General features: G+C 48.1%; 45 protein-coding genes (2 of these 45 running past the window's edge). 32 read left to right on the top strand and 13 right to left on the bottom strand.

Annotation, left to right across the window (positions count from 1 at the left end; translation table 11 throughout):
- From gldG to NG653_RS00680, 4 genes are all read left to right on the top strand, one after another.
- Positions 1–1334: the 3' portion of a gliding motility-associated ABC transporter substrate-binding protein GldG gene (gene gldG, locus NG653_RS00695; RefSeq protein ID WP_252739731.1), read on the top strand. 337 nt of this gene lie to the left of the window's left edge; only the last 1334 of its 1671 coding nucleotides appear in the window; its start codon lies off the left edge, out of view; its stop codon occupies positions 1332–1334.
- A 110-nt stretch (positions 1335–1444) separates the two neighbouring features.
- Positions 1445–2563, top strand: a complete 1119-nt coding sequence (dnaN, locus tag NG653_RS00690) for a DNA polymerase III subunit beta (protein ID WP_252739730.1) — start codon at positions 1445–1447, stop codon at positions 2561–2563.
- Between the two features lie 185 nt (positions 2564–2748).
- Positions 2749–3900 (top strand): hypothetical protein, encoded by a 1152-nt coding sequence (locus tag NG653_RS00685; protein ID WP_252739729.1) that lies wholly within the window; start codon positions 2749–2751, stop codon positions 3898–3900.
- Between the two features lie 98 nt (positions 3901–3998).
- Positions 3999–4880: a GNAT family N-acetyltransferase gene (locus tag NG653_RS00680; protein WP_252739728.1), complete on the top strand. Its 882-nt coding sequence runs from the start codon at positions 3999–4001 to the stop codon at positions 4878–4880.
- Between the two features lie 52 nt (positions 4881–4932).
- Here NG653_RS00680 and NG653_RS00675 read toward each other — a convergent pair whose 3' ends face one another.
- Positions 4933–5295, bottom strand: a complete 363-nt coding sequence (locus NG653_RS00675; protein WP_252739727.1) for a DUF4870 domain-containing protein — start codon at positions 5293–5295, stop codon at positions 4933–4935.
- Between the two features lie 132 nt (positions 5296–5427).
- On the opposite strand from NG653_RS00675, the gene mnmE reads away from it, so the two are divergent.
- On the top strand, positions 5428–6825 hold the full coding sequence (gene mnmE, locus NG653_RS00670) for a tRNA uridine-5-carboxymethylaminomethyl(34) synthesis GTPase MnmE (RefSeq protein ID WP_252739726.1): 1398 nt from the start codon (positions 5428–5430) through the stop codon (positions 6823–6825).
- Between the two features lie 31 nt (positions 6826–6856).
- Here mnmE and NG653_RS00665 read toward each other — a convergent pair whose 3' ends face one another.
- A complete protein-coding gene (locus NG653_RS00665) occupies positions 6857–7615 on the bottom strand; it encodes a succinate dehydrogenase/fumarate reductase iron-sulfur subunit (RefSeq protein ID WP_252739725.1) in 759 nt (252 codons plus the stop codon).
- Positions 7616–7657: 42 nt separating this feature from the next.
- Positions 7658–9568 (bottom strand): fumarate reductase/succinate dehydrogenase flavoprotein subunit, encoded by a 1911-nt coding sequence (locus NG653_RS00660; protein WP_252739724.1) that lies wholly within the window; start codon positions 9566–9568, stop codon positions 7658–7660.
- Positions 9569–9927: 359 nt separating this feature from the next.
- Here NG653_RS00660 and NG653_RS14840 point away from each other — a divergent pair, with 359 nt between their 5' ends.
- From NG653_RS14840 to NG653_RS00640, 3 genes are all read left to right on the top strand, one after another.
- Positions 9928–10527 carry a DUF8692 domain-containing protein gene (locus tag NG653_RS14840; RefSeq protein ID WP_502206177.1) on the top strand — a complete coding sequence of 200 codons (600 nt, stop codon included), beginning with the start codon at positions 9928–9930 and terminating at the stop codon, positions 10525–10527.
- Positions 10528–10673: 146 nt separating this feature from the next.
- Positions 10674–13409: a pyruvate, phosphate dikinase gene (ppdK, locus tag NG653_RS00645; RefSeq protein ID WP_252739721.1), complete on the top strand. Its 2736-nt coding sequence runs from the start codon at positions 10674–10676 to the stop codon at positions 13407–13409.
- A 138-nt stretch (positions 13410–13547) separates the two neighbouring features.
- Positions 13548–14288 carry a tyrosine-protein phosphatase gene (locus NG653_RS00640; RefSeq protein ID WP_252739720.1) on the top strand — a complete coding sequence of 247 codons (741 nt, stop codon included), beginning with the start codon at positions 13548–13550 and terminating at the stop codon, positions 14286–14288.
- Positions 14289–14411: 123 nt separating this feature from the next.
- Here NG653_RS00640 and NG653_RS00635 read toward each other — a convergent pair whose 3' ends face one another.
- Genes NG653_RS00635 through NG653_RS00620 form a run of 4 tightly spaced genes read right to left on the bottom strand, consistent with a single transcriptional unit; the run spans position 14412 to position 20666 of the window.
- Positions 14412–16778, bottom strand: a complete 2367-nt coding sequence (locus tag NG653_RS00635) for a GumC family protein (protein WP_252739719.1) — start codon at positions 16776–16778, stop codon at positions 14412–14414.
- Between the two features lie 37 nt (positions 16779–16815).
- Positions 16816–17583: a polysaccharide biosynthesis/export family protein gene (locus tag NG653_RS00630; protein WP_252739718.1), complete on the bottom strand. Its 768-nt coding sequence runs from the start codon at positions 17581–17583 to the stop codon at positions 16816–16818.
- Positions 17584–17622: 39 nt separating this feature from the next.
- On the bottom strand, positions 17623–19581 hold the full coding sequence (locus NG653_RS00625; RefSeq protein ID WP_252739717.1) for a polysaccharide biosynthesis protein: 1959 nt from the start codon (positions 19579–19581) through the stop codon (positions 17623–17625).
- On the bottom strand, positions 19578–20666 hold the full coding sequence (locus NG653_RS00620; RefSeq protein WP_252740138.1) for a DegT/DnrJ/EryC1/StrS family aminotransferase: 1089 nt from the start codon (positions 20664–20666) through the stop codon (positions 19578–19580). Before NG653_RS00620 ends, NG653_RS00625 begins: the two co-directional genes overlap by 4 nt.
- A gap of 490 nt (positions 20667–21156) precedes the next feature.
- Here NG653_RS00620 and NG653_RS00615 point away from each other — a divergent pair, with 490 nt between their 5' ends.
- The 6 genes from NG653_RS00615 to NG653_RS00590 all read left to right on the top strand — a co-directional run bounded on the left by NG653_RS00615 (position 21157) and on the right by NG653_RS00590 (position 28325).
- Positions 21157–21639, top strand: a complete 483-nt coding sequence (locus NG653_RS00615) for a hypothetical protein (protein ID WP_252739716.1) — start codon at positions 21157–21159, stop codon at positions 21637–21639.
- A 163-nt stretch (positions 21640–21802) separates the two neighbouring features.
- A complete protein-coding gene (locus NG653_RS00610; RefSeq protein ID WP_252739715.1) occupies positions 21803–22828 on the top strand; it encodes an NAD-dependent epimerase in 1026 nt (341 codons plus the stop codon).
- Positions 22829–23011: 183 nt separating this feature from the next.
- Positions 23012–24010 (top strand): SDR family oxidoreductase, encoded by a 999-nt coding sequence (locus tag NG653_RS00605; protein ID WP_252739714.1) that lies wholly within the window; start codon positions 23012–23014, stop codon positions 24008–24010.
- Positions 24011–24022: 12 nt separating this feature from the next.
- A complete protein-coding gene (locus NG653_RS00600; RefSeq protein ID WP_252739713.1) occupies positions 24023–25375 on the top strand; it encodes a UDP-glucose dehydrogenase family protein in 1353 nt (450 codons plus the stop codon).
- Between the two features lie 33 nt (positions 25376–25408).
- On the top strand, positions 25409–26689 hold the full coding sequence (locus NG653_RS00595; RefSeq protein ID WP_252739712.1) for a nucleotide sugar dehydrogenase: 1281 nt from the start codon (positions 25409–25411) through the stop codon (positions 26687–26689).
- A gap of 334 nt (positions 26690–27023) precedes the next feature.
- On the top strand, positions 27024–28325 hold the full coding sequence (locus NG653_RS00590; protein WP_252739711.1) for a hypothetical protein: 1302 nt from the start codon (positions 27024–27026) through the stop codon (positions 28323–28325).
- A 332-nt stretch (positions 28326–28657) separates the two neighbouring features.
- Here the strand turns inward: NG653_RS00590 and NG653_RS00585 are convergent, their stop codons facing one another.
- Complete coding sequence (locus NG653_RS00585) at positions 28658–31525, bottom strand: thrombospondin type 3 repeat-containing protein (RefSeq protein ID WP_252739710.1); 2868 nt, start codon at positions 31523–31525, stop codon at positions 28658–28660.
- Positions 31526–32123: 598 nt separating this feature from the next.
- Between NG653_RS00585 and NG653_RS00580 the strand changes: the two genes are divergently transcribed.
- On the top strand, positions 32124–33590 hold the full coding sequence (locus NG653_RS00580) for a lipopolysaccharide biosynthesis protein (protein WP_252739709.1): 1467 nt from the start codon (positions 32124–32126) through the stop codon (positions 33588–33590).
- Positions 33591–33632: 42 nt separating this feature from the next.
- Here NG653_RS00580 and NG653_RS00575 read toward each other — a convergent pair whose 3' ends face one another.
- Genes NG653_RS00575 through NG653_RS00565 form a run of 3 tightly spaced genes read right to left on the bottom strand, consistent with a single transcriptional unit; the run spans position 33633 to position 36956 of the window.
- The gene (locus NG653_RS00575; protein ID WP_252739708.1) at positions 33633–34751 is read right to left on the bottom strand and encodes a glycosyltransferase family 4 protein; all 1119 of its coding nucleotides are present in this window, start codon (positions 34749–34751) and stop codon (positions 33633–33635) included.
- A complete protein-coding gene (locus NG653_RS00570) occupies positions 34748–35941 on the bottom strand; it encodes an O-antigen ligase family protein (protein WP_252739707.1) in 1194 nt (397 codons plus the stop codon). The genes NG653_RS00575 and NG653_RS00570 overlap by 4 nt, the downstream gene beginning before the upstream one ends.
- 4 nt (positions 35942–35945) lie before the next feature.
- The gene (locus NG653_RS00565; RefSeq protein WP_252739706.1) at positions 35946–36956 is read right to left on the bottom strand and encodes an ATP-grasp domain-containing protein; all 1011 of its coding nucleotides are present in this window, start codon (positions 36954–36956) and stop codon (positions 35946–35948) included.
- Positions 36957–37230: 274 nt separating this feature from the next.
- On the opposite strand from NG653_RS00565, the gene NG653_RS00560 reads away from it, so the two are divergent.
- The 17 genes from NG653_RS00560 (at position 37231) to NG653_RS00480 (ending at position 55030) form a co-directional block, all read left to right on the top strand.
- Entirely contained in the window at positions 37231–38355 is a 1125-nt protein-coding gene (locus NG653_RS00560) for a glycosyltransferase family 4 protein (protein WP_370281061.1), read from the top strand.
- 4 nt (positions 38356–38359) lie between these two features.
- On the top strand, positions 38360–39568 hold the full coding sequence (locus tag NG653_RS00555; protein ID WP_252739704.1) for a glycosyltransferase family 4 protein: 1209 nt from the start codon (positions 38360–38362) through the stop codon (positions 39566–39568).
- A gap of 202 nt (positions 39569–39770) precedes the next feature.
- On the top strand, positions 39771–40379 hold the full coding sequence (locus tag NG653_RS00550; protein ID WP_252739703.1) for a sugar transferase: 609 nt from the start codon (positions 39771–39773) through the stop codon (positions 40377–40379).
- A gap of 9 nt (positions 40380–40388) precedes the next feature.
- Positions 40389–41429: a peptidoglycan bridge formation glycyltransferase FemA/FemB family protein gene (locus NG653_RS00545; RefSeq protein WP_252739702.1), complete on the top strand. Its 1041-nt coding sequence runs from the start codon at positions 40389–40391 to the stop codon at positions 41427–41429.
- 6 nt (positions 41430–41435) lie between these two features.
- Positions 41436–42695, top strand: coding sequence for a GNAT family N-acetyltransferase (locus tag NG653_RS00540; RefSeq protein WP_252739701.1), 1260 nt, complete (start codon positions 41436–41438; stop codon positions 42693–42695).
- 171 nt (positions 42696–42866) lie between these two features.
- Positions 42867–43889, top strand: coding sequence for a GNAT family N-acetyltransferase (locus NG653_RS00535; RefSeq protein ID WP_252739700.1), 1023 nt, complete (start codon positions 42867–42869; stop codon positions 43887–43889).
- Between the two features lie 298 nt (positions 43890–44187).
- Entirely contained in the window at positions 44188–44787 is a 600-nt protein-coding gene (locus NG653_RS00530) for an acyltransferase (protein ID WP_252739699.1), read from the top strand.
- A 286-nt stretch (positions 44788–45073) separates the two neighbouring features.
- Positions 45074–45322, top strand: a complete 249-nt coding sequence (locus NG653_RS00525; RefSeq protein WP_252739698.1) for an acyl carrier protein — start codon at positions 45074–45076, stop codon at positions 45320–45322.
- A gap of 22 nt (positions 45323–45344) precedes the next feature.
- Entirely contained in the window at positions 45345–47336 is a 1992-nt protein-coding gene (gene asnB / locus NG653_RS00520; protein WP_252739697.1) for an asparagine synthase (glutamine-hydrolyzing), read from the top strand.
- Between the two features lie 12 nt (positions 47337–47348).
- On the top strand, positions 47349–48329 hold the full coding sequence (gene nadE / locus NG653_RS00515; protein ID WP_252739696.1) for an NAD(+) synthase: 981 nt from the start codon (positions 47349–47351) through the stop codon (positions 48327–48329).
- A 9-nt stretch (positions 48330–48338) separates the two neighbouring features.
- Entirely contained in the window at positions 48339–49802 is a 1464-nt protein-coding gene (locus NG653_RS00510) for a class I adenylate-forming enzyme family protein (RefSeq protein WP_252739695.1), read from the top strand.
- 154 nt (positions 49803–49956) lie between these two features.
- Positions 49957–51477: an amino acid adenylation domain-containing protein gene (locus tag NG653_RS00505; protein WP_252739694.1), complete on the top strand. Its 1521-nt coding sequence runs from the start codon at positions 49957–49959 to the stop codon at positions 51475–51477.
- A 61-nt stretch (positions 51478–51538) separates the two neighbouring features.
- Positions 51539–51772, top strand: a complete 234-nt coding sequence (locus tag NG653_RS00500; protein WP_252739693.1) for a phosphopantetheine-binding protein — start codon at positions 51539–51541, stop codon at positions 51770–51772.
- A gap of 110 nt (positions 51773–51882) precedes the next feature.
- Entirely contained in the window at positions 51883–52836 is a 954-nt protein-coding gene (locus NG653_RS00495; RefSeq protein WP_252739692.1) for a 3-oxoacyl-ACP synthase III family protein, read from the top strand.
- A 3-nt stretch (positions 52837–52839) separates the two neighbouring features.
- Positions 52840–53061, top strand: a complete 222-nt coding sequence (locus NG653_RS00490; RefSeq protein WP_252739691.1) for an acyl carrier protein — start codon at positions 52840–52842, stop codon at positions 53059–53061.
- Between the two features lie 150 nt (positions 53062–53211).
- Positions 53212–53868, top strand: coding sequence for an acetyltransferase (locus tag NG653_RS00485; protein WP_252739690.1), 657 nt, complete (start codon positions 53212–53214; stop codon positions 53866–53868).
- 157 nt (positions 53869–54025) lie between these two features.
- Entirely contained in the window at positions 54026–55030 is a 1005-nt protein-coding gene (locus tag NG653_RS00480) for a GNAT family N-acetyltransferase (protein ID WP_252739689.1), read from the top strand.
- Positions 55031–55127: 97 nt separating this feature from the next.
- On the opposite strand, the gene NG653_RS00475 is transcribed toward NG653_RS00480, so the two are convergent.
- Positions 55128–56306 (bottom strand): OmpA family protein, encoded by a 1179-nt coding sequence (locus tag NG653_RS00475; protein WP_252739688.1) that lies wholly within the window; start codon positions 56304–56306, stop codon positions 55128–55130.
- A gap of 237 nt (positions 56307–56543) precedes the next feature.
- A protein-coding gene (gene bshA / locus NG653_RS00470; protein WP_252739687.1) for an N-acetyl-alpha-D-glucosaminyl L-malate synthase BshA crosses the window boundary here: on the bottom strand, positions 56544–57671 show its 3' portion. The gene runs 18 nt beyond the window's last position; 1128 of the gene's 1146 nt are visible here — the last part of the coding sequence; its start codon lies off the right edge, out of view; its stop codon occupies positions 56544–56546.

Genomic DNA, 57671 nt, shown 5'->3' with positions numbered 1-57671 from the left:
AATCAGGCGGGTTGCGCCCGGCCAGCGTTACCGTCGAGGAAAACAACAGGGTTTCCCAGGAAGTCGTGTTCCCCTGGGCCCTGGTAACGTTCGGGGACAAAACGGAAAAGGTCGCCCTGCTGAAAAACCAACTCGGGGCCTCCACCGAAGAGCGCGTAAATGCCTCCATTCAAAACCTGGAATACGCCTTTGCCGATGCCTTTACAAAACTCGGGTTAAGCGAAAAGAAAACCATTGCAGTACTTAAGGGTAACGGGCAACTGGCAGACATTTACCTGGCTGATTACCTCACCGCCCTGAAAGGCTATTACAACCTCGCCCCCTTCACCCTCGATTCGGTGGACACGGCCCCTGAAAAGACGGTAGAGACCCTCAAGCGGTTTGATGCGGTCCTGATGGCCAAACCCACGGAAGCCTTTACGGAGGCAGAAAAATATGTCCTGGACCAGTATATGGTTTCCGGTGGGAAATCGCTGTGGTTGCTCGACGGGGTAGCCATGGAACTCGACAGCCTGCTGAACCGCGACGGGGAGGCAGTCGCCCTGCCCAGGGACCTCGGCCTTGGCGATTTGCTTTTTCGCTATGGGATCAGGCTAAACCCGAACCTGGTGAACGACCTTTACGCCACCCAAATCGTGCTTGCTGCAGGGGAAGGGAACAACGCCCAGTACGACCCGGTGCCATGGGTTTACCACCCCATGGTGTTTTCCCGGGAAGACCACCCGATAAACACCAATACCGAGGCTTTGCGGATGCAATTTGCCAGCAGCATCGACACCCTCCCAAACCCGTACAGGAAGACGGTGCTTTACGCATCCTCCCCCCTTTCCCGTGTGGAGGGGACCCCCAAGATTATCGGGTTGGATGCGATCAGCAGGGAACCGGACCGCAGCACCTACACCCCTGGGAATTACCCCCTGGCCGTGCTGGTGGAGGGGCGCTTTACCTCGGCCTATAAGAACCGGGTCAGGCCGCTGGAATTGCCCGGTTTTGTGGAAGAGGGCCCTGAAAACCGCATGATCGTGATCGGCGACGGCGACCTTGTCGCCAACCAGCTCCGCAATGGCCGGCCCCTGGAACTGGGGTACGACAAATGGACCAATAATTTTTACGGCAACAGGGAATTCCTGGTGAATGCCATGAACTACCTCCTGGAAGATACCGGACTTATAAACATCCGAAACAAAAAAGTGTCTATCCCCCTGTTGGACCCGGAAAAAATCGCAGCCGGAAAAACCCGGTGGCAGCTTCTGAACATCGGTATTCCCGTGGGGCTCATCCTTTTACTGGGGGTGGTTTTCAATGGGCTGAGGCGCCGCCGGTACGGGAAGTAATGTTAATAAGTTTGTTTTCCATCCACCGCCATTTGGGATATATTTGTCTGGCGTGCCCCAAGCCAATGGGGCTTGCGGTTATTGATCACCAGACGAAAGTTTAAGAGCCTATGAAATTCATCGTATCCAGCACCTATCTCCTCAAGCAATTGCAAGTCCTTGGAGGGGTGATCAGCAGCAGCAACACCCTGCCCATCCTGGATAATTTCCTGTTTGACCTCGACCAGGGGAAACTCACCGTGTCTGCCTCCGACCTGGAGACCACCATGAGTTCCGTCCTGGAGGTGGATTCCAAAGACCACGGGGCCATTGCCCTACCTGCCCGCCTCTTGTTGGATACCCTTAAAACCTTTCCGGAACAGCCGCTCACCTTTGTGGTGGAAGACAACAATACCGTTGAAATCAGTTCCAGCCATGGAAAATACGCCCTGGCCTACGCCGACGGGGCGGAATTCCCCAAGGCCGTGGAACTGCCCGACCCCAGTACCACCCGGATACAGGGCGACATCCTGGCCTCCGCCATCAACAAAACCCTTTTTGCAGCAGGTAACGACGACCTTCGCCCGGTAATGAGCGGGGTCTTCTTCCAGTTTTCCCCGGAACACCTGACTTTTGTGGCCACCGATGCCCACAAACTGGTGAAATACCGCCGGACCGATGTGCACGCTCCAGCGGTTACGGAATTTATCATGCCCAAAAAACCGCTCAACCTGCTCAAAGGGATCCTTTCCGGCAGCGAGGAGGATGTGGTAGTGGCCTACAACGACAGCAATGCTAAATTTTCCTTTGAGAATACTGAGCTTGTTTGCCGGCTGATCGACGGGAAATACCCGAATTACGAGGCGGTGATCCCCAGGGAAAACCCGAACCAACTGGTGATATCCAGGGGGCAGTTCCTCAGCTCCGTAAGGCGGGTTTCCATTTTCTCCAACAAGACCACGCACCAGATCCGGCTTAAAATCGCCGGGGCTGAACTGAATATTTCCGCCGAAGACATCGATTACAGCAACAAGGCCGAGGAAAGACTCACCTGCTCCTACCAGGGCGACGACCTGCAGATCGGCTTCAACTCCCGCTTTTTGGTCGAAATGCTGGGCAACCTCGATTCCGACGAGGTGTCCCTCGAGATGAGCCTGCCCAACCGGGCCGGCATCCTCACCCCGGTGGACGGCCTGGACCCCGGGGAAGAAATTATCATGCTGGTGATGCCGGTGATGTTGAATTCCTAAGGAGGTTTCTTCAAAAAGCCGCTTATATTTCCTACTTAATTAGCTGTATTCAGGACACTTAGCGCCTTTCGTTACCCTGAACGGGTTTTGCTGTTACTCATCGATCAAAAGCACTTCCAGGATATAAGTCCACTACCTTTATATTGCTTTTTATCCTAACCTAGAATAACACAAAACTGAACTTTATGAAAAAAATACTCTTTTTCCTAATGCTGGGGGGACTGGTCTTTACCTCCTGTGAACAAGAGGACCTCAGCTCCCAGGTTGAATTGGACGGGGTTGCCGCAAAGGCCAAAAAAAGCAAGGAGAATACCAAAAACAATGATCAATCGGTCTCAAGTACCTCCTTCGATTTTGAAAACGCCCCTTGTGATGCCGTCAAGGAGGCTGAACTTTATGCAGGCCAGCACACCCTGGTTGGCAAGGTAACCGTTGATCTCATTGATGGGGAATATACCATTACCTACACGGTCAATTCCGGTTATTGCCTTACCGAAACCCATCTTTCCGTGGTGGATTCTCCCGAAAACTTTCCAATGTCTGGCAACGGAAATCCGCCACCCGGTCAGTTCGAGTATAAGGGAAACCACGAATGTACTTCCAGCGTTACCTACACGGTTCCCAATACAGGCGCTTACATAGCCGCACATGCGGTCGTAAAGTGCGTGGAAATAGTGGTCCCTGAGTTACCCGAAGTAGCCGATTTCTGTATCGATGCCCAGGGAGTAAACGCCGGCGGAACATACTTTGACGTTACGGTTGACGGTATGGCGCTTTCAGGAGGATATGGAGCCTGGTGCGTGGATGTTGACCTGGGAATCGGTCAGGAGTGTATAGAGGACGCCTTAGTCTATTCCAGCCTGGACTTTCCTCCGGCCCTTTTCGAAAACCCACAAAACATGCCTGCTGTTAACTGGCTCCTGAACAACCAGGATGAGATCCTGGGAACAACAAGTGCCGGCGTTGGGGGCATTTACAATTTTGGGGATTTCCAAAATGCTATTTGGCTCCTTATCGATGATGAACCCACGCGTTCAGGACTAAACCTGGGTGATTATGACGATACCCTCGGCCGTGCTGGTGAGATTCGGCAGATGGCCCTGGAGGCTATAGAAAACGGGTACACTCCCGGTTGTGGAGATTTCGTGGGGGTAATCCTGGTGCCTGTAGACGAAAGTTCAACTCCAAACAAACAAGCCATAATCATTCCAATCCCTGTGGAATGCAAAGAACGCTGTTCAGAAACAGCCTGGGCTCGGAATTCTGCATCAAGGGATTGTGGAAACTTCCCAGGCAATAACTGGGCGACTTACTTTATGTTTGACGATTCAGAGTAATGCCAGATCTGCAATAATTTTCTGAAAAAGGGCGGTTTTATCCCGCCCTTTTTTGTTTAAAAGATTTAACATAAATTCCCTTAATCTTGTAATTAATCATGTTTTTAAAGCGATTATTGGGTTTTAAAAGCGATAATTTCTTCTTTACCTACTTCGAAGAGGATCAGGTCCCTTCATATTACATAGTGCCAGACAAGGCTGAGGACTCAGGTCAAATCGTCTATAAAGACTTCCATTCGGTAAAGCCATGGGGAACTGGTCTTATTTTCTGCATACCCCCTTACCTTGATTTTGGTCAACTATTACTCAGGGAAGGCTATTCTGCAATTACCCTATGCTACAGATCTGGATATTTATTGGATTTTGCAGGTTTTGAAAGCCCTGACCAATATTTGAAAAAGCAGCTTGGATCGAGGGCCTTAAAAAAAATCAACAGGGACTTCAGGAGGTTAGATGAAAAGCACGTCGTAACCTTTGAGGCCTTTTTCGGTGAGATTGAAAAAAAATCCTATCAGCGTTTAATGGATGCTTTCCAGGAAATGATCAGGGATCGTTTCGCAGAAAATGCAGACGAACACACTGCCCTGCAAAGGTGGGATTTTTACAGGGACTCGGTATTCGATTTGATCCTTATTAAAAAGGCGTCATTATTTGTAATGTATGGCAATGGGGTCCCCATCAGTCTCGCCCTGAATTACCATAAAGGAACCGTTCTGGATAGTGCAGTTACCACCTTCAAAAACGATATGGCGTCCTATGGCTTGGGGAAATTAATGCTGGTTAAAAAAATACAGTGGTGTTTTGAACATGGATATGACAAAATGGATTTGAGATGGGGCGATTTTGAGCACAAAAAGAAGCTCGCTAATCGGGTCTATACCTTCAAAAACCAAATAATATATCGAAAGGGCAACATCATTGCCCGTATGAGGGCGCAGGTCCTTGCATTCCTTCTTAAAATAAAACAACAGAGGCAATAAGTCAAACGTATACTATCCTACTGAGTTGTTTTTATTCGACTTTTCGCAAATTTCAGGATATAAACGGGATCGTCATGAAGTAACTCGGGGCTTCCCCCCTGCCTGCCCGCACTGCATTGACAATCGGCAGCAAAAACCCCAAAATGCCCGTCAGAATCAGGGTAAGAATCCCCAGGCCGAGCAACAGTATGGCCGGGATGCTCAGGACTACATAAAGGATCAGGGAAAGCTGCAGGTTTACGATGGCCTTGCCATGCTGGTCCATGCCGTCCACCTGGTCCCGGGTGGTGAGCCACAGGATCAGGGGCACGATAAGGCCGCCAAAACCGGTGATATAGTTCAATAGCTGCGTCAGGTGGGTTACGGTAAGCAACGGGCGGTCAATCCGCAGGCCGTTTTCTGATACTACTTCCATTTTTTTGGTTTGATTGATGAGCTACCTAATGGGTAGGAGATAAGCCACTTTTGTTACAGCTCGCCATTTAGTCGTATTTTTGAAGGGCAAAATGGCAGGGGGGCAAAGCCGCCTCCATCTATAAAATCTTCGATGCTCAAGGCAGACCAGGATACCATCATAGCACTGGCCACCCCCGCGGGGAGCGGGGCCATTGCCGTCATCCGGCTCAGCGGGCCGCAGGCGATATCCCTGGTTTCTTCCTGTTTCAGGGCCGCAAGCGGCCGTTCCCTGGAAGATTGCCCGGGGCACACCATCCACCTCGGCAACCTCTATGAAGGAAAACGCCTGCTCGACGAGGTCCTGGTTTCGGTATTTCGCGCCCCCCGTTCGTACACGGGGGAAAATGTGGTGGAAATCTCGTGCCACGGCTCGCCCTACATCCAGCAGGAAATCCTGCAAAGCTTCCTCGCCCTGGGGTGCCGGATGGCGCGGCCCGGGGAATTCACCCTCAGGGCCTTCCTGCATGGCAAGATGGACCTGAGCCAGGCCGAGGCCGTGGCCGACCTGATCGCCTCGGAAAACGAAGCCAGCCACCAGATTGCCCTGCAGCAGATGCGGGGCGGTTACAGCTCTGAAATCAGGGACCTGAGGGACCAGTTGATCCACTTTGCCTCCATGATCGCCCTGGAACTGGACTTTTCGGGGGAAGACGTGGAATTTGCAGACCGGGAGGCCTTCCGGGAGTTACTGGAGAAAATCGCCCGGTTGCTGAAAAAACTCATCGACTCCTTCGCCATGGGGAACGTCATCAAAAAAGGCATCCCCATCGCCATAGCCGGGCAGCCCAACGTGGGTAAGTCGACCCTCCTCAACGCCCTGCTGCAGGAAGAGCGGGCCATTGTAAGCGACATTGCCGGTACTACCCGCGACGCCATTGAAGACGAAATCACCCTGCAGGGGATCGGGTTCCGGTTCATCGATACCGCGGGGCTTCGGGAAACTGCCGACACCATCGAAAGCATTGGCATACAGCGCACCTACGAAAAAATGGAGCAGGCCCGGGTCCTGGTCTATATGGTAGATAGCAGCGCCCTGGATGGGCAGGGCCTGGAAAAGGCCCGGCTGGAATCCGAAGCGCTCCGGGCCCAATACCCCGGCAAACCCATCCTGTTGCTGGCCAACAAAAAGGACCTCCTCTCCCCCACCCGACAGGAAGAAATTGGGCAGGCCCTGGAGGGGATCCTGTTCATTTCCGCAAAAACCGGGGAAGGCCTCGAGGAGCTGCAGCAACGCCTGCTAGGGTTTATCCAGACCGGGCTGCTGCGAAACAATGACCCCATTGTGAGCAATAGCCGCCACTACGAAGCCCTGACCCGGGCGCTGGAGGCCATCCACCGGGTGCAGGAAGGCATGGCCGAAGAGGTTCCCACCGACCTGGTTTCCATCGACATCAACCAGGCGCTCTTCCACCTGGGGGAAATCACCGGGCAGATTAGCACCGATGATTTGCTGGGGAATATTTTTTCGAATTTTTGTATCGGGAAGTAGCCGCACGGGCCGGGAAATCCCCTGCTCCCCCTTATTTTTTATCAGTACCTGGCCCCATAACCCTGATCCCCCGGGCATTCATTTCGGCAATATTCACTATGGAAATGCCAGCGGGGCATTCCACTTCGCAGGCCCCGGTAAAGGAGCAGTTCCCGAACCCTTCCAGGTCCATCTGCCGGGTCATGTCCAATACCCTTCGGTCGGCTTCCGGTTTGCCCTGGGGTAGGTTGCTCAGGTGGTTGATTTTCGCGGCGGTAAACAGGGCTGCAGAAGCGTTTTTACAGGTGGCCACACAGGCACCGCACCCGATACAAGCGGCCGCGTCCATGGCCTTATCGGCCACTTCCTTGCCCACCAAAATGGCATTGGCCTCGGGAGCCGTGCCGGTGCGGGCGCTGATGTACCCCCCGTGCTCCACAATCCGGTCGAGGGCAGAACGATCCACCACCAGGTCCTTGATGATCGGAAAAGCCGCAGCCCGCCAGGGTTCCACCACAATGGTATCGCCGTCGCTGAAACTGCGCATATGCAACTGGCAGGTTGTGATCTGGTCATGGGGGCCGTGGGCCCGCCCATTGATAAAAAGCCCGCATTGCCCGCAAATCCCCTCCCTGCAGTCGTATTCAAAGGCAATGACTTTTTCATTTCCGCGTATAACCAGGAGCTCGTTCAGGAAATCGAGCGCCTCCAGAAAGGACATATCGGGGGTCAACCCATCCACCTCGTACTCCCGGAAACGCCCGGGGGCAGAAGCATGCTCCTGCCGCCATATCTTGAAGGTTACCTTCATGGTTCCATAACTTTTCGCGGCCGACCGATTGTCGGCCGGTTCCTATTTATAACTGCGTACGGTGGGCTGTACATACTCAAAGTGCAGGGGTTCCCTGTACAACCGGAAGCTGCCCCCGTTATATTCCCATGCCGATACAAAGGCAAAGGCATCATCCCGCCTCAGGGCTTCCCCTTCAGGGGTTTGGTATTCTTCCCGGAAGTGCGCCCCGCAGGATTCCTCCCGCTGCAAGGCATCGGTACACATCAGCTCCGCAAGTTCCAGGAAATCCGCAAGTCGGAGGGCCTTTTCCAGGTCCCCATTCATTTCCTGTGCTGTCCCTGTCACCCTAACATCCCCCCAGAAAGCGTCCCGGATTTCCGCAATGCGCACCAAAGCCGATTCAAGCCCCTTCCTGTTACGGCTCATCGCACATTCCTGCCACATGACTTTCCCCAGTTCCCGGTGAAAATGGTCTACCGTGCTGCGCCCATCTACCGAAAGCAGGCGGGTAATACACTCCGCCACCTCCCTTTCGGCCTTCTCGAATTCCGGATGGTCCACCCCGGGGGCCTCCCCTTCGCTGAGCAATTGCTCCAGGTAGTTGTTGATGGTGTTGGGCAGGATGAAATACCCGTCAATACTGGCCTGTAGCAAGGAATTGGCACCCAGCCGGTTCGCCCCGTGGTCGGCATAATTGCATTCCCCGATGGCGTACAGCCCGGGGATGGTCGTCATCAGTTCGTAATCGACCCAAAGCCCGCCCATGGAAAAATGGGCTGCCGGGGAAATCAACATGGGTTCGGTGTAGGCATCCACCCCTGTGATTTTTTTGTACATGGTAAATAAATTGCCGTACCGGTCCCGGATGGTGTCCAGGCCCAGGCGCTCAATGGCATGCCTGAAATCGAGGTAGACCGCATTTTTGAGGGGACCCACCCCATGGCCGGCATCGATGCGCTCCTTGGCTGCCCGGGATGAAATGTCACGGGGGGCGAGGTTTCCGAAACTGGGGTAGCGTCGCTCCAGGTAGTAGTCGCGTTCCTCTTCCGGGATTTCGTTGGGTTTTCGATCGTCCCCTCGCTTTGTCGGCACCCATATGCGCCCATCGTTGCGGAGCGATTCCGACATCAGGGTGAGCTTCGACTGGGCATCGCTGCTTTGGGGAAGGGCCGTGGGGTGGATTTGGGTAAAACTGGGCGCGGCAAAGAACGCCCCCCGCTTGTGGGCCTTCCAAATGGCACTCCCATTACAGCCGATGGCCAGGGTCGATAACCGGAATACCCGGGAATACCCCCCGGTTGCCAGCACCACGGCGTCGGCGGCAAAGCGCTTTAATTCCCCGGTCACCAGGTCCCTGGCGATGATCCCCCGGGCGCGCCCATCGATCACGACCAGGTCGAGCATTTCATGGCGCGCAAACACCGCCACCTTTCCAGCCCGCTTCATTTTGGAAAGCTGTGAGTAAGCAGCCAGCAACAGTTGTTGCCCCGTCTGGCCCCTTGCGTAAAAGGTCCGCTGCACCTGGACCCCTCCAAAACTCCGGTTTACCAGTACTCCTCCATATTCACGTGCAAACGGGACGCCTTGCTGGGTAAAGTGGTCAATCAGGGGGGCAGACAATTCCGCCAACCGATACACATTGGCCTCCCGGGATCGGAAATCGCCCCCTTTAAGGGTGTCGTAAAACATGCGCCAAATGCTGTCGCCGTCGTGCTGGTAATTCTTTGCGGCGTTTATGCCCCCCTGGGCGGCCACCGAGTGGGCCCTCCGGGCCGAATCCTGGTAACAGAAACATTCGACCTCGTAGCCCAGCTCCCCCAGGGTAGCTGCAGCTCCGGCCCCGGCCAGGCCAGTGCCCACCACGATTACCTTTAACCGTTTTTTATTGGCCGGGTTGATCAGGCGTGCCTGGGTCTGGTAATTCCGCCATTTGTGTTCCAGGGGGCCTTCCGGGATTTTTGGGTCCAGCATTTTAAATCCTTTGGAATTCGCATCTTCATGCATGGGTTGAAAATAGGATATTGAGGGGTGGATTCCAATACCTGTGGAGGGGATTTTGGTACAACACTCTTCTTCATCTTCCCGGGGTATGAGAATATGGATTCAGGAAAAGTACCAGGATAGAAAAGCTCCTCTTTTGTATTTTTTTCAATGTTACCCTACCTTTACCCCAGGATTACCGAAAAGTAAATTTTTTCTAAAAGATCTTCTCGTTGCGGATCAGCATAGAACCTAAACGATTTTGCTTGCGACTGGGCATTATAGCCTTAATACTCCTCTTATTAAATGTTTTGGGAGTAATTGCTTCCCTGAATCACTGGTCCGATCTTGTGGAAAGCAGCACAATGAGGGATGTTGTATTATATCTTACTAAGTTGTTCGATTTCAATACGGAGCGAAATATCCCAACCTTTTTCAATGCCCTGTTGCTTTTTTTCTCCTCCATTGCGCTGTTCCTTTTGGGTATGTTCCAGGCCCGGCAGCAACAATGGGGGGTCATCCAATGGAAAGTCCTTTCCCTGATTTTTCTTTTCTTGTCTCTTGACGAAATTGCGGTGCTTCATGAAAGGTTGATAGACCCGGTTCGGTCGCAATTCAATTTATCCGGCATACTCTATTTCGCCTGGGTACTTCCTTATGGCATCGGCCTGACCTTATTGGCTCTTATCTATCTTAGGTTTTTGAAAAGGCTTCCGCGACAAACTTCTAAAGCCATGGTTGTTTCGGGTATCATCTACGTGTCAGGAGCTATCGGGATAGAACTACTGGAAGGCAGGGAAGCTGTGACCCATGGGTTTGAATCCCCAGGTTTTAAGGTCCTGTATACCCTGGAAGAAAGCCTGGAAATGGGCGGGCTTATCCTTTTTTTATACGCCCTGCTTTCCTATAGGCATTTTTCCCTTGAAATTGCTACCCCCGGGGCTTCCTGACCTAGTCCCCGCCCCATAAAAAGGCTGAAACACCTTTACGACGGGAACCGACCAGCAGGCTTTTCCCGTTTATGACATATGTCATTAAATACCGCATGTAAAGAGGGTACCTTCGACCTCTGTAAACCTATAACATCGAGGGTACTATGGAAACAGTACAGGAACGCTCCCTGAGCGTCTATAAATTTGGAAACAAAAAGGCCGACGGGGGCAAAGAACTTAAGAACCTCCTCGGGGGAAAAGGGGCCAACCTGGCCGAGATGAGCCGCATCGGAATCCCCGTGCCCCCCGGCTTCACCATCACCACCGAGGTCTGCACCCAGTATACCCAGGAGGGGCAGAAAACCGTCATCGAACGGATCGAACCCGAGGTGCGGCAGGCCATAGAAGAAATTGAAGCCACCATGGGTGCGGTTTTCGGCGACGACGAAAACCCGCTGCTCCTGTCGGTACGCTCCGGGGCCCGGGTTTCCATGCCGGGGATGATGGATACCGTGCTCAACCTGGGGCTGAATGAAGAGGCCGTTAAGGGGCTGATTCAGAAAACAGGGAACGAACGTTTTGTGTGGGATTCCTACAGGCGGTTTATACAGATGTACAGCGGCGTGGTGCTGGGCCTGAAACCCGAAAACAAGGAAGACCTCGACCCGTTTGAAGAAATCATCGAGCACCTGAAGGAAAAAAGGAACATCACCCTCGATACCGACTTTACCGTACAGGACCTGAAGGACCTTGTGTTTGACTTCAAGGAGGTGGTCCGGAAACGCACCGGAAAGGCCTTCCCCTCAGACCCCTGGGACCAGCTATGGGGTGCCGTGATTGCAGTCTTTAACAGCTGGAACGGCGACCGGGCCCTGTATTACCGCAAAATGCACGGCTATCCTGAAGATTGGGGTACGGCTGTAAACGTGCAGGCCATGGTGTTCGGTAACATGGGGCAGGATTCCGCCACCGGGGTCTGCTTTACCCGCGACGCCGGCACAGGCGAGAACAAATTCAACGGGGAATACCTGATCAACGCCCAGGGCGAGGATGTGGTAGCAGGGGTCCGCACCCCGCTTCAGATCACCAAACTGGGGTCGCAACGTTGGGCGGAACTGGCCCAGGTATCCGAAGAGGAACGCCTTGAGCAATTCCCATCCCTGGAGGAAGTTATGCCTGAATTGTATAAAGAGCTTTTCGAATACCAGCGCGCCCTTGAAAACCATTACCGCGACATGCAAGACATGGAATTCACCATCCAGCAGGGCAAACTCTGGATCCTGCAAACCCGTAACGGTAAGCGCACCGGGGCCGCCATGGTGAAAATTGCCATGGACCTGCTTCGGGAAGGCCTCCTCGATGAAAAAACCGCCCTTAATCGGATCGACCCCATTAAACTCGATGAACTCCTGCACCCCGTCTTCGACCCGCAGGCCCTGAAAAAGGCCCATGTCATCGCCCAGGGGCTGCCGGCGTCCCCGGGTGCCGCCACCGGGCAAATCGTTTTCTTTGCCGATGAGGCTGCAAAATTCAAGAATTCCATTTTGGTGCGGATCGAAACCTCCCCGGAAGACCTGGAAGGGATGAACATCGCCCGCGGAATCGTCACCGCCCGGGGTGGGATGACCTCCCACGCCGCCGTGGTGGCACGGGGGATGGGCAAATGCTGCGTCTCCGGCGCCGGCGCCCTTAAAATCAATTACAAGACGCGCACCCTGAAGGTGGGCGACCACGAATACCAGGAAGGCGACTGGATTTCCATCAATGGGTCCACAGGGAACATCCTTGAGGGCAAGGTAGCCACCCGGGAACCCGAACTGAGCGGGGAATTTGCCGAATTGATGGAACTGTCCGATAAGTTTGCCCTGATGGATGTCCGCACCAACGCAGACAACCCCAGGGATGCCCGGATCGCCCGTAGTTTCGGGGCCCGAGGCATCGGCCTGACCCGCACCGAGCACATGTTCTTCGAGGTGGACCGGATCAAGGCCATGCGGGAAATGATCCTGGCCGACACGGTCAAAGGACGGAAAACCGCCCTGAACAAACTCCTCCCCATGCAGCGCGAAGATTTCGAGGGCATTTTCGAGGCCATGGAAGGCTTCCCGGTAACCATCCGGCTCCTGGACCCGCCCCTGCACGAATTTGTGCCCCATGAACTCGCCACCCAGCGGGATATGGCCGAAGACCTGCACATCTCCCTCGAAGCCGTAAAAGCCAAAGTGGCGGAGCTGTCAGAATTCAACCCCATGATGGGCCACCGGGGCTGCCGCCTCGGCAACACCTACCCGGAAATCACGGAAATGCAGGCGCGCGCCATCATTGAAGCGGCCCTTAACGTGAAGAAGGAGAAGGGCATCGAATCCATGCCGGAGATTATGGTCCCCCTGGTGGGCACGGTGAAGGAATTCCTGTTGCAGAAAGAGATCATCCAGAATACCGCTGAAGAAACCTTCAAACGGTATAAAGACCGGATCCCCTACACCATCGGCACCATGATGGAGATCCCCAGGGCGACCCTGCTCGCCGACCAGATTGCCGAGCACGCCGACTTCTTTTCCTTCGGCACCAACGACCTTACCCAGATGACCTTCGGGTATTCCCGCGACGACGCGGGGAAATTCCTGCAGGTGTACCTGGAAAAGGGAATCCTTAAGCACGACCCGTTCGAAGTCCTCGACCGGGAAGGGGTCGGGCAACTCGTGCGCATGGGAACCGAAAGGGGCCGGCAAAACAAGCCCAAACTGAAAGTGGGCATCTGCGGCGAACACGGAGGGGAGCCCAGCTCTGTGGCCTTCTGCCATGAAGTGGGCATGAACTACGTGAGTTGTTCCCCCTACCGCGTGCCGATTGCACGGGTGGCTGCCGCCCAGGCCGCCATTGCGGAAACTGACCGGTAGGCCGGCCTGCCCAATGGCAGGGGAATCCCCGCAGGTGCTTTACGGCCCTTGCGGGGATTCCTTCTTTATAAAGGCCCCATAAATTTCCGGGAGGGCTGCACGGAATCCCTTATTTTTGCCTGGGGAAAACTCCTTCATATGTTCAACTGGTTCCTAAAGAAGACATACCTGGTCGATTCCCTGGGCGGGTTTGTGGACATCCACAACCACATTTTGCCGGGCATAGACGACGGGGCCGAAACGGTGGAAGCGTCCATCGCCATGGTGAAAGGGTTCGGGGAAATGGGAATCCAGCGGTTTATCGCCACGCCGCACATCCTGAACCCCCTGTACCCGAATACCCCGGAAACCATCGGGGCCGCCCATCAGGAACTGGGCCGGGGCCTCATGGACCACGGGCTTACCCAGGTATCCGTGGAAGCCGCCGCGGAGCACATGATCGATGACGCCTTCGAGGACCTGCTCCATGCCGGGCAGGTCATGCCCCTGCGGAAGTCTTACCTATTGGTGGAAATGTCGTACCTGCAGCCTTCCCTGAACTTCGACCAGGCCATAACGGCCATCACCCGAAAGGGGCTGACCCCCATCCTCGCACACCCGGAGCGGTATGCCTACCTGCACCAACAACCGGAAAAATACCGGGAGTACCGCCAACAGGGCATCCTTTTTCAGTTAAACCTCCTGTCGCTTGACGGGTACTACGGACGGGACGTGCAGAAGATGGCCTGGAGACTGATCGATGAGGGGCATATCGATTTTTTGGCGTCCGACGCCCACGGGCTAAGGCATTTGGAGGCACTGTCTGAAATCCAGCTCAAACCCGGGGAACTCCAGCGCATCGAACCGCTGATCATCCAGACCATCGATACTTTTTATTAATGCCTCCCCGGTGCAGACGGGTTTTAACCGCGCAGGCCCATTGCCCGGAAGGAAACCCCGGGGCCGAAAAAACATAGGGGCCCGCGTAATTGCGGGCCCCTTTTACTTCTTATCAGGTGGAGGTTAGACCTTCCACCATTTTTTGGTGGTTTTGCCATAGCCATAGCCGTACTTCCCGCCATAACCCAGGTTGGTATCCTTAACCCCATTCACCACAAAGGAAAGCCCATTCAGTTTGCCCTCCTCGTGCATCTTCAGGGGGAACTCCAGCACCTTGGTCTCAGTAACATCCGCACGGGTTACGTACAGTACGAGGTCAGCGTACTTGCTGATCATCATGGTGTCGGAGACCACCATTAAGGGGGCCGTGTCTACAATGATGTAGTCATAGTGCTTGCGTACCTCTTCAAAGAGTTCCCCCATCCGGTCACTCATCAACAGTTCTGCCGGGTTCGGCATGAGCTTCCCGGAGTGGATGATGTCCACGGTCTGGTCGGTTACCAGCATGCTGGAGATCACCTCCCTGGGCGTCATAAAATCATTTACCAGGTAATCCGTCAGGCCCTTGTTGTCTTTATTGGCCGAACCTCTATTCAGGGAATCCACATTTTTACCGGAATAGAACTGGTTGATCTTTGGGTTGCGGATGTCGCCCCCCAATAAGAGTACCTTTTTGTTCGCCTTCGCGTAAATCATTGCCAGGTTGGACGCCACAAAGGTTTTGCCCTCCGCAGGAACGCTGGAGGTCACAAAAATCACATTTGCGCCTTCCGTTTTCTTTTTGGTTTTCAAGAGGTAATCCAGGTTAGTGCGCAGGATGCGAAGCGACTCCGCCAGCACCGAACGGTCTCCGGAATTCACCAGGGTACGCTCGTTTTTTCCCAACCGGGGCAGTTCCGCCAGCACCGGGATGCTGCCGACCAGTTTTTCCAACCCGACTTTGTTGTGGACTTTGTTGTCCAGCAACTGATTAAGGTAAATTAGGGAAAAAGGGGCCAGAAGACCCAAGATCATCGCAGCCAACAGGATGATCGGCTTTTTGGGAGAAACCGGATCCGGACTGGTTCCGTAAGCCCAATCGATTATTTTTGATTTCGGGGAAGAAGAGGCGTAGGTAATCTGTGCTTCTTCTCGTTTCTGTAATAAATAGAGATAGAGGGTTTCTGTGATTTGGCGCTCCCTGTCAATATCGCGAATCGCGCGCTCCTGACCCGGAGCAGAGTAGATTTGCGCGGTTATCCTGGATAATTGACCGCTAAGGTTATTCACCTGGAGGGTTAGATTATTAATCATACTTTCCAGACTGGACTGTAAACTTCTCTTTAGTGAAGTTAATTGCTGGTCGAGGTTCACAATAGTCGGGTTCCGTTCGTTGGAGCTGGTCAATAAATTATTTCGCCGTTGCACCAGGTCATTATAACTCGAGGTAACCCCTGCTATATTGGGGTCATTCAAGCCTATATTCACAGGAAGCACCTCAAAACCCGACTGCGAATCGATATAATTCTTGATTTGGGTAGCCAGATTCAACTGGACTTCGGCATTTCGCAATTCCTGGCGGCTGGCTGCGCTTAAATTCAGGTTAATATTGGACTGAGAGGCGACGTCCGTAGCAATCCCCCTGGAAGATTTGTAGGCTTCAGCAGATTCATCTACCGTGGATAATTCACTATACATCTCCGTTATGCGATCATTTATAAAAGCTTCGGTACGATCGGCAATTTCCTTTTTATCCTTTACTGCATTTTGATTATACGTGTCAATAAGGGCATTAACAATATCAATTCCTTTTTGTTGAACCGGCTCATCCAAAGACAGGGTTATTATGCTGGATAATTCATTGGTAATGGAAATAACCATCTTCTTCTGATAGGCCTGTGCGACTTCCTCAATAGGGTTGAGCACAATTTCAAACTCCTTTCCAGCCTGATTTCCTATGGTCGCAGCGGTCGGGGTAATAACAAAATCACCGAGTTCCGAAGTAATTGTACTTCCAAAAACATATTCCTTTCCCGGAGCATCACTATCCTCCGCCAGCCAAAATTTGGTATCCGACAAAATTTTTATGACAAATCTTCCTTTTGCCCTGTAAAGCAGTGAATCGGGTCCCAAAAAATCGAGAGTTACCGGAGGGTTGTCATAGATTTCCGAATCGTGAATCCTGCCCTGGGCCATTACTTTCGAGTTCAGACCTAGTTTTTTAACTACTTCCACAAAATTGGAGCGGGAATTCAAGACCTCTATTTCATCCTCTACCTGAATGTTTCCCCCGGTAAGCATGCTCAGATCACTAAACGCGCTCAATTCCGAGGCAGATCCCTGATCTTCCAGGATCTGGATTTTTGCCTGCACGGCATATTCCGGGGTTGCATACCGAATATAGAGGATTGCCAGGGCAACTGCAGTTACAAGGGATAATACAAACCATTTCCAATGTTTGGTATACGGCTTTATTAATTCCTTGTAATCAATTTCATTCTTTTGGAACATGGAAGAGGAGGTCTTGATCCGGATTAGGTATTAAATTTTAGACTCGGGTCAAAATAAAGACAGCAGAGGTCAACAAGGAGGTCAGAATGGAAACCGTTATGGCCGTAGATGCACCTACAGAGGTTTCCCGGATTCCCACCTTATTGGGTTCCACATATACCACATCGTTCTGGGTGAGATAAAACACCGGGGATTTTACGATGTCCTTCGAGGTCAGGTCTATACGATTATACACTTTGGTTCCGTTAAAGTCGCGGATCACCAGCACGTTTTCACGCTTGCCCCTTAGTGTCAGGTCCCCTGCCAGGCCAAGGGCCTCCAGGATGGTAATCTGTTCTCCGTTCGTGGGGTAGGTACCGGGTCGGGCCACCTGGCCCAAAACCGTCACCGTAAAGTTTCGCAGGCGGATGTTGATAATAGGGTCTTTCAGGAAGTCTGAGAGTTTTTCGCGCAACAGCAGCCTTACCTCGTCAGGGGAAAGCCCTTCAATTTTAAGCTTCCCGATAACCGGGAAGTCGATCATCCCATCCTGGTCCACCAGGTAATCCACCTGTTCGGCCCGGATCCCCCCTTCGGAGGCCCCGCGATACAGGTTAAACGGGGCACTGGCCTCGGGGGTCAGGGAAGACACGTGGATGGATACCAAATCATCCACCTTGAATTTGGTAATGGACGTATTGTTGTCGACCAGGGTTTCAAAGTCCCCCGCATCCTGGAAGTAGGCGACCTCCTTGCGGGAGGCACAGGAGGCGAGCAGGGCGGCCGCGGCAATTACAACAAAAGGGGTCTTGAAGGAAATACGCATGTTTTTCATCTCAGCAACGTTGAAATTAGGATTCGGCCGTCAAGATACAATTTTATCGGCTTCCTTTTGTGGGGCCTTCGGCGCCTGCGGGGGAGTTTCCCCTGTCTTTTTGGGGTCGTCCAACCGGCTGTACTCCGAATTATTCGATACGAATTCCGGTACAATCTGCTTCATAAGCTTTACCGTATCGGAATTAAAGAACATGTTGGTGACGCAAAGCTCATCGATCAGGGAACGGACCTCCAGGTAGTCGAGCTCGCGCACCTTGCTGATCAAAATTTTCTTGTGGTAAGTCGGGAGCGTATTCTCCCCATTGGCCAGGAGTTCCTCATAGAGTTTCTCGCCGGGGCGCAGGCCCGTGATCTTGATGTCGATGTCTTCGGGGTAACGCAGTCCCGAGAGGCGGATCATGTTCTTGGCCAGGTCGAAGATCCGCACCGATTCTCCCATATCAAATATAAAGATCTCCCCCCCCTCGCCCATGGCACCGGCTTCCAGCACTAGCTGTGACGCTTCGGGGATGGTCATGAAAAAGCGGGTGATGTCTTTATGTGTGAGGGTAAGCGGGCCACCCTTTTCGATCTGCTTACGGAAGAGGGGGATCACCGAGCCGTTGGAGCCCAGCACGTTCCCAAATCGGGTAGTAATGTATTTGGTGCCCCCTGCCTTCTGCAGGCAGCTGATATACATTTCCGCAATACGCTTGGTGGCCCCCATAATATTGGTGGGGTTCACCGCTTTGTCCGTGGATACGAAGACAAATTTGTCCACCTTGTGCTCCAAAGCCAGGTCGGCCATCACCTTGGTACCAGCCACATTGATCTTGATGGCCTCATAGGGGTTGCACTCCATCAGGGGCACATGCTTGTAAGCAGCCGCATGGAAAACCACGTCGGGTTTGTACTCCTGGAACAGCAAGTTGCAGCGGTTCTTGTCGCGCACATCGCCCACCACGGGGATAAAGTTGTGCAAGCCATTCTGCTTCAATTCCTGCTGCAGGTCATAGAGGGCCGATTCGGCCTGGTCGAGGATCACCAGCGATTTGTACTCGTACTTGCAGATTTGCCGCACCAACTCACTCCCAATGGAGCCAGCCCCACCAGTTACCAAAATGCTTTTCCCGGCCAGTTCACGGCTCACCTTTTTGTTGGTGATGGAAATGGGTACCCGGTCGAGCAGGTCCTCGATCTGCACGGGTTTGATCTGGGAAACCCGAAGCTCCCCATTAATCCAGTCGTCTACCGGGGGGACAATCTTGACCCGCACCGGGAAATCGACCATGCCCTCCACCAGCTTGCGCAGCTTTTTCTGCTCAATATTATGGATGGAAAAAATGATCTCTGAAATCTTCTTACTTCTCAAAAAACCATCGCTCAGCACCTCGGGTCCGAACACAGGTACCCCGTTGATCTGTTTACCCACCTTCTGCCGGTCTTCATCGATATAGCCCAGTACCTGCATGTTGCTTTTTGTACTGCTTGTAAGTGCGTTGTAGGTTAGGATGCCGGACTCACCTGCCCCATAGATGAGCACGTTCTTGTAGTAACGAATATCCTTGGATACCAGGTTGTTGTACAGCACCTTAAACACATAGCGGGATGCTGTTAGCCCCAAAAAGGCCATCAGGCTATGAATAATGATAATGGAAAGGGGGATTTTGAATTCCGGCACCACCGCCCAGGTCCGGTTGGCCAGAATCACCAAAATGGTCAAAATACTGGCCAGGCAGATGGCGTTAAAAATATTATAAACGTCGCGCACCCCCGTATGGCGGACCACCCCTTTATACGACCCGGTGATCAGGAAGGCCAGGACGCCCACTCCCAGCATAAACGGGATTTGGTACCAGAATTGGGAGACATCGAAATTGAAGGTAAGGTTATACCGGATCAAATAGGCCAGGACAAAGGTGACCCCGAAGGTCACCAGGTCGATGGCCAATACCAGCCATTTACTGGCAAATCGCGTTGCTGTGTTCGCAATATAACTCTGGATCATAGCAAAGTCTTTTTAATAATTCCCATAACGCGTTCCAAGTCGGTTTCCGTCAGGTTCGATCCGCTGGGCAAACAGAGCCCACGGGAAAACAGGTCTTCTGAAACCCCATTGACATAGGCAGGGGTGGCCGAAAAAACAGGCTGCAGGTGCATCGGTTTCCACAGCGGCCGCGATTCGATGTTTTCTTCCTCCAGGGCCAGGCGGATACGCTCCCGGGTTTCAAAGGAGGGGGTCAGCACCGTGGTCAGCCAGCGGTTGCTGAAGGCCCCTGCAGGTTCGGGCAGAAATTCAAGGCCAGGCACCCCTGACAATTCGCTTTGATAAACCTCAAAATTCCTCCGGCGGGCGGCAACCCGCTCAGGCAAAACCTCCATCTGCCCCCGGCCGATACCGGCCAGTACGTTGCTCATCCGGTAATTATACCCGATGTGCGAATGCTGGTAATGCGGGGCCACATCCCTGGCCTGGGTGGAAAGGAAAACGGCCTTTTCCTTCCATTCGGCATGGCGGGTCAGCAAGGCCCCACCCCCGGAGGTGGTGATGATTTTGTTCCCGTTAAAGGAAAGGATCCCGATATCGCCCAGGGTACCACAAGATTGCCCCTTATAAGTGCTTCCAAGGGCCTCGGCGCTGTCTTCAACCACGGGAATGCTATACTTTTCAGCAATCTCACGGATCGCGGAATGCTGGTAAGGCATGCCATATAAATGCACGGCGATGATGGCTTTCGGCTTTTTACCCGTTTTCAGCCGGGTTTGAATGGCCTCTTCCAAGAGCGCAGGCGAAATATTCCAGGTTTCCGGTTCGCTATCCACAAATACCGGCGTAGCCCCCAGATAAGCAATGGGGTTGGCCGAGGCGGAAAAAGTAAAGGACTGGCAGAGGACTTCATCGCCGGGGCCTACCCCCAGGAGTTCCAGGGCCAGGTGCAGGGCCGCGGTACCGGAACTCAGGCAGGCCGCATGAATATCTCCCCCGACAAAGGTTTCAATCGCTTTTTCAAAGCCGTTGACATTGGGGCCCAGGGGGGCAATCCAGTTGCTGTCAAAGGCCTCTCGAACATACTCCTGCTCTGTACCTCCCATGTGGGGGGAGGAGAGCCAGATTTTATCCCGGGTAAGCGTTTCCAATTTTAAAGCATTTTGTTGGTTTCGTACTCTTTGAAAACCCCATCGCCCGGGGCATTCCTTTAGATGGTAAATTTGGGGAGGTTTCCAATCGAACTTAAAAAAAACCGTCGATCAAAAAACCAAAATACACTCCAAAGTTACGCTTTTAAACGAGCTTCCATAAATCGACAGCCGATAATTCGCTGAAGTAGGCCAAAAGTCAGACCAGTTGATAAAAATCATCTTTTGCCTTCTTAAAAGGGTTGAATTTTGTCGGTGAAAAGCCCATTACACGAAGGGTAGAGATGGTGAGCCATAAAACGCCAGTACAAACCATACTTTCTCTTTCGATTCTGCCTTTGATCGAATTTTAAGGCTCTTGAAAGTTCATATACACCATAAAACATTCCGACGATTTAAGTTTGGCACCTCAGAACTAAAAGAAAAACGCAAAACTTTTTTGAAAATGAAAAAACCGATCTTCTTCCTTTCTGTCCTGCTAGTGATTGCCAGCCTGGGCTGTAGCAAAAGCGAGGACGCCGACGTAAACAACCCCAATTTGCCCGGGCCTGACGCAGGCATCCCGGACGACCCGGAGCGGGTAGATTACGTCCTCTCCACCTCAAACGGTTCGGGCGTAACCGGCCTGGCCTCCTTTATCCCCAACGATGACGGGAGTACCACCATCTACATCGATCTGGAGAACGCTTCCCAGGGCATCCATCCGGCCACGGTAAATTTTGGGACCCTTGAAAGCGGAGGGGCAATCGCCATTACCCTGAACGAATGTGAATGTGAAATCAGTGAAACCGTTGTTACCCAACTCGATAACGGGACCCCGGTCACTTTTGTGGAGTTGATGACCTTTGACGGGCACCTTAACATTTATGAAAGCCCAACAGACGGTACCACTATTGCACAAACAAATATTGGCGCCAACTCCTTCTAAAGTTGAATTTATCGCCTAAAAACCCTGAGATCATTTCAGGGTTTTTATGTTTAAAGTGGAAACCCAACTTATAAAGAATAGCCACCTTAAACACAAGCAACTTTAGAATGCATACTTTTGAAAGTGCTTACCATAAGAATTAACCTTCATTTTATTTGAGATTATGAAAATCCTGGTAACCGGAGCCGCCGGCTTCATTGGATTTTACGTTTCCAAATCGCTTCTGGAGCGGGGCCATACCGTGGTTGGCCTCGACAACCTCAACGACTACTACGATGTGGACTTAAAGTACGGGCGGCTCGGGGTACTGGGGATCCCCCGGGAGCAAGCCGAAGTTTTCGGCCAGATGGCCGGTAGCGCGACCTTTGAAACGTTTTCGTTTATCCGACTCCCCCTCGAAGACCGGGAGGGCCTCCAGCGCTTTTTTAAGGCAGAAGGCTTTGAGGTGGTCTGCCACCTGGCAGCCCAGGCCGGCGTGCGCTACAGCCTGGAAAATCCGGAAGCCTATATCGACAGCAATATTGTGGGGTTCCTTAACATCCTGGAGTGTTGCCGGCACCACCACATCCAACACCTGGTGTATGCTAGCAGTTCCAGCGTGTACGGGGCCAATACCAAAGTGCCTTTTGAAACTTCGGATACCGTGGACCACCCGGTGAGCCTGTATGCCGCCACCAAAAAATCGAACGAGTTGATGGCCCATACCTATAGCCACCTCTATGGGTTCCCGACTACCGGGCTGCGTTTCTTTACGGTGTACGGCCCCTGGGGACGGCCCGATATGGCTATGTTCCTCTTTACCGAAGCCATCCTGAAGGGAAACCCTATTAAGGTTTTCAACCACGGAAACCTCGAAAGGGACTTTACCTATATCGACGACATTACCGAGGGCGTGGTGCGGGTGATTGAAAAGCCGGTAGAGGCGCGGATTCAAAGCGGGGAGTTGTACAAGGTGTACAACATTGGGAATAACCAGTCGGTGAAATTACTGGACTTTATCGAAGCCATTGAGCAAACCCTGGGGAAAAAGGCGGAAAAACAGATGCTGCCCATGCAACCCGGGGATGTGGAAAAAACCTGGGCCAATGTGGACGACCTGATCCGCGATTACGGCTACCAGCCGAATACCCCCATCCGGGAGGGCGTGCAGGCCTTCGTTACCTGGTACCGGGAGTATTACGGCGTTTAGAATGCTTGATCTGCCCAAAGGCTTAAATGGTCATTGGTGCAGCGTATAATTAATGGCTCTAATTAGCTTTTTTTCCGCTGAAGTGTACCCTAATCCCACTTATCGGGAAAAGGTGCTCGTTTAAACAGTTTTTCAAGTTTTTTCCTACAGCTTTGTGCATCTTTGCAACGGATTTAGAAAACCATGGACGTACACATCCCTAGTCTTAATTCAGACCTGCATATTTTAGTCACCGGGGGGGCGGGCTTTATCGGCTCCAACCTCTGCGAAACCCTGCTGAAAAACGGGAACCGGGTGCGCTGCCTCGACAACTTGGCCACCGGGAAGCGGGAAAACATCACCCCTTTCCTTACGCACCCCCATTTTGAATTCCTTGAGGGCGACATCCGAAACCTGCCGACCTGCCAGCAGGCCTGCGAAGGGATCGATTTTGTACTGCAGCAGGCAGCCCTGGGCTCGGTACCCCGGTCGATCAACGACCCCATTACCAGCAATGAGGTTAACGTATCGGGCTTCCTGAACATGCTGGTCGCTGCACGGGACGCCGGGGTAAAGCGGTTTATTTATGCCGCCAGTTCTTCTACCTACGGGGATTCCAAAGCCCTGCCTAAAGTGGAAGACGCCATCGGGAGGCCCCTTTCCCCTTATGCAGTTACGAAATACGTGAACGAATTATACGCCGAGGTTTTCAGCCGCACCTATGGCCTGGAAACCATCGGCCTGCGATATTTCAATGTCTTCGGGAGGCGGCAGGACCCGGCAGGGGCCTATGCAGCAGTGATCCCGAAATTTGTGATGCAGTTGATGAAACACGAAGCCCCGGTCATTAATGGGGACGGGAGTTTCTCACGAGATTTCACCTACATCGACAATGTGGTGCAGATAAACCTGCTGGCTATGGTGACGGAGAACCCTGAGGCGATCAATACCGTCTACAACGTGGCCTTTGGGGAACGCACCAGCCTGAACGAACTTTTTACCTTACTGAAAAAATATCTGGGCGCTTATGACCCGGAAATTTTAACGTTGGAACCCACCTACGGGCCGGAACGGAAAGGGGATGTGCCCCATTCCCTGGCCTCCATCGAAAAGGCCCGGCGGCTCCTGGGGTATGAACCTCAGTATTCCATGGAAAAGGGATTACAAGAAGCGGTACACTGGTACTGGCAAAACCTAAAATAAAATACTTCATCTATGAACCTTACAGTAATTGGAACGGGCTATGTGGGCCTGGTAAGCGGGGCCTGCTTTGCGGAAATGGGCAACCGGGTAACCTGCGTGGACGTGGACACCAAAAAGATCGAGAACCTTAAGAAAGGAATAATCCCCATTTACGAACCCGGGTTGGAGCCCATGGTGGCCCGAAACATCGAAAACAAAACCCTCTTTTTCAGCACCGACCTGAAAGAAAGCCTCCGTAAGTGTGAAGTGGCCTTTATCGCCGTGGGGACCCCCATGGGGGAGGACGGCTCTGCCGACCTTAAATACGTCCTGCAGGTGGCCCGCGAAATCGGCGAACACATGGTCGCCCCCTTAATTGTGGTCGATAAATCTACCGTTCCGGTGGGGACGGCAGACAAAGTAACGGCAGCCATGCGGGAAGTACTCGACGCCCGCGGGGTGGATTTTTCGTTCCATGTAGTTTCCAACCCGGAATTCCTGAAGGAAGGGGACGCCATCAATGACTTTATGAAACCCGATAGGGTCGTGGTGGGTTCCGACGATGCCGAAGCCACCGAAAAGATGCGTTCCCTCTATGCCCCCTTCTTCCGCAGCAGCATGGACCGCCTCATCACCATGGACGTGCGTTCCGCCGAGATGACCAAATACGTGGCCAACGCCATGCTGGCCACTAAAATTTCGTTCATGAACGAAGTAGCCAACATCTGCGAACTGGTGGGGGCCGATGTGAACAAGGTGCGCATCGGCATCGGGTCCGACTCCAGGATCGGGTACAGCTTCATTTACCCGGGCAGCGGGTACGGGGGCTCCTGCTTTCCCAAGGACGTGAAGGCACTCATTAAAACCGCCGCCCAGCACGGCTATACGGCCGAGTTGATTGGAGCCGTGGAAGACGTAAACGATCGGCAGAAGCTGGTGGTCGCCCAGAAAGTGGTAGACCGCTTCGGGGAAGACCTCAGCGGGCTGACCTTTGCGATATGGGGGCTTGCCTTTAAACCCCAGACCGATGATATGCGGGAGGCTCCCTCCATCTATATCATCAAAGAACTGGTGAAACGTGGAGCGCAAATTCAGGCTTACGACCCCAAAGCCATGGACGAGGCCCGTCATTTCTACCTGAAAGACGTCCCCAAGGTGGCCTATTTCGATTCCAAGTACGAAACCCTGAAGGGGGCCGATGCTATGATCCTGCTCACGGAATGGAAGGAGTTCCGCTCCCCCGACTTCGAAGAACTAAAGGCTCAGTTGAATGCCCCTATCATCTTTGATGGCCGGAACCAGTACAACGACGGCAAACTGCGCCAGATGGGGTTTGAATACTACCAGATTGGGAAGCAAAGCCTACCCGTCGAAGTTAGCGCATAGTTAAAGGTATTTACTAAAAGAATCTCGAGAAGCATGGACAACATTAAAATAGGAGTCATTGGCCTGGGCTACGTGGGCCTGCCCCTGGCGAGGCTGTTTGCCACCAAATTCCCGGTGGTCGGGTTCGACATCAACCAGGGCCGGGTGGCCGAATTGCGCTCCGGGAAAGACAGTACCCTTGAGGTGGAAGATGATTTGCTTCAAAGCGTGTTGGTGGATTCCCCGAAAATGAAGACGGGGCTGTATTGCACCCACGACCTTGCGGATATTGCAGATTGCAATTACTATGTGGTTACCGTGCCCACGCCGGTGGACAAAACAAACCGCCCCATCCTGACCCCTTTGTACAAGTCGAGTGAGACCGTGGGTAAAGTCCTGAAAAAAGGGGATATCGTCATCTATGAATCCACCGTATACCCGGGAGTAACGGAAGAGGAATGCGTCCCGGTCCTGGAACGGGTGAGCGGACTTACCTTCAATAAAGATTTCTTTGTGGGGTATTCTCCGGAACGGATCAACCCCGGGGACAAGGAGCATACGGTGGAGAAGATCCTGAAGGTAACCTCGGGTTCCACTCCTGAAATAGGAAAAAAGGTAGATGAGCTCTACGCCTCCGTAATCACGGCGGGTACGCATTTGGCCCCGACGATCCGCGTAGCGGAAGCCGCCAAGGTGATCGAAAACTCTCAACGCGACATCAACATCGCCTTCGTAAACGAATTGGCCAAGATCTTTAACCTAATGGGGATTGATACCCATTCCGTTTTGGAAGCGGCGGGCACCAAATGGAACTTCCTTCCCTTTAAGCCCGGCCTGGTGGGGGGGCACTGTATTGGGGTGGACCCCTATTACTTGGCCCAGAAGGCCCAGGAATACGGCTATCACCCGGAGATTATCCTCACGGGTAGGCGGATGAACGACGGCATGGGCCGCTATGTGGCCTCCGAGGTGGTGAAACTGATGGTGCAGAAAGACATCAAAATAAAGGGTTCCAATATCCTGGCCCTGGGGATTACTTTTAAGGAAAATTGCCCGGACGTGCGAAATACCAAGGCCGTGGACGTCATCAGGGACCTGATGAGCTATGGCTCTGAAGTAACGGTGTACGACCCCTGGGCCAACCCGGAAGAGGTACTGGAAGAATACGGCTTGCATACCACAAAGAACCTGCCCAACAGCAAATTCGACACTATTGTGCTGGTAGTGGCCCACCGAGAGTTCCTGGAGTTGCCGCTCCGGTCTATGTTACACGAAAATGGGATTTTATATGATGTAAAGGGCATCCTTAAAGAAACCGTGGACGCCCGATTATAGTCAAAAACTACCTTGCCTGGACAAAAGCACCCCACTGGGGTGCTTTTTTTTTGCCTTTTGTTGGTAAACCTTTTCGGTACTAGGCGAAGCACTACTTTCCCATGAATATTTCCCTAAATCAGGGCAGAAATGCAAAAGTTTGTTAAAGAAACCTGCCGTTCATCGAAAACAAATCTCGATGAACGTCTATGTCCCGAAAAGCAATCGTAACTCTCCCCAAACGCATAATTGCAGTTCATCGAAAATAACAATTGTTTTACCGAAGATATGCGTTCGATTAAATAGATTTAGGTCCCAAATAAAATGTACTAAAACTTAACCTGTATCTTAACCCATGAGAAAACACACTTTAACCCCCACGAAAGTGCTCCTGCTCCTCATCGTTTTTTCCCTTCATTTTTCCTGTACAAAAGACTCTGACCTCCTGGCGGAATATACCGTACTTGAGGAAAACGCACTCCTTGAAGAACGCAATGTCGATTCGGAAACGGATGATTCCCCTGCTGAAGAACCTGCGCAATCAGATGCATCGGAGCCCGATCCCCAAGATCCTGCAGGCACAACTGAATTTTCCAAGGAACCCAGCAATAAAGTCTTAGATTGGAAGAACCTTTTCGATAATCAAACTGCTGATGACCAACGTCAGATAGCACTTTCAAATTCTGGTGACGGTGGTGATATCTATTATTTGGATGTTTCTCCCTACATATACATGTTTCAGGTAACAGGAGAGGATTCGTACATGGAATTTGCCATGCAACTTTTCCGAAATGCCATGAATACTGCGAATGACGGGGCAACCCCAGGAGACGGATATCTCGGGTGGAGAGATGGCACCTCCGATATCACTAACGGTGTTCGGGTGAACGATGGTAGTGAAGTGCCTTTGGCTGAAAGCAGGGGAATGCGGACCATTGCTCGGATGCTTTGGGTCTTGGCCAAAAGCCCATCTTTCCTTTCAAGGAATGGAAACCAACAGGCGTATGATGAGATGCTTGCCTGGTTTGAAAAACATATTTGGGAAAAATGGGAAAGCAGGGGAATTGGAAATTTATATCGGAGTAGAACACATATGAGCAGCCACTGGGGGCAGATGGCCTGGTTTCTCCATGAGATTACTGGCACGCCTAAATATCGTTCTTTCTACGAGAACTGGAGTTATGCTGGTTTTCCTTCCGGTCCACATACCGGTGGCAATATGAGAAACCAGTTACGGGAAGTGAATGCCAATGGAGGAACCGGTTATGTATGGAACGGCTTATGGGGCTCTATGACAGGGTCTAACGATGTGAGCCATGCCAATGCAGAAGTGGAATTAATGATTTTAGGAGCAGAAATGGGAGATTATTGGTCCCAGACCGATATGCAAAGGCTTATCAATACCTTCGAAGGGCTGATCTTCAAATCCAATTCCTGGAACAATCATGCATATTACATTGACGGTGGGGGATCTGAAGCTGCATTATGGGACCAAGGTTGGGTACAGTTGGGTCGCTTCTCTTCAGAACTACAGGCTAAACTGGAAAATGCAGAATTGCTGCCTACCTATTATTACTATCAAAAGGTACGTATTGCCAATATGGCTTACAATCAATCGTATTTGGAGGGCAACCTTATTTATCCTGAAATACCGTAATAAGCTCAGGTCGATTTCAGAACAAGTTCAATTTTTCAGATTACGAATCAGAGCCGGTAAAACTGGCTCTGATTTTTTTTTTATTCTTCTAAAAACCATAGATGGGCACAACCCTATCCCTTTTATTCTAAACAATCCATATTTCTCTAAAGCACCTTTATTGGTCCTTCCTCTATTGAGTCAACGCTTAAAAAAGGGTAAGCCTTCAACTTTTAAAGAGATTACACCGCGGAAAGCCTAAACTCCTGACATTGGTGGCAAAAAACCAAAAGGAACTGGGATTTGCGCCTAGTAAGGGGTTAGAAATAACAAAATTATTTGCCAAAAAATCTCTAATATCCACAATCTGTTGAGAAAATTAACCCAACTGGGAAACTGAAATTACTTCCTACCCAATTCGCTACGGAGTATGAAGGGTCATCTACTTGTATACATTTAATTGATGAAAATAGCAACTCGATACCTTTAATATTACTGTTGTTGTTATTTCTGAGGTTTATGCCAATAAAAGAAGATTCTTCTATTCTTGTAATTATGCTTATATATTCAATTGCAGGGCATTTGGATAAATCTAGCAACTGATCAACACCGGAATAAACCCCAACGGTTATGCTTCTTAGGTTAGGATTGTTAAGATTATCTAGTCCTCCAGATATCCCAAACTCATTGCTGTCCAAAAAAAGATTCTCCAATAAAGGATTTAAAGAAAGATCACTTAATTGGCCAGACTCAACATGAAGATTCTTCAATTTTTGGTTTTGGGAAAGATCAATAACAGCAAACAAATAAACATCATTGCCTAAAGTGAGTGTTTCTAAATTTGGGGCTTGACTAAAATCGGGAATTGTTGCTAATTGATTTGGAGCGTCAGGCGCGTCCACAAAAAAATTCTTTAAACTGATGTTGTTTCCAAGAATGATCTTTTGAGGCCCATAAAAACTGCTGATACTTATCAATGAAGGAATATTGCTAACGTCCAACAAACCTCTGCTACTTTCATCTGATTGATAGAAATCCAACTCTTTAAGAGATGCGAAATCTTTTAATCCTGTAAAATCTTCAATAGGTGAAGCTCCGCTATACCCATCTTGTGAAGGACTGATAAATCGCAACTCTGTCACGCTTTCAATATTGGCGGTTAGCACATAATTATCCATCAAATCATCAAATCCCTTGTTGATAAGATACTGCTCAAAGCTATCATCTGGGACATAGGTAATTTGGCATCCTCCTTCATTGACGGTTACTCCAGATTTTGTGTTTAAACACTGGTCAACGTCGTCAGTAACACCATCGCCGTCACCATCTGCGTCTAAGGTTGTAACGGAATATTCCTGCGAGAATCCTGAATTACCAACTTCATCTTCCAAATAAACTTGGAAATAATACAAAGTTCCAGGGGTCAAGGCAAATGGATTGCCAGGGCCTACGATCTGCCTATGCCTGGTAAGATAACCTTCCTCTATTGCGGTTGAAGCCACATACACCCCAGGCGAGGTTCCAAAACGGACATAGCCTTTGCTTCCTTCATTAATGCTCCAATCTACTTTGAAGGATGTAGAGGTGACTTCAAGGATGTCAAGACTGGTTACACCAGGGGGCGTTTTGTCTGTCTGACTTTGAGAGCAACCTTCCGCATTAACACTTTCACCTGTAGGGGTATCGGGACAAGTATCTGCCTCGTCGCTTACCCCATCTCCATCGCTATCCTTTTGGCTTGCTGAGCAGCCCTGCCCGTCTACTGTCTCGCCAACTGGGGTGTTCGGGCACTGATCTAAATTATCTGCAATATCGTCCTCATCGTTATCCATCTGAGAAGTAGAGCAACCTTGGGCATTGACAGTAGCACCAGATGGCGTGCCCGGACATAAATCATTGACATCACTTACCCCATCACCATCGAAATCCTTTTGGCTATCGGAACAACCTTCTGAATCCGCTGTTTCATTAGTCGGGGTATTAGGGCACTGATCAAGGTTGTCAGTTATTCCATCTCCATCGGTATCCTGCTGTGCTGTTGAACATCCTTGTGCATTAACAGAGGCCCCGGAAGGGGTATTGGGGCATTGGTCCAGATTGTCATTCACCCCATCCCCGTCTGTATCTCTTTGCGAAGCCGAACAACCCTGGGCATTGGTGTCCTCACCTTCCGGGGTGTTAGGGCATTGGTCAATCGTATTGTTAATGCCGTCTCCATCAGCATCCTTTTGACTCTCCGCACAGCCCTGGGCATCCACAGATTCCCCAACTGGAGTATTCGGGCATTGGTCTGCGTCATTAGTAACACCATCATTGTCTCCATCTGTTTGGCTGGGGGCACAACCGTGCTCATCAACAGTGGTGCCCGAAAGGGTGTTTGCACACTGATCCTTATCGTCAGTTACTCCATCCCCGTCTGTGTCTTTCTGACTGTCAGCACAGCCATTTTCATCCACAGGTGCTCCATCCGGGGTATTTGCACAAGTGTCATTGTCATCACTAACGCCATCACCATCAGCATCGGTTTGGGAACTGGAACAACCTTGTTCATTTACTTCTTCTCCTTCTGGGGTATTCGGGCATTGGTCAGCGTCATCATTTACCCCATCCTGATCGGTGTCCTTTTGACTATCCGAACAACCTAATTCATCAGCTTCTTCACCCTCTGGGGTGTCTGGGCATTCGTCCGCATCATCAAAGACCCCATCACCATCCGAGTCAATCTGAGAACTTGAACACCCCTGCGCATTGATTTCCTCGCCTTCAGGAGTATCCGGGCATTGATCTATATTGTCATCTACACCATCTCCATCCGTATCCACCTGGGATATAGCACAACCGTTTTCGTCAACTTCTTCCCCAGATTGTGTGTTTGGGCATTTATCCAGATCATTTGCCACCCCGTCTCCATCCAGGTCTTCCTTCAGAAATTCAGCAGTTAGTTCAGTGTCTGAGGTAATCCTGAAGGTAAACGGATTGGAGTTGCATCCTTTATCCCCCGTCCACCGGAAGAAGTAATATCCTTGGGCGGGTATAGCAGATATGGAGATTTGCTCCCCGTCATCAAAGGTTCCTGAGGATGGATTTACAGTTCCACTTCCATTGGGAGAAACCTTAATGGTGAGCTTATACTGTTCTGGATCATCTTCCTCGGAACAGCCCCAATAAATCAGAGGAATAACAAGGAGTAGAAGTGCCGGAAGAAATAATCGCTTGTTCATTTTGGTTGGATACTAGCAGGGGGAACAAGCTCAAAAGTAATCTTGACCTGAACAGCAAAGTATGATATAAATCAGATAGTTATATGAGGAAAACCGTAAATTCAGCAAGGAAGAGATTTAAATAACCAGTAAAATTCAAAGTGCTTTTCAATAACGTAAATGATATTTTTACTTTTTCCACGTTATCCTTTTATTAACACTCTAATAAGCAATTCTTGATTTATTCAAGAATTAAATAGTACGGAAATCTGAGAATCAAAAAATCTCGGATGGTACAACAAATTATGGCATACTGAATAGGATGATTTGAAAACTAACTTTTAAAAATATTTTTAAACAAACAAGAACTCCAAGTCGTGAAAATAGAGTTATTTGCATAAGCCTAATTCTAGCTATTAAAGGGAAGATGATCTTGCTAATTAATGATTTGACCTCTTTGAGGGGCAGATTAATTTAAAAATTATGAATCTCGAAAACGAATTCTGACTACCTACGGATTGATTATGAATCCAATTAGCAAAACCCAATTTTGGTGAGTAAACAACGACATTAAAAAGAGTCTTCTATAGTTTAAAAATCAAACATATCAAGTTATTAAATGAGTCTTAAAGACAAGACTATCAACGGAGTATTCTGGGCGCTTAGTCAGCAATTCAGCATTCAATTGATAAATTTTATTGTTCAAATTGTTCTTGCTCGTTTATTACTTCCTGAACATTTCGGCCTAATTGCAATGATTCAAATATTCATTACAATGGGGCAAGCTTTAATGGACAGTGGGATGAGTTCTTCCTTAATTCGAAATAAACAAGCAGATCAAGAGGATTATTCTACAGTTTTTTACATGAATATCCTTACAAGCATAGTTATATATTTCGTTCTTTTTTTTGTATCTCCTTCAATTGCAACCTTTTTTGACCAGCCAGAACTCACAATTATAGTGAGAGTTATGACCCTTACTTTCATTATTCAGGCCTTCGTAGGTGTTCAAAGTGCTGTCTTGACCCGAGAAGTAAATTTTAAATTACAAGCCATAATGCAGCTACCCTCCTCTATTTTGGGCGGGATTGTTGGTATAGTAACTGCTTATCTTGGTTATGGAGTGTGGAGCCTCGTCTTTTTTAGACTCACCACCTCTTTTGTATTTATGATTCAACATTGGTATAGAACTAATTGGAGGCCTGGATTATATTTTAACACTAAAAAACTTAAAGAACATTTTAATTTTGGTTTTAAACTTACTCTTTCCAGTTTAATTGCAAGTATTTATTCAAATTCCTATGCCATAATTATTGGGAAATTATTTCCAGCCAATCTTTTGGGCTTTTACAATCAAGCAGATACATTACGAATGTTTCCTGTAAGAAATTTAACAAGTGCATTACAGCGTGTAACATTTCCTATCTTTTCATCCATTCAGGATGATAATCAAAGATTAAAAAGTACTTTTAAAAAAATTACTTCAGTTGTTTTTTTTCTTGTGGTTCCGATAATGTTGCTATTAATAATTTTAGCAACCCCTCTATTCCGTCAAATTTTAACTGACAAATGGCTGCCGGCAGTACCCTATTTTCAAATATTGTGCTTTAGTGCTATAGCCTATCCATTAAGCGTATATAATCTCAATATTTTATTGGTAAAGGGTAAGAGTAATTTGCATTTAAAATTGGAGATAGTCAAAAAAATATTTGCTGTTATTTTTCTACTATTGATAATTCCATTTGGATTTCTAGGTGCTGTTTATGCAAGAGCTATTGGAATGTTTGTTCAAGCATTTTTTAACATTCACTATAGTGGTAAAATAATTGATTACTCCTTCAAAGAGCAGATGATGGACCTACTTCCTACTTTATGCATTGGCATTTTGGCAATGGTTGGAACCTATTTGATTAATTATTCACTTGCCGGATTTTTGGATCTTGGAGATTGGCTATTTATCATTTTTAGTTCTATGTTTTATGTGGTTTTCTATGTCGGCTTTAGCTATCTATTTAAGCTTCAAAGCCTTAAAGATATGCAATTACTGATAAAAGACATTCTGCAGAAAAGTAGATTTAGAGGGTAAATAAGGGAAATTACTATTTAAATAATCAGTTGAGTGAAAATATTATTTAGTGCTTATGAATTCAATTATTTCTCTTGCGCGGTTTTTGACATCAAAATTTCTTGAAAATTCCCTTGCGTTTTGTGACATTGCGCTCAGGGTTTGCGGATCTGATAAAATTTCAGTTATTGAAGATCTTAGGGCAGAAATATTAAATGGATCTATTAGAATAGAAAAAGAATCATCACATTGGTCCCTGACCTCGGGTATGTCAGATGAAATAATTGGCAAGCCACAAGCCATTGCTTCAACAATTGCGTTGCAGGAACCTTCCTTTGAAGTGGGCAAAACAAATAAATCAGCGCTCGACAGTAACTCCGGCACAACTTCGGAATGAACCTCTCCCTTAAAAACAATATTATCTCCAATAGGATTCTGGGAACCACTCCCAACAAAAATTAGATTTATATCTGTCAGGTTTCGAACAGCTTCTAAAAGCCGAAGAGGTCCTTTATGCTCTATTAAGCGTCCAACGAATATCAATATTTTTTTATTCTTCGGAAAACCAAATTTGTTCCGCATTTCGATCTTATCCCTAGGATAGTAAATATCAAGATTTACGGCATTCGGTTTTAATAATATTTTTTCCGCCGCTACCCCAAATGAAGCAAGCTTGTCCCTAAGCTTCGCAGAAACGGCAATAAAACCTTGGACGTTAGAAATTATCCTTTTGAAATAGTTGGAATTGAAGAAGGCAACTGAAGCATCAATATTACTTTCTCCAATTGCACCAAAAATGGGCTTATTATATTCGGACAGAGCTTCGACTGCAATTATAGCATTTGTGATAAAGTGTGCGTAAACAACATCAAATTCTATGTTTTTTTTCCGGACGGTTCTCTTAACTGCCAATACTTGTCCTCTTTGTGAGTATTTATAGGTATTAAAATTTCCAATTCTTTTCGCTGATGCAGAGAAATATTTTGGCCTGTATACTTCACATAGTTCGGTTCCATAAGTGGATTTTTTTTGGTTCCCTTTGCTTAATCCAATTTTGGTAGGAGATATTACAGATATCTCATGTCCTAACTTTGCAAATTCCTGAACGAGTTTGTAAACAAAAACCCCATGAGAGGGATATTTGTTAGACGGATAATTATTCGATATTACTAAAATCTTCATCCTACTCTAACCTTTTTTGAATTCACCGAATCTTGTTTAATAAGAATAGTTGAACCGATTAGAATTGCGAAAAAAAACCAAAATAGAATTTTTCCAATGCCACCTCCTGCCTTAGCCATATTAAATAATATAATAATCAAAATTACCATGTATACAGTTTGACCTGTGAATTGATAACTTTTATACAAGTCCCTAAATAATCTCACCAAAAAAAGCATGAAGAAAATAAATCCAATTATTCCCGTGGAAATCAAAACATAAAAAAACACATTATGAGGATCAATGTATCGTCCTGAATAAATGTACATTTCAGGTAATACTCCAGAAAAACCAACACCAATTAAAACATTATTTTCAATTATATCTATTGCACCTTTCCATAAATCATTTCTTCCCGTGTCTCCCTTTTCGATTGTATTAAGCATCCTTTGTTTTAAAACAGGATTGTTATCTAAACTTTGGGATATAAAGAAAAATGAAGCGGAAATACCGATGACAACTAATATTATTTTCTGAATAAGTCCTGACTTTTTGAAATATATCAAAATAGTTGTGCCAAGCAAAAGCGACAATAAGGCCCCTCTGGAAGCAGACAAGATAACCAGGCTAACAAATGGAACACTTAAGATTGAACTTATTAGTAAATTCCTTAATGAAAATTTAACATCTAGTAGTCGGGCGAGAACAATTAGAAAGGCTATAGCTGCTTTCATTCCTATCATATTAGGATTCTCGCCAAATAATAACAAACGACCATGTTCATAGGATGTTCCTGCACCAATGGTTGCCAAAATAAACATCAAAAGTACGCTTCCCAAATACGCATTTAAAACTCTGCTAATTAAAGTTGGATTGGAGCGTATATGATTTGCAATTAATCCCATAAGTATGATTAAAAGCAATACGCGGTAATTGTAAGCCTCCTTAAGTTCTTCGGCATAACCACTGTGAAGTGCTGTTGAAACCAATCCAACGTAAATAAACAGTAATAAGGGAATTAGATATCTGTTTATAAACTTAAAATTAAAGTTATATCCCAATAAGGGAATCCATGTAAGAAAGTAAAATGCACTAGCTATATAAGTGACAGAATAGCTCCCTGCGAGTTTAAAAGGATCCCAGTTCTCAAAGGTTACAGAAAAAACCAAGAGAAGCAGAAAAAAATTGTTAGCATATTTAATTAAACTCATCTCCTTATGAACAATTGAGCCCTTCTATCATCCAGTCTTGAAAAGAAACCTTATCATGATGCCAATTTAAATCGGCATCCCAGTAACCAGGACAATCCAAATACGCCTTGGGGTTAAAAGCAAAAGAAATCTCAATGATTTTTGGTTCATTATTTTGGTCATAAACGAAGTCATAAGCCATACTTTGGAAATTGAGCTTATTGCTAACCTCAAAAGCGATCTTGAGACATCGTTCGTCGAACAATTCCTTATCATAATAAAAAAGTCCACTACCAGAAGCTCTAAAATCATTATCCCTTACCATTCTTTTTAAAGCAAAAGCTTTTTGTCCAATTATTACGATACGTTGATCGTATTTGTTATCAGGCATGAACTCTTGAAAGTAAAGGTATCCCTTTTCTCTTGTTGACATATTTTTAAACGGGGTACCTATAAAAATCCTGATCGCTCCTTTTATTAAACCGAGTAAACTCTCTTTGCCCAGTTTGTATTTTCTGTGTCTTTCTTTAAGAATAGAAACCATGTCCAACATTGGGAACCCTTTGCCAAAGGCCGTATTAGCTAATTTTCTAGCATGAGTTTTATTTTTACATAGAACAACATTCTTAGAACCGGAACCCTTACGCAATTTAAATACCTTCGGAAAAGTGGTGGTTTCTATCCATTTTAATGCTGTCTTTTTATCATAAAAGACAAATGACTTAACTAAGGGCGCCCCAATTGATTCTAACAAATACTTCTGCGCTACTTTATCGTCATAGTGCCATAAAGTGGAGTAATTTGGAAAAACTTGAATACCTATGTTTTCAAGAGATTTAACCAAATATTTTGACATTATCTGATCTTTATAATTAAAGTTATTGACGTTCCACAACAAACAGGTACAGCCAACTAATTGATCCAAAATATCGCTATCGTAACAGGATACCACTTTGAAAGGCAAGTTTTTCTCCTCGCAGTATTCTTTCCACCGAACACTAAAATTGTTTCCCTGTTCAAAATGTATTGCAATCATAAAAATTAATTGTTTTTGTCATTAAAGGTTAGAACTGAATAGCTCTTAAATATTATTATACTTTATGTAATTTTTCGAAATTTGATTCGTTCATTTCTAATGATTTCAACGCTAAGCTATGATAAAAATCGAAATTACATTTGCTTTGATATATTAAATGGCCAAAGGGTAAAACAAACAGGTTTAAATGATTAACATTTATCCCCAAAGCCAAGGGATTTCAGTTCTTGTTGAAAACGGCTAAATTTAAGTTCTTTATTATAACCGGTTTAATATGAATTGCCTACATCTCTGCAACGACCTCATGGGAAGCAAAGTCCACGAAAACCTGTATTCTCATTTGGCACAGGAAAGCGTGAAGCAAACCCTCTATTACCCGCTAAGGAAACACGCTCATTCTAAAGTGGAGGCGTGGGAAAGTCCTTTGAAACGCCAAATGGTCTTCTCTGGCGTACTAAAAGAGTATCATCGGATTTTTTTCCGGCAAAAAATCAAGTTCCTTTTCCGAGATATACAAAGCAAAGTTTCTTTAACTGACTTTACCCTGGTCCATGCCACCACCCTCTTCAGTGATGGAGCACTGGCTCTGAAAATTTTCAGAAAATATCGCATCCCATATATTGTAGCCGTACGCGGAACAGACATTAATCTTTTTCTAAAATACCGAAAGGACCTTAATAGCCTTGCCCGGGAAATCCTTAGGGAAGCCAAACAAGTGGTTTTCATTAGTGAGTCCTTGAGAAATAATTTTTTCAGTACCCCCCTTATACAAAAACTTGAAGGCGAGCTGAAAGGGAAGTGCAGGGTAATTCCCAACGGTCTTGATGCCTATTGGATAGAAAACGCAAATCCACGGAAAAAGCAAACTCCTCCCACTAACATTCTTTACATCGGAAAGTTTAACACCAACAAAAACGTTTTGTTATTGCTACAGGCCTTTTTATCGCTAAAGGAAAACTTTCCGGAATTGCGAATTAACCTGGTGGGAAAAGGGGGTTCCCAGGAACCTGAAATTAAAAAATTGGCCCGGGAACATAAGGAATCTATAACATTTCATGGTCCCATCTATGATCAGGAAAAGTTAAGGCAGATGTTCCGGGAAAATCACATCTTTGCAATGGTTTCCAAGGGGGAGACTTTTGGCCTAGTCTATGTGGAAGCCCTTACCCAGGGATTACCCATCGTATTTACCCAAAATCAGGGCATCGATGGGACCTTTAAAGAAAAGGTGGGGGAAGCCGCAGATCCAAGATCGAAGGAATCTATAAAGAAAGGATTGCAGGCCGTTGTGGAGAATTACCCTGAGTATCACACGGAAAACCTTGATTTTTCAAGGTTTTCCTGGCCCCTGATTGCGAAGCAGTATATGGATCTTTATAAAGATGCCACAAGCAAATAGCCTTATGAAAATACTGTATATCCACCAATACTTCACTACCCCCAAACAAAGCGGGGGTACCCGTTCTTACTGGATCAGCCAGGAACTGATAAGTCGCGGATACGAGGTCACCATGCTCAGCGCCGACCGCAAGGGGGAAACTGGGAAAAGCAAAGCCATGATGTCCGTGGATGGGATAGACGTGATATACCTCCGGGTACCCTACAGCCAGAAAATGGGGGTGCTGCAGCGACTTTGGTCTTTCCTTCGGTTTATGGTTCGCTCCACGTGGATTGCGCTAAGGGAAAAGGACGTGGACCTGATCATTGCCACTTCGACACCCTTAACCATAGGGTTTCCCGCCTGGGTTGCAAAAAAGATCAAGGGAACACCCTTCCTTTTTGAAGTCCGGGATCTTTGGCCCGAGGTTCCAATACAAATGGGTGCCCTGAATAACAAATGGGCCCGGAAGGTGGCCATTTGGTTCGAAAAAACACTCTATAAAAATGCTGTACACATAGTCGCCCTTTCCCCTGGTATGTATGATGGAGTCCTCCGCCATAATATTCCCACGGAAAAGGTGTCGATGATTCCGAATATGTCCAAAATTGACATCTTTTTCAGAAGGCCCAAGGATAAGGAACTAATAAAAAGACTTAACCTGAAGGAAGATTCCTTTAAAGTCGTTTATTTTGGAGCCATGGGCCTGGCCAATGGGATGGATTATATCATTGATGCCCTGTTGCACCTTAAAGACAGGGAAGATATGGAATTTCTCTTCATGGGTGGTGGGGCCACCGAAGGGGTGCTTAAAGACAAGTGCAGGGATCTTGGTATAGAGAACGCCTTCTTTTTAGGGGGGTTTCCCCTGAAAGAACTTTCCGAAATCGTGAACCTGTGCGATGTTTCCCTGGTTACCTTTGCCAACATCCCCATCCTGGCCACGAATTCCCCCAATAAACTGTTTGACTCCCTTTCTGCAGGCAAACCGGTAATTGTCAATTCCCCGGGCTGGACTAAGGAAATGGTGGAAAAGCACGACTGTGGCTTCTTTGTCAACCCTGAAGATCCAATGGACCTGGCAAGGAAAATTGTATACCTTAAAGAAAACCCGGACATCAGTGAACGAATGGGGCGAAATTCGAGAACACTGGCGGAAACAACCTATGATAAATCAATTTTATGTAAGGAATTTGCTGACCAGGTAGATGGCATTTTTTCAAATCTCAAATAAGTACGGGAACAAAACAGAATGCCAAGAATGTGCCCGAATTTTTTTGCAAGGTAGTTTCCGTGATGGGTTAATTCGTCAGGGGAATTACAAACAACGTTTTAACGAGAATATTCGCAACTCGAAAGATTCGCCTTTCAGGTTCAACAGGAAATTTAGAATTTCGACTGTGATTTTTTGACAATAAATAAAATTCCATCGCTCCATGTACATAAGTATTGTAAAACGCATAGGCGACCTCTTTGCCTCCCTGGTGTTACTTGTCCTCTTTTCCCCATTAATCCTGGGGATTACCCTGTTGTTGAGCATTGCAAATGGGGGTAAACCGTTTTTCCTGCAAAAACGGCCCGGTAAAGATGGAAAGATTTTTACCATTATTAAGTTCAAAACCATGAACGATAAAAAAGATGCAGACGGGAATTTATTGCCCGATATGCAGCGCATTACTAAAATCGGAGGATTTGTCAGAAATTATTCCCTCGATGAGTTGATGCAGTTGGTCAATGTGTTTGTGGGTGACATGTCAATGGTAGGGCCAAGGCCTTTGCTGGTTGCCTATTTGCCGCTTTATAACCAAGAACAGGCGCGCCGGCACGAGGTGAAACCGGGGATCACGGGATGGGCCCAGGTCAACGGTCGCAATGCGATCAGTTGGGAAGAAAAGTTTGAGCTCGATGTTTGGTATGTGGATCATGTCAGTTTTGTTACAGACTTTAAAATTTTGTGGAAAACCGTGGAAAAAGTATTTAAACGGGAAGGGGTTTCTGCCAGTGAAGCGCACACGATGCCCATGTTCACGGGAACTCCAGATTAATGTAGCCCTATGTTAAAAGTAATTGAGGACGAAATTACCTGGCGCCAAATTATTCAGGGCTTTAGCCTTTATGATTTCTACCATACCTGGGATTACCACAAAATTTCCAAAAAAGAAGGGGAAACCCCCCTGTTAATTTACTTTGAGCAGGGAAATACGGCCATCGCTCTGCCCTTCCTGAAGCGCCGTATTGCCCAAACCGGGTATTTTGACCTCACCAGTGTATATGGGTATGCCGGGCCCCTTTCGCGAAACCTAGATGCCCATTTTGACAACAGTACTTTCAGGGAGGCCTTGCTGGAGTTGTTGGAGGCTTGCAAGATTATCAGTGTGTTTTCTCGCCTAAATCCGTTTATATCCTTTCAGGATACTGTTTTGGATAGGATCGGAGAAATCCACCACCTGGGACCCATTGTCAATATAGACCTTACAAAGAACGAAGAAGATCAATGGCTGGCTTATTCGAAAACCACCAAGAGGTATGTAAACCGCCTAAGGCGCCTCTGTCACGTGGTATCGGTGAGTTCCGGAGGGGAAGTTTCCCGGTTTATCGACCTATATTATGAGACCATGAAACGGGTGGAGGCAGAGCCGGATTATTTTTTTGAAGAGGCCTATTTTTTTGGTTTAATGGAAAGTAGAGAATTTCAGTGCGACCTTATGATTGCAAAATTGCGGGATACGGATGAAATCATTTCCGGTGCACTGATGATCAAAACCAGGGATATCGTCCAATACCACCTCTCGGGAACCCGGAGTGAATACCTTAATTTAACACCCTTAAGGCTTTTGATTGATGAAACCCGGATTAGGGCCATGGAGGAAGGTTACCGCTTTTTTAATCTGGGGGGGGGCCTGGGGAGCCAGGAAGATTCGCTGTTTTACTTCAAATCTTCCTTCTCAAAAGACTTCAGGAGCTTTTCTGTCTGGAAGTATATTGTAAATGAAGCAGTTTACCTGGACCTTTGTGAACAAAGAAAATCAGAAATCGAAGATCCGGCGCATTTTGAGGAAAGCGGGTATTTCCCCTTATATCGGTTCAAATCCTGATTCCCCATGGTCACTATTCACAGCAACCCCTTCACCTCCCCAGAATTCAGGCAAAAGTTTGTTGCGCATTTTGTGGGAAACGAACCCGTTATTGATACCGGGTTTCTTAGCGGTATCTCCTTTTACAGGCACCCCAAGTTCCCCTACTACCTGAATCTCGGCCGAAACCTGACCAAAGGGATGAACTATACCCTGTCTGGTGTCGATGGCACCGGCAAGCCAATGGATGACGAGGTATTTTTGATTTATGATGTCCCCGAATATTTTGCCCAGAAGCTGAGCCCATTGCCAGCCAATGTGGGTTTGCACAGGGTACGCCAGTATCCGGGATACCTGATTTCTCTGGAGTCCTATCCGGATTATGACGCCTACTTCAAAAACTTCTTCAGCCGAAATACCCGCTATAAGTTGCGGAAATATGCCAAGCGCTTGGAGCAAAGTTTTGAGGTTTCCTACGCTATGCACTGCGGGCCCATCGAAAGGGAGGCTTACGACCAACTATTCCTTAAATTCCGGGAGTTGCTGGAAAAACGCTTTGGGGAAAAACAAATCCGAAACAATAACCTGGAAGCGGAAGAATGGGCTTTTTACCAGGAGGTCGCTTATGAGATGATCCAAAGCAACCAGGCTTGCCTTTTTGTAATTTATGCCCACGATGAACCGATCTCCATTACGCTAAACTATTTCGGTTCCGGGGTAATGTTCAATGCCATTACCGTTTTCGATACTGATTTCAGCAAATTTCATGTTGGCACCATTGCCATTATGAAACAGCTGGAGTGGTGCTACCAAAACGGCATTAAAATCTTTGATTTTTCAAAAGGGCATTACGACTATAAAAGCGATTGGGCGACCCATCCCTACAGGTTTGAATACCATATTTTCTACAACAAAAAATCCCTGAAATCCCGTACGACCGCCTGGTTGCTGAAGGAATTTTTAACACTGAAACAGTTTCTCAGGGACAGGAATTTGAATGAACGCTATAACAAACTCCTCTTTAAGCTCAGGGGATATCATCGAACAGCTCCCAGGGCGGAGGGAAAGGAACCCTTGCTAACGGAACTGGAATCTATGCCGGGGTTGGATCAATGGGGTAAAATTGATATGAATGATGCAAAGTATCGCCACCTGAAAAAACATCTGAATTCCTTTCTGTTCCTAACACAGGAACACCTCTCTGGGGTAACGGTGTTCAAAGATCGGGCCGGAGAGAAATACATCTTTCAGGGCCAATCCACCATCCAAAAGCTTTGCTTTTTGTGATTTTTAACCGTTAACCTCCTCTAAGTTTTGCAAAACAACTTTGTTTTCTCGGTTTACACCCTCCAGGAATTACCTGTATTCTATGATTCCCTTTCCTACCAGGTGGGATCATTCGAGAAATCAATGCCGGTAGTCGGGGAAAAGGGTACCCTTGATTTAAAAGGACCCACGATGGTTTACGAAGATATCCCGGACTATTTCCAGGTTGGCTTAAAAGAATTGCCAAAATCCATTGGGTTCAAAAAAATAAAGCAATACCCGGGGTTCCGCATAGATTTTAAGGATGTGGAAAGCCTGGATGGCTATCTTGCGGCCCGCTTTGGCAAAAGTAGCCGGTATAAGCTCAGGCGGGCAGTAAAAAAACTGGAATCTTGTTTTGAGATATCTTATCGCATGTATTTTGGGGAGATGACCCGCCAGGAATACGATTTTGTTTTTGAGGAATTTTACCGCCTTCTGGAAATCCGGTCCCACGAAAAAGGAATAAAAAACAATCGCAACCTGAAAACCAAACATTGGTACTACGAGCAGGTTTACCCCATGATCCTGGAAAAAAAAGCTTCGTTCTATGTCATTTTTGACCGGGGGATCCCAATTGACATTTGCCTTAATTTCCATCTTTACAATGTACTCTTCCAGTTCATCCGAACCTATGACATCTGTTATTCCAAATTCAACACCGGATACATCAACTTAATGAATCAAATAACCTGGTGCCTCGAAAATGGAGTCGCGTCCATAAGCTTTTCCAAGGGTGATTTTTATTGGAAACGCAGGTGGTGCAATAGCGTGTATAACTACAATTATCACATTTTTTATCAAAGGAACTCTCTGCGCGCTGCCTTAACGACCCACGCCTTCCTTTTTATTCTGTGGCTCAGGCAATGGCTTAGGGAAAAAGGAATCATTAACCGGTATCACCAATTCAGGGACACGTACCTGATAAAACCTTCCGGGCTCTCTACAGCCGGTAAGATTGAGGGTATCTACGATCCTGAGGAGGGCCAGGAGGCAGGGGCTGAAATAGATTACCGGCTTCCGGAATTTACCGTCCTCAGAAGGGCAATCTATGAGTATCTCTTTGAAACGGAGGATACCGAAAAATGCCTCAACGTATTTCGGTTAAAAAAGTCCCCACAGCACTATTTGGTTAAAGGGATGAAATCGGATAAAATCTTCAGGATTATCCCTTAAGTGGAGAAGCTTCAACTATAAAATAATTTTCATAAATTCGGGGACCCCCCCAGCTTTTTGCCCGTCCCTTCTCTTCACCAGTGTAGGTTCGGACCTTTTTCCGCCGAGAGATGTCATAAGAAATATCGTTTTTCTATCTTCTTGGATATCGGAAATGGTAAAGCCCTATCTGCCAGAAGAAAGATGCGAACAGTAGTAAATCGTTTTTATGGGGTTTTCATCAGAATATTCTCAGTACATGAATCGGCTGGGGTATTTTTGAATCCTTTCGAATCACAATTAAATATAAGTAAAATTCATGTCGGACGACAACCCATTCAATACAGGGTATTATTGTGAAACCGAACTGCGTACTTTCGGGTTCAAAGCAGTAGGCAGGAATGTCAGGATTGCCAAAAATTGCACCATAGCAGGGCTGCATAACATCAGTATTGGGGACAATGTAATCATTGATGCCTTCTGCTCCATCATTGCCACGGGGGGGGAATTAAAACTTGGGACATATATCCACATCGGCGCTTTTTGTCACCTGCTGGCCAATGACGGCATTGAAATAAAAGACTTTAGTGGCCTTTCCCAGGGGGTTAAAATCTACAGCAAAACAGATGATTATTCGGGAAATTCTTTAACTAACCCCACCATCCCTTCCAAATACAAAAAATTGAAAGCGGGGAAAGTCCTGATTGGGGAACACGTGATCATCGGGGCCAACAGCATTGTCTTGCCCAATTTAACCATTGGGGACGGGGTGGCCGTGGGTGCCTTATCTTTGGTATCTACTAGCCTAAGTGAATGGAATCTGTATTTTGGCAATCCATTAAAACGGGTGGCCCCCAGATCGCGGAACCTGCTAGCTAAGAAAGACGACTTTCTCAAGGCCACAGGGGAAAGATCATAAACCCGGTTGGCATGTGGAAACAATGGGATTTGTCGTAGGAATCCAACATCATAGGGGTTAGCCGCCCGAAAGGTTCTGCCAAAAGGCTTTTTAGATCGTTCAACTTTTTCTATCAAAAACCCGTTCTATTGTTCTAAATCCGGCCCGGGTACCGCATAACGTAAAAAAATCCAATTTCAACGAAATCCGCAGGAATCCAGCCTTTGGGAAAATTTTAAGAAGTAGTTTTACCCCACAATAAAGATTTAAAATTCTGACTTAACCACATAATTTAATTCATCGCACAATGATCACTGCTGTTGACACCAAAAACAAAGTAAAAGAGTACATTATCAAAAATACGCTGGCCAATGTATCCCAAATCGAGGATGATACCCTGATCTTCGAAACCGGCCTGCTCGACTCCATGGGACTGTTGTTTCTCATTGAGTTCCTCAAGGAAGAATTTGGGGTGGAAACCCACGACGAGGAACTGGTGGTAGAGAATTTCGAGTCCATTAACAGCATTGTTGCTTTCCTGGAAAGCAAAAGGTAACTGTCACCGACCTTTATAATCCATGTGCGGAATAGCCGGGTTTTATCAGTTTCAGGCTTCCACAGAAGCCCAGAGCGAGGTGTTGTGCAGGATGCTAACCCGGATCCGCCATCGGGGCCCGGACGAAAGCGGCATCTACCTGGATGAGCACCTCGGGCTGGGCAGCGTGCGCCTGAGCATCATCGACCTGAGTTCCGGGACCATGCCGCTCTCCAATGAAGATGGCCGGTACTGGATCGTCTTTAATGGTGAGATCTTCAACTACCTCGAGCTAAAGGCGGACCTGGAAAAGAAAGGCCACCGTTTTCGCACGCATTCAGATACGGAAGTTATTGTCCACCTCTATGAAGAATATGGGCCCGACTTCCTGAGCCGGTTAAACGGGCAATTTGCCATCGCCATCTGGGACCGGGTCTCGCGGGAACTGTTCCTGGCCCGCGACCGGGTGGGCATCCGCCCCCTGTTTTACGCGGAAGTGGGGCAATCCTTCGTGTTCGGCTCCGAGATCAAGGCCCTGATGGAATTTCCAGGTTTGGACCTAAAGTTATCACCCCGGGCGCTGCGCCAATACTTTACGTTCTGGACGGCCCTTAGCCCGGATACGGCCTTCGAAGGGGTCCGCGAATTGCCGCCGGGGCACTATCTTGTCTGCAATGCGAAAGGCGTTACCGTGCGGAGGTTCTGGGAAACACCCCTGACCAGGCCGGATGCCTATCGGTTTCAACGGGCCGAAGAAGCCGCGGAAGCCTTCGAGGCTGTTTTTGAAGATGCGGTGCGCCTACGCCTGCGGGCAGACGTTCCCGTGGCCGCCTACCTGAGCGGGGGCATCGATTCCAGCGTAACCACCTCATTCATCAAAAAAATATCCCCGGGCAACCTAAAGACCTTTTCAATCGGGTTTTCCGAAAAGGATTTTGATGAATCGGACTATCAGAACCTGGCGGTTTCCTATTTCCAGACCGAACACGCCGCGATCCAGTGCCGCCCCGAAGACATCGCTGCAAATTTTGCCAAAGTGGTATGGCATAGCGAAGCCCCTTTGCTGCGCACCGCCCCTACCCCAATGATGCTTCTGGCCGGCAACGTGCGGGCACACAACATCAAAGTGGTGATTACCGGGGAAGGCGCCGACGAACTCCTGGGCGGTTACAACATTTTCAAGGAAGCCAAAATCCGGAATTTCTGGGCCAAAGACCCGGATTCGCGCCTGAGGCCCCTGTTGCTGAAAAAGCTGTACCCGTACCTGCCGCAGATGAAATCGGCGAACAACAACGCCCTGAAGCTCTTTTTCGGCTATCGCCTGGGCGATACGGCCCATCCGCTCTACTCCCACTTGCTGCGGTGGAACAATACGTCGCGAATTGGGAATTATCTGACATCCGAATACCAGGAGGCCACGGCAGGGTATTCCCCTTTGGAAGCTCTTGAAAAAAGCGTGGGCGGCCAGCTGGACGGATACGATTACCTGGCCAAAGCGCAGTGGGTGGAACAAAACCTCTTTATGTCGGGGTACTTGCTTTCTTCCCAGGGCGACCGCATGGGGATGGCACAATCCATAGAGGGGCGCTACCCCTTCCTGGACCACCGGGTGATCGACTTGTGCATGAGCCTCCACCCCGACCTGAAGCTCCATGGCCTGAACGAGAAATTTTTATTAAAAAAACTGATGAAGGGCCGCCTGCCCGACGCCATCCTGAACCGCCCCAAACAAGCCTACCGGGCCCCAATCCGGTCGGTTTTTGTTTCGGAAAAGGACTTGGCCTATCCGGAATACCTGAATGCGGAGGGAATCCGCTCCGCGGGTATTTTCAACCCGGAACACACAGACCGATTGCTGGATAAGATGCGGACCGGCCAGCGCATTTCGGAAGTCGACAACATGGCCCTGACGGCAGTCCTTTCGACGCAAATGCTCCACGACCAGTTTGTGAACCGGAAAAACATCCCCCTGGAGGCAGCCGAATGGCTGGTCCCCGACAAAATCGTAATCGAAAATAAGGTAATATCAACGTAACCAATTAAAAACATGAATACTACACAAGTTAAGCCCTTCTCCAAAGACATCCTGCATCTCGAGAATATCGAAGCGGTTTGCGACCGGATCGCAGAAAAGCTTCGGAAGGATGTCGGACAAACGCTGCAACGTCGCGGCGGGGTCGTCGGCATTAGCGGAGGGATCGATTCCTCGGTTTGCCTGGCCCTCAGTGTGAAAGCCTTTGGCCCGGAGAAGGTAACCGGGATCATGCTGCCGGAACAGGATTCCAGCGGAGACAGCAAGTCCCTGGCCCTGAAGCTGGCTGCAAAATTCGGGGTGGAAACCCTGGAGGAGAACATCACCGGGGCCCTGGAGGGCTTTGGGTGCTATCGCCGCCGGGACGAAGCCATTGCCCGGGTCGTTCCTGATTTTGACCCTGCAGTGGACAAAAGCAAAATCGAGATCAAGCAGGATATCAGTAAAAATATTCCCGCAATCTTTTCCATTACCGTGATCAAACCGGATGGGGAGGTCATCAGCAAACTCCTGCCGGCCAAAGAATACCTGCAAATCGTTGCCGCAACGAATTTCAAGCAACGCACCCGTATGTCCATGCTTTATTACCATGCGGAACGCCTCCACTACGCCGTGATCGGGACCCCGAACAAACACGAGGTGGAACAGGGCTTTTTTGTCAAATATGGCGATGGCGGGGCCGATGTAATGCCCATCGGGCATTTGTATAAAACCCAGGTCTACCAACTGGCCCGGCACCTCGGGGTGCCCCAGGAAATCATCGACCGCACCCCTACTACCGACACCTATACGGCTGAGCAGACCCAGGAAGACTTCTTCTACCAATTGCCCTTCGCCGAGATGGACCTGATCTGGTACGGATGGGAGAACCAGTACCATGCCGGGGAAGTTGGGGAAGTTATGGGCCGCACCGCCCAGGAGGTCGAAAACATCTACAAGAGTTTCGAAAGGAAGAAAAAGACCACGGAATACCTGCGGATGCGTCCGATCTTTTAACCGGACTCCATGAATTTCTTTGATTACGTTTTTGAGCATTCCAAAGGACTGGACAAGGAATTCATCGTCGGGGGTAGGGAGCCTCTGTCCTATGCGGAGCTCTACCGCGACAGCAACTCCCTGGCCTCCTGGCTACAAGACGAATTCGGGCAGGGCAGGAACATCCTGCTCGTTAGCCCGAATTCGGTTTTTTTTATTACGTCCTACCTGGGCATCCTAAAATCAGGTAATGCTTGCGTTCCCTTGAATTATACTATTGAACAGGGGAACCTGGAGTACATCCTGGAGCAAACGGAAAGCCCCCTGGTCTTTTGCCAGGAACGGTTAAGGGCCCAGTACGCCTTTGGGGAGGGTGTCAGGGTACTGTCAGAAGCGGATCTCCCCGGCATCGTGGCCGCCCGCGGGGATTCGGAAAGGTCGTTGGACTCGTCTTTCCCGGAAGATCGCCTGGCCGAGATCATCTTTACCTCCGGCTCCACCGGGGTGCCCAAAGGGGTAATGCTGACCCACGGAAACCTGATCGCGAATACCGCGTCCATTGTTTCCTATCTGAAGCTCACAGGGGACGACCGGATGTGTGTGGTCTTGCCCTTTTTCTATTGCTACGGGCTTTCCCTACTGCATACGCACCTCAGGGTTGGGGGTAGCCTGGTACTGAACAATACGTTTATTTTTCTCGGGTCGGTGATCAATGATCTCAAGAAACACCGGTGTACCGGCTTTGCGGGGGTCCCCAGCCATTTTCAGGTACTTTTGAAAAAATCAAAGTCCTTTAAGGAAACGGTGTTCCCTGACCTTCGCTATGTCACCCAGGCAGGGGGCAAACTGCACAGCGTATTCATCAGGGATTTCATTGAGGCGTTTCCGCAGATCGACTTCTATGTCATGTATGGGCAAACAGAGGCCACGGCCCGCCTCTCCTACCTGGATCCCCAATGGCTACCGGAAAAGATCGGCTCCATCGGGAAAGGGATCCCGGGGGTAGACCTCCGGGTGGTGGACCCGTCCGGGAACCCCGTCCCCGACGGACAGGAAGGGGAACTCATCGCCCGTGGCGGGAACATCATGGCAGGCTATTACAAAGATGCAGGGGAAACCTCCAAAACCCTGAAAAGCGGTTGGTTGCATACCGGAGACCTCGCCTATCGGGACGAAGACGGCTTCTTCTATATCGTGGGCCGTCAAAAAGAAATCATTAAAGTGGGCGGCAAGCGCATCAGCCCTAAAGAAATCGAGGAAGTGATCCTCTCCGTGCCCGAGGTGGTCGACTGCACCATCCGCGGCATCGAGGACGAGATGCTGGGCGAGGCCCTAGAAGCGACCATCGTTTCTAATAATAATCTGGATCCTGAAGCCCTGAAGGAAAAAATTCTGGAGTACTGTTCTGGCAAACTCTCTTCGTTTAAAATTCCTCAGAAGTTCCTTCTCCAGGATAACCTTACAGTGAGCCTTACGGGTAAAAAGAAAATCTAAGTTCTTTAAGTTTAGATAACCTTAAAGACTTACAAGATTTTTAATATTCCTGCGTTTTATATGGCGTAACCTTTTTCTCATATAACACTTTTGGATATGCTCCTTAAGGGACTAAATCCTGTTTTGAAAGACCAAATTTCTATCCCGGAATGCAATGAAAATAAACCTGATCGAATATTTTGAGGAAACGGCCATGAAGTTTCCAGAAAGGACCGCCCTTGTAGATGGCTCTTCTTCCTGGAGTTTCAAAGAGCTTCGAAGCAGATCGGTTTTTATTGGGGAGGTCCTTGCCAACACCTACAAACGCATCAATCGACCGGTAGCGGTTTATTTACCAAAATCGAATGAAGCCATTTCCATTTTCCTTGGGACCATGTATTCGGGGAATTGCTATGCGCCCCTGGACGCAAAGGCACCGATGGCCAAAATCGAAACGATTCTGAAGAACCTTGATCCCCTTTGTGTCATCACAAATACTAGTCTCCTTCCTAACCTAAGAGAGATTAATGCGGAGTTTGAAATTATCAATATTGACGACTTGGAATATGTTGAGGTATCCCCGCCTGAAATCTTCAGGCAGTGCATTGATTTCGACCCCGCCTACATCCTGCATACTTCCGGTTCCACCGGGGTTCCCAAAGGGGTGGTGATTTCGCATTTGTCGATCATTGATTACATGAATTGGGTCGTGGACACATTTGGCATTACGGAAGAGGAACGTGTTGGAAACCAGACGCCTTTTATTTTTGATATGTCTACCCTGGATATCTACCTCATGATATTTGCGGGGGCTTCCGTGTTTCTGATCCCGGAACAGCACTTTATCTTTCCGGCAAAACTTCTGGAATATATCAACGAACATCATATTAACCTGATTTTCTGGGTTCCTTCGGTATTTGTAAACATCGCCAACCTGCGTTTGCTGGATTCCATCAAAACCCCCACCATAAAAAAAGTTTTGTTCGGGGGGGAGGTAATGCCCCCAAAACACTTGGAATACTGGATTCAAAGCTTGAGAGATCAGAACGTGATTTACGGCAATCTTTATGGCCCAACTGAAATTACAGGCACCTGTGCCTGCTATGTAGTGGACGAAACCTTTGATCCGGAAGAATCTGTTCCGATTGGCAAACCCTGCCGTAATACAGACATTCTGGTACTGAATGAACGGAATGAACTTTGTGAAATTGGTGAACGCGGAGAGCTTTGCGTGAGGGGTTCCTCCCTGGCTTTGGGGTATTGGAGGGATTTTAAAAAAACTGAATCCGTTTTTGTCCAAAACCCATTAAACACTAGTTTTCCTGAACGCATTTACCGTACGGGTGATATCGTTTACACCAGGGAAGATGGTCAGATGATGTATGTGGGGAGGAAAGATTTCCAGATTAAACTCCATGGCTATCGGATAGATTTGGGTGAGATTGAACACAACATTCTAAGTGCCTTTGATACCATCAATGCAGGGGTTTTCTTTGACCAAAACAAGAGGGAGATCGTATTATGTTATGAATCAGATGAAGAGATCAGCATTAAAGAGTTTCGGGTAAAACTCAGCACCGTTCTGTCCAAACAAATGATCCCCACCCGATACATCCGCATGGAATCCCTGCCCAAATCCCCAAGTGGTAAGATAGACCGTTCGTATTTGAACGATAAAATAAACGGAAACAACTGAAAACCAACTATAAATAATGTCTTTTGATAAAAATTAGACTAGATTTAAGAAACTTTATACCGTGAAAGAGAATATTTTAAGTTTTTTGGCTGAAATCAGGCCTGAATGTGATTTTGAGAATTCCATGAATTTCATAGAGGAGGGCCTGCTGGACTCCTTTGACATTGTATCCCTGGTTACCTCTTTGGACGAAGAATTCAAGATTTCTATTGAAGGAACTGATATCATTCCTGAGAATTTTGCCAATCTCGATAGCATAGAACGCTTGTTACTAAAAAACGGAGCTAAGCGATGAATTTCAAATTTCAGAAGAAAAAGATAACTGGAATCCTATCCATCCTCCCCGAAAACGAAATTAGTTTCGAGGAGGAGATCGATAATTACAATTTTTCCAAAACGCAATCCATGAAACTGAAACTGGTCATGGGATACGATAAAAGAAGGGTTGTAAAGGAGGGAACAGCGGCCTCCGATCTTTGTATTTATGGGCTAAACTATCTTTTTGATAATGGTTATCTGAGAAAGGATGAGATCGATGCGCTGGTAATGGTGAATCAGGTCCCGGACCATTTTATGCCTGCAACCACGCACATTATCCAGGGCAAGCTCGATTTGCCGCAGGAAATGTTTTGTATTGACATTCCACAGGCATGCGCCGGTTATCCTATAGGCCTGCAACAGGCCTTTATGCTCCTGGAACAGGAAAACATCAAAAAGGTGGTTGTATTAAACGCCGAACTATTAAGTCTAAAGACTTCTCCTGCAGACAGGGGTAGCCGACCCCTTACTGGTGACGCCGCCGCTATCACGATTGTAGAGAATGATCCCAATGGCAAGACCATTTACTCAACTGCAGATTTTGATGGCAGGCGGGCTGATGCCCTCATTATTCCCGCAGGGGCAGGAAGGATGCCTTCAAGTGCGGAAACGGCAAAACTGACCACGGATTCCAATGGAAATACAAGGTCCCTGGACCATATGGTCATGAAAGGGGATGGGGTATTCAATTTTGTACTCAATGAAGTTCCCGAAATGATTGAACGGGTATTGGGGCTTGCGGGACGTTCCAAAGAGGAGGTGGATTATTTTATGTTCCATCAACCTAACCGGTTTGTTTTGAAAAAATTAGCCGACAAACTGGAAATTCCTTATGATAAAATGCCATATAATATCGTGGAGCTCTTCGGGAATTCTTGTAGTCCAACCCTCGCCGTTAACCTTACATATAATCTCAGTGAAGAATTGACCCGGGGAAAACACCTGATCTGTTTGGCCGGATTTGGCGCGGGGCTCAGCTGGTCTTCCATGTTGATGGAAATGGGAAATCTGGATTTCTGTGAAACCATTGATTATAAATAGGATATGGAAAATTTTGAACAGTCGATAGCTGAAATTCTTGAAGTTGAAACGGTAAATCTGGAAGATGAATTGAACGCCTATGAATCGTGGGATTCCCTTACCGTACTCTCTGTTATTGCCTTTTGCGACCAAGAATACAAAGTGGCCCTAACGGCAGAAGAGATCAATAACTCGAAGACGATCAACGGGCTTCTGGAATTGATTTTAAGCAAACAGAATGCTTAATTCTGTGCCATTATCGAAAGGTGTTCCTGGTAATGGAAATTCTCGTTCGCCAAAAACATCAATTTTAAAGGAACGCCAAGGCGTTCCTTTAAAATTGAATTGACGGGTATACCTTTTAATTCGATACCTTTAAATAAGATTTTATCCTATATGAGAAATGTAATTATCGTTGGGGCTGGCGGTGCTGCGGCAGAGGTAACCTTTTATATTGAGGATTCTAACAAGAAAGTTTCAGAGGATGACAAAATTAATATCCTGGGATATCTGGATTACTCAGAGGCTTATTGGAAAAAATACAAATTCAAAGCCCCTCTTCTTGGTGACATTTCGAATTATATTCCAAAACCTGGGGAAGAAGTCCTTGTGGCTATCGGGGACATGAAATCCAGGATAAAGGAAATCGAGGCTCTAAGGAAAAAGAAGGCCCGTTTTGGGTCCTACATCCATCCCTCCGTAATCCTTCCGGATGAACTCGAAATTGGAGAGGGTAACATTATTATGCCTTTTTGCGTCATTGAAAAACATGCTGTTATCGGGAATTTCAATTTTCTCACCTCTTATAGTTTTATCAGTCATGATTGTGTGGTAGGCGATAATAACTTCTTTTCAGTTGCGGGAATAGCCGGATCCGTAAAAGTCGGGGACAACAACTATTTTGGAATCCGCTCGATCGTTATTCCCGGTGTGGAAATCGGGAATAACAATTTGATTCAGGCAGGCATGGTGGTGGATAAAAATGTGAATGATGATACGACAGTTTTCTACCGGTTTAAGGAGCAAATATTGGCTATTCCCAAAAAACATTAAATTTTTATTCATAGATAACAACTGAATAGTTTTATTAAGTCAGTATTTAACACTCAGGTTCAAGGATCAGGATTTTTCGGTTAAAAAATTGTTTGAGATAATTATTCCTTTCCGGGTTTTTAAAAGTATTTCTAACTGATAAAAGCTTATTAGAAGATTGAAAGATCCGAGTCCTCAAAATCCGTTTTCCCGTCTTGGTTACAGTAGTTTTACCAATGATCTTTTTATAGATCAGTGCATCCCAGTTCTCTTTTCCCATCAATTAAGAATACGTCCGACAAATAAGGTATTAAACATTGCAAAAACTCAGATCATCCCAGAAGAAAATACTAGATTTTGGGTGGTAGGAGACATACCCGAATATCTGGAAGTTGATCTCTCAAAAGCTACGGACAACTGGAATTTAAAGTGTATCCCTCAATACCGTGGTTTTGGAATTGACCTGTCAGGATTTCCAGATTTCCAATCCTTCCTTTCTCACCATTGGAGTCAAAAAGGGGTTCGAAACCTTAAGTCAAAACTTCGTAAACTCGAATCTTCAAAGGCGAGCACCTATGATTTTTACTTTGGGGCTATTGATGAAAGAACGTATAAAGAATTATTTAGTTTTTTATACGAGATGCTCAAAAAACGGTTTTCCGAAATCAGAATGTATAATAGAAACCTCATCCATTGGCCTTACTTTTATAAAACTACTCTTCAAAAAATAAATGAAAAAAAGGCATTTCTATTTGTCATCCGAAGTGAAGGAAAACCCATTTTCATTAGCCTTGACTATGTAATTGAAAATATAGTTTTTGGATTCATACAGTCCTTTGATTCCTCTTACCCGCAATACAACTTGGGTGATATTTCCATGACGAAAAAAATTGAATGGTGTATTCTAAACAAGATTTCATTTTTCGACCTTTCAAAGGGCGAAAGCTTCTTCAAAGAAAAATGGTCGAACCATCCATATGTACTGGACTACTACCTGTTTTATCGAAAAAAAGATCTGAAAGCCTGGATCTGGATGAATATTACAGCTCTTAAACTTCAAGCCAGTCAATACCTAAGGGATTGCGGAATTATAGGAAAATGGTTCCAATATGACAAGTTCTTCTTTAAAAAACAAACGAAGAAACTTGAAAATTTTGATTGGAAAAAAGATGCAGGCTTGTAGTTTCCTTTGAATGATTATTAAAATAAACGTACCCTCTTAGATCATGAATAACTCACTGTAATTTTCGGATAGACAGGCCGTATCTATAGTTTCTGGCCTAAAACGATTCAATCATTAAGTCCACCCTCCTATTCACCGCGTGCTCCGCAGCCGTACAGGACACCCCGTCGGCACAGTGGTTCAGCAGCTGGGTTTCCCCCATGGGCGATAGGGTGATGCGGCCGGCATCCACGCCCTGGCCAAGGAGGTAATCCAGGGCCCGTTGTGCGCGTTTTTCAGAGAGCCAGAGGTTGTATTGCTCCGGTCCGCGGGAATCGGTATGGCCCGACAGGCCAACCTTAAGGCTGGCGTTGGTTTGCATGAACCCGGCGATTTTCTTCAGGGTTTCTTTGGAAGGCTCGTTCAAATAGGAAGAGTTGAACGCAAACCCCACGGTTCCCAGGCTGGCCAGTTCATCCCTGAGGGCCTGTTTCCGCGCAGCTTCTTCCTGTTGCTTACGGGCTTCCGCAGCGGCCAGGGCCTCCTGCCTTTTGCGTTCTTCTTCAAGGGCCAGTTGGCGGGCGCGCTCTTCAGCGTCCCGGACTTGCTGGATGGAATCGTTCACGCGTTGCTGCTCCGCCAGCAATGCTTCGCGCAGGGCGAGTTTTTCGCGGCCTTTACGGCTCAGTTCCTTTTCCACGCCCCAACGGTAGACCACCCCGGCGGCATGCTGGATGTGGTTGCTGGCCTCATTGCCGAAGGACCATTTACCGGAAGTGTTCAGGTCTGCGCCCCAATGGTCCGAAAACCAGAGGCGGAAGCCCACTACCCCGTTATAGGTACCCCGCGGGTTGTTGTTGGCATCGGCGTACCCGAGGCCCACCCCCACATAGGGGTCAAAAAACCCGGTTTCCCCCACCAGCTTGTTCAAATCGTAACTGAGGCGGGAATCCACGGCCCAGTACGTGATGTCTTCAGGGTTTACCTGCCTGTCGATGATGTTGCCTTCCTTATAATTGTTGTAGGTGCCAATCAGTTCCAGGCCGAGCCCGCTCCGGAAATACCGGCCCACACTCAGGCGGGAAGGAAAGGGGACCATATTCCACTGGTCCTTTATGGTGGTAAAATCCTGGAACGCATCGCCGGAATCGTCGATGATATTGATGCCGACCCCGACCATCCAGGAACTGGCAACAATACTGTCCTTGGCGGTAAGCTCGGGGAGTTCCTCCTGGGCATAGGAGCCCGGGATATAGAGCAGTAAAACGAACACAAACGCAAAAATCCGGTTATTCATGACAAAAGATTTAGGTCCTACAAAGTTCCGTACCTCTGTAGGAAAAACCCGAAGTACTCTTTGAAATGCCGTTTTTTTCGACAGGGGTCACCGGGAGGCTTCCCGGGTGCATAAAGACATCAACCCTTGCGGGATCCCGGATCGATAAACGCCGGGGATACCGGATAAACGGAAATGGAAGGGCTTAAGGAACCGGGGTAATTCCGCGGAAGTTTCCCGGAGCGGGGGCCGCCTGCATTAGTCAAACGCATTCTTATACCGCCACTTGTAGGCCTCGCGGTATACCTCCTCATACATGGGCAGGATGTTGTGGATGTCGAACGTGCCGGCCACTTCAAACGCCTGCTGCTTGAATTTTTCGAGCAGGGCCTCGTCGCGGAGCAGGCGCAGGGCATTGGCCACCATGTCGTCGACATCGCCCACCGCGCTCAAAAAGCCGGAAACCCCATGGATGTTGACCTCCGGGATGCCCCCGGTATTGCTGGAAATTACGGGCACCTTGTTGGTCATGGCTTCCAGGGCGGAAAGGCCAAAGCTCTCGGTCTCGGAGGGGAGCAAAAACAGGTCGGAATAGCAGAGGATGCGGTCGATCTCGCTGCTGTTGCCCAGGAAGATGACCTTCTCGGAAAGCCCCAGCTGTTCCACGGTGAATTCGGCGTGTTCCTTTTCAGGGCCCTCCCCGACCATAATCAGCTTGGCGGGCACCTCTTTCTGGACGCGGTGAAAAATTTCGATGACGTCGGGGATCCGCTTTACCTTCCGGAAATTGCTGATGTGTGTGATGATCTTCTCGTCTTCCCGGGCCAGCAGCGACCGCTTGCAGTCTTTGGAGCCGTGGTCGTACTTGCGCCGGTCGACGAAGTTGGGGATCACGGTGATTTCCTTTTTGATGTCGAAAAACGCCAGGGTGTCGCGCTTGAGGCTTTCCGAAACAGCCGTGACCACATCGGACTTGTTGATGCTGAACGTGACGGCCGATTTGTAAAAGGGATGGTTCCCCACCAGGGTGATGTCGGTGCCGTGCAGGGTGGTGATCATGGGGATATAGATCCCCTCTTCCTTCAGGATTTTCTTGGTCATATACCCCGCGTAGGCATGGGGGATGGCGTAGTGCACGTGCAACACTTCGATGCCGTACATTTTTATGGTGTCGACCAGCTTGCTCGACAGGGCCAGCTCATAGGGCTGGTAGTGGAACAGCGGGTATTCCGGGACGTGGACCTCATGGAAATGGATGTTGTTGCTGATCAGCTCCAGGCGCACGGGTTGCTTGTAGGTCACAAAATGCACCTCATGCCCGCGCTGGGCCAGGGCGATGCCGAGTTCGGTCGCCACCACGCCGCTTCCGCCAAAAGTAGGGTAACA

The organism is Robiginitalea marina (genome assembly GCF_024006985.1).
Taxonomy (GTDB): domain Bacteria; phylum Bacteroidota; class Bacteroidia; order Flavobacteriales; family Flavobacteriaceae; genus Robiginitalea; species Robiginitalea marina.
The sequence above is the reverse complement of the archived record's forward strand: the minus strand, read 5'-3'. Positions and strand labels throughout refer to the sequence as shown.

Excerpts from the sequence above, each read along its gene's own strand:
- NG653_RS00570 (WP_252739707.1), bottom strand. The coding sequence starts at position 35,941 with ATGAGTTTAATTAAATATGCTAACAATTTTTTTCTGCTTCTCTTGGTT.
- NG653_RS00495 (WP_252739692.1), top strand. The coding sequence starts at position 51,883 with ATGAAACTGAAACTGGTCATGGGATACGATAAAAGAAGGGTTGTAAAG.
- NG653_RS00590 (WP_252739711.1), top strand. The coding sequence starts at position 27,024 with ATGAGAAAACACACTTTAACCCCCACGAAAGTGCTCCTGCTCCTCATC.
- NG653_RS00610 (WP_252739715.1), top strand. The coding sequence starts at position 21,803 with ATGAAAATCCTGGTAACCGGAGCCGCCGGCTTCATTGGATTTTACGTT.
- NG653_RS00675 (WP_252739727.1), bottom strand. The coding sequence starts at position 5,295 with ATGGAAGTAGTATCAGAAAACGGCCTGCGGATTGACCGCCCGTTGCTT.
- NG653_RS00580 (WP_252739709.1), top strand. The coding sequence starts at position 32,124 with ATGAGTCTTAAAGACAAGACTATCAACGGAGTATTCTGGGCGCTTAGT.
- NG653_RS00555 (WP_252739704.1), top strand. The coding sequence starts at position 38,360 with ATGAAAATACTGTATATCCACCAATACTTCACTACCCCCAAACAAAGC.
- dnaN (WP_252739730.1), top strand. The coding sequence starts at position 1,445 with ATGAAATTCATCGTATCCAGCACCTATCTCCTCAAGCAATTGCAAGTC.
- NG653_RS00505 (WP_252739694.1), top strand. The coding sequence starts at position 49,957 with ATGAAAATAAACCTGATCGAATATTTTGAGGAAACGGCCATGAAGTTT.
- NG653_RS00535 (WP_252739700.1), top strand. The coding sequence starts at position 42,867 with ATGGTTTACGAAGATATCCCGGACTATTTCCAGGTTGGCTTAAAAGAA.
- NG653_RS00485 (WP_252739690.1), top strand. The coding sequence starts at position 53,212 with ATGAGAAATGTAATTATCGTTGGGGCTGGCGGTGCTGCGGCAGAGGTA.
- NG653_RS00640 (WP_252739720.1), top strand. The coding sequence starts at position 13,548 with ATGTTCAACTGGTTCCTAAAGAAGACATACCTGGTCGATTCCCTGGGC.
- NG653_RS00595 (WP_252739712.1), top strand. The coding sequence starts at position 25,409 with ATGGACAACATTAAAATAGGAGTCATTGGCCTGGGCTACGTGGGCCTG.
- NG653_RS00615 (WP_252739716.1), top strand. The coding sequence starts at position 21,157 with ATGAAAAAACCGATCTTCTTCCTTTCTGTCCTGCTAGTGATTGCCAGC.
- NG653_RS00525 (WP_252739698.1), top strand. The coding sequence starts at position 45,074 with ATGATCACTGCTGTTGACACCAAAAACAAAGTAAAAGAGTACATTATC.
- NG653_RS00575 (WP_252739708.1), bottom strand. The coding sequence starts at position 34,751 with ATGAAGATTTTAGTAATATCGAATAATTATCCGTCTAACAAATATCCC.
- NG653_RS00660 (WP_252739724.1), bottom strand. The coding sequence starts at position 9,568 with ATGCTGGACCCAAAAATCCCGGAAGGCCCCCTGGAACACAAATGGCGG.
- nadE (WP_252739696.1), top strand. The coding sequence starts at position 47,349 with ATGAATACTACACAAGTTAAGCCCTTCTCCAAAGACATCCTGCATCTC.
- NG653_RS00565 (WP_252739706.1), bottom strand. The coding sequence starts at position 36,956 with ATGATTGCAATACATTTTGAACAGGGAAACAATTTTAGTGTTCGGTGG.
- NG653_RS00560 (WP_370281061.1), top strand. The coding sequence starts at position 37,231 with ATGAATTGCCTACATCTCTGCAACGACCTCATGGGAAGCAAAGTCCAC.
- NG653_RS00600 (WP_252739713.1), top strand. The coding sequence starts at position 24,023 with ATGAACCTTACAGTAATTGGAACGGGCTATGTGGGCCTGGTAAGCGGG.
- NG653_RS00625 (WP_252739717.1), bottom strand. The coding sequence starts at position 19,581 with ATGATCCAGAGTTATATTGCGAACACAGCAACGCGATTTGCCAGTAAA.
- NG653_RS00585 (WP_252739710.1), bottom strand. The coding sequence starts at position 31,525 with ATGAACAAGCGATTATTTCTTCCGGCACTTCTACTCCTTGTTATTCCT.
- NG653_RS00545 (WP_252739702.1), top strand. The coding sequence starts at position 40,389 with ATGTTAAAAGTAATTGAGGACGAAATTACCTGGCGCCAAATTATTCAG.
- mnmE (WP_252739726.1), top strand. The coding sequence starts at position 5,428 with ATGCTCAAGGCAGACCAGGATACCATCATAGCACTGGCCACCCCCGCG.
- NG653_RS00635 (WP_252739719.1), bottom strand. The coding sequence starts at position 16,778 with ATGTTCCAAAAGAATGAAATTGATTACAAGGAATTAATAAAGCCGTAT.
- NG653_RS00540 (WP_252739701.1), top strand. The coding sequence starts at position 41,436 with ATGGTCACTATTCACAGCAACCCCTTCACCTCCCCAGAATTCAGGCAA.
- NG653_RS00630 (WP_252739718.1), bottom strand. The coding sequence starts at position 17,583 with ATGCGTATTTCCTTCAAGACCCCTTTTGTTGTAATTGCCGCGGCCGCC.
- NG653_RS00665 (WP_252739725.1), bottom strand. The coding sequence starts at position 7,615 with ATGAAGGTAACCTTCAAGATATGGCGGCAGGAGCATGCTTCTGCCCCC.
- asnB (WP_252739697.1), top strand. The coding sequence starts at position 45,345 with ATGTGCGGAATAGCCGGGTTTTATCAGTTTCAGGCTTCCACAGAAGCC.
- NG653_RS00550 (WP_252739703.1), top strand. The coding sequence starts at position 39,771 with ATGTACATAAGTATTGTAAAACGCATAGGCGACCTCTTTGCCTCCCTG.
- NG653_RS00685 (WP_252739729.1), top strand. The coding sequence starts at position 2,749 with ATGAAAAAAATACTCTTTTTCCTAATGCTGGGGGGACTGGTCTTTACC.
- ppdK (WP_252739721.1), top strand. The coding sequence starts at position 10,674 with ATGGAAACAGTACAGGAACGCTCCCTGAGCGTCTATAAATTTGGAAAC.
- NG653_RS00510 (WP_252739695.1), top strand. The coding sequence starts at position 48,339 with ATGAATTTCTTTGATTACGTTTTTGAGCATTCCAAAGGACTGGACAAG.
- NG653_RS00475 (WP_252739688.1), bottom strand. The coding sequence starts at position 56,306 with ATGAATAACCGGATTTTTGCGTTTGTGTTCGTTTTACTGCTCTATATC.
- NG653_RS00680 (WP_252739728.1), top strand. The coding sequence starts at position 3,999 with ATGTTTTTAAAGCGATTATTGGGTTTTAAAAGCGATAATTTCTTCTTT.
- NG653_RS00605 (WP_252739714.1), top strand. The coding sequence starts at position 23,012 with ATGGACGTACACATCCCTAGTCTTAATTCAGACCTGCATATTTTAGTC.
- NG653_RS00530 (WP_252739699.1), top strand. The coding sequence starts at position 44,188 with ATGTCGGACGACAACCCATTCAATACAGGGTATTATTGTGAAACCGAA.
- NG653_RS00620 (WP_252740138.1), bottom strand. The coding sequence starts at position 20,666 with ATGGGAGGTACAGAGCAGGAGTATGTTCGAGAGGCCTTTGACAGCAAC.
- NG653_RS00490 (WP_252739691.1), top strand. The coding sequence starts at position 52,840 with ATGGAAAATTTTGAACAGTCGATAGCTGAAATTCTTGAAGTTGAAACG.